Source organism: Streptococcus entericus DSM 14446 (assembly GCF_000380025.1).
In the GTDB taxonomy this organism is placed as follows: domain Bacteria; phylum Bacillota; class Bacilli; order Lactobacillales; family Streptococcaceae; genus Streptococcus; species Streptococcus entericus.
Window position 1 is genome coordinate 1 of the sequence record NZ_KB904155.1, and the last position, 57,671, is coordinate 57,671.

The window sequence follows — 57,671 nt, forward strand, 5'->3', positions numbered from 1 at the left end:
CCTGCTCCAAGAGTTACGAAAACTCAAAGAGAGGTGATGGCTATGGGCTTTATTGATTACTCAAAAGAGCCTACGTCCGATATTGCATTTTTCGATATGAAATCATTCTACGCTAGTGTGGAATGCGTCAGCCGTGGTCTCAATCCATTGACCACTTCTCTCTGCGTCATGAGTAGAGCCGACAACTCTGAAGGATTGATACTGGCCTCATCACCCATGTTCAAAAAAGTTTTTGGCAAGGCTAATGTTGGCAGGTCCTACGACCTCCCTTTTGACATCAAGACAAGAAAATTTAGTCGCTATAATGCTCAAAAGCAAGGGGTAGAAATCACTCCTAAGTATATTTCTTTTATTGAACATTGGGCTAGACGAACCTTGATTGTTCCACCACGCATGGACAAATACATTGAGGTCAATATCCAAATACAGAATATCCTTTTGAATTTTGCGGCTAGAGAAGACATTTTGCCTTACTCAATTGACGAAGGGTTTATCGATTTAACCTCATCATTAAATTACTTTGTAGAGGATAAGAACCTTACTCGCAGAGAGAAACTTGACCTCGTATCAGCTAAAATACAACATGACATCTGGAAGGAAACGGGGATCTACTCTACCGTTGGCATGAGCAATGCCAACCCGCTCCTTGCAAAACTAGCTCTTGATAATGAGGCAAAAAAGTCTCCGACCATGAGGGCTAACTGGTCTTACCAGGACGTTGAAAACAAGGTCTGGGCTATTTCACCCATGACTGATTTCTGGGGAATTGGTCATCGTACAGAGAAACGGCTCCATAAGCTAGAGATATTTTCAATTAAAGATTTGGCAAATGCCAACCCTGACATTCTTCAAAAAGAGTTTGGAATCAATGGTGTGCAACTCTGGTTTCACGCAAACGGAGTTGATGAAAGTAATGTTCATGAGCCTTATAGACCTAAATCAAAAGGTCTGGGTAACTCACAAGTCTTACCTCGTGACTACATCAAGCAATCCGACATCGAGCTAGTCCTAACTGAAATGACTGAACAGGTTGCTATCAGGCTGAGACGGGCTCATAAGAAAACAACTAATGTTGCTATCCAGGTGGGATACTCAAGGACAGAAATGAAAAAAGCCATCAATACCCAAACACGAATAGAGCCAACCAATAGCACTCGGATTCTCAAAGATACTGTCCTTAAACTGTTTAGAGGTAAATATACTTCAGGAGCAGTTCGAAGCATTGCCGTACGCTATGATGGGTTTGTGGATGAGAACTACTCTCTGATTTCCCTTTTTGACGATGTTGAACACATCGAGAAAGAGGAAAAGATACAGAGTACCATTGATTCCATTCGTGATCGCTTTGGCTTTCTTGCTGTCCAAAAAGGAACCGCCCTCTTGGACAGCTCCCGAAATATTGCACGCAGTAAACTAATAGGAGGCCACTCAGCTGGTGGTTTGGAGGGACTAAAATGATTGACCGCTCATATTTACCGTTTGAATCCGCAAGACACTACCAAGACCGAAAAATGCAAAAATGGATGGGCTTCTTTTTATCCGAGCATACCAGTGCCCTATCTGATGACCTGAATAAAATCAGCCTGATAAGTGAGCTCACTCTTGAACAGAAACTGCTTCTTATTAGCCAGGCTTACACCAACCATTTAACAGTTGGGCTACAAACCTTTGACGGCAAGCAACTCCAGACTTTGGTTGGTACGATTACGACAATTTCAAGAGAGCAGGTAATTATTCGTACATCAGACGGGCATACCAATGTCCCACTTTCGATACTCCACAGTATTGAAGCAGTCGAGGAGGTACGTTATGAATCAGCTTGAGTTTCATAGAAATGAACTGCAGATGGATTATTTTAGCGACAGCTACCTGAGGTTTGAAACAGACTTCTATCGCTATTCGGCATTAAACACCCCCTTAACGTTTTTAACGGATGATATTATGCGAAGCATGGCCAAATCTCAGAAACCATACTTTAAACTGAATAAGGAAAATGCGAGAGATAATCGGGATCACTACTTCTTATTCAACGTTGAAACCATTGATAACAACAAACTTATAAAGAAATTCACCTACTTAAAAACTGTCTATTCTATAAAATAAAAAGGAGCAAAATCGCTCCTTTTTAATATCATAAATCATTCCTCTTATTTATATTTTTTATCTAGCAATTCAATTCCGTAATCTTGTGGATTTCCATTTACCGTATCCAGTAACCATTGATTAATAGATTGATTTGTACTTTCCAGCGGGAACCATACTGCAGGAGTTGAAATAATGGTATGTGCTGTTAAGTTTCTTGGATCATCGTAAACTTCCTCTCTAGGAGATATAACAAATATTTCGCCAACAGCCGGTTTTAAGTTACTCTTTTCAATAACCTTAAGTTGATATTCCGATGCCTTTTCTGTAAAGAAAATATCCAATTCTCTCTGAGTTGATTTATCTAAATTGTCATAACGTTCTTGCGCCTCATAGCTACTAGATTTTTATTTGCCAGTAATTACCTCCATTTAAGAAATTATCCGCCCACTGCATAGCATCCTGTACATCTTATTCTTTGGACTAATACTATTGTCTTATCGTTTCATTGGTTAATTCAATTTTATTTCATCTTCAACGTCATCGCATTGATGGCAACAATGACTGTTGAAATCGACATTAAAATGGCTCCAAGGGCTGGGTCTAACACAATTCCAAAAGGTGCTAAAATACCTGCTGCAATTGGGATAGCCAAGAGGTTGTAACCCGCTCCCCACCACAAATTCTGAATCATCTTAAGTCTTGTCTGCTTAGCCAACTGAATAAAATGTAGAATATCCATCGGATTACTATTTGTTAAAATGACATCCGCCGATTCAATTGCAACGTCCGTTCCAGCACCAATAGCAATGCCGACTGTTGCACGTGCTAAACTTGGTGCATCATTGATTCCGTCGCCTACCATGGCTACTTTTTTGCCAAGTGCTACAAATTCACCGACTTTTGCTTCCTTATCCTCTGGCAACATCTCTGAAAAGTAGGTTTCTATCCCTAAATACTCTGCTACTGATTTTGCTGACCCTCGATTATCCCCCGTCATCATAACCGGTTCAATTCCTTGCTCTTTTAAAGCAGTGATAAAGGCCTTCGCTTCTGGTTTTATTCGATCTCCTAAAGCAATCATTCCTTGTAAAATACGATCAACAATGATAAAGCTAATCGTATTTCCTTGTTCTTGGAATCCTTTATAGATTTCTTCTTCTACTGTGTACCCAAGATCACGCAGCGCTTTTAGGCTGACAATGTTGATTTCTTTGCCGTTAACAACCCCCCATAGTCCTTTTCCGGAAATAGTAGTTGACTCACTCGCCTGATAGGGTTGAATCCCTTGCTGTTTGATATAGGCCATGACACTTTGAGCGATGGGGTGATTCGATGTGCTTTCAATAGCACCCTCATATTTTAATAATTCTTCTGTTGATAAATCACCCAGTGCTGTGATTGCTGTCACTTCAAATTTTCCTTCTGTTAACGTCCCAGTTTTGTCTAGCAAAATCATGTCTAACTCTTTGGCAGCCTCTAAAGCACTACGTTTTTTTAACAATAAGCCATTTTGGGCAGCTATTGAGGTTGAACGAGAGACAACAAGTGGAATAGCTAAGCCAAGCGCATGAGGACAAGCAATGATTAGCACTGTAACAGTGAATGTCAATGCTGTTGGTAAATCCGTCAAGAATAACCAAATTACAAAAGCTAATGTCCCTACGCCAACCGCACCGAAGAACAACCACTTAGCCACTTTATCAGATAGCAACTCCAATGATGACTTATCACTTTGGGCTTGTTTGACCAATTGGATAACCTTTGCTAAATAACCGCTCTCCCCAGTTCCTGTCACTTGAATTTGAATGGTTCCTTCACCATTAATAGAGCCTCCAATAACTTCATCTCCTACTGCCTTAACAACCCCTTTTGATTCACCGGTCACTGCGGATTCATCCACCAGTGTCTGGCCTTTGACAACAATCCCGTCTGCTGGCATTTTATCCCCCGATTTAACGAGCAATATATTCCCAATTTTGACTTCTTTTAAAGAAACTTCTGCCCTTGTTTCACCCTGTATAAGCGTTACCTTATCAGGTAATAATTCAGCTAATTTTTTCAAGGCATTACTCGCATTTGAAACAGCGGTCATCTCAATCCAATGCCCCAATAGCATAATTAAAATCAATGTTGCCAGTTCCCAAAAGAAATCCATGACATGAGGTGATTGGGTAAAATTATTCATTATAAAGGCATAGATACTATAGGCATAGGCAACACTGATACCCATTGCAATCAAGGTCATCATCCCTGGCCTTTTAGCCCTTAATTCAGATTTTGCCATACTAATAAATGGTTCGCCACCATAAATAAACAAAATAGTAGAGAAAATCAATACCACCCATTGTGAACCAGGAAAAGTCAATTGAAACGGCAAATCAACCCCCATCATGGGCGCTAAGAAGATAATCGGCAGGGACAAGAACAAGGACACAAGAAACTTTCTTTTAAATAATTCCCCATGACCGCTATGATCATGCCCGCTGTGCCCATCATGATGACAAGAGTGCGCTTCCTTTTGTGAGACTTGGTGCTGGTGTATATTTGAATGATGATGCATATGATGATTGTGTTCCATTTGTATTTCCTCCTTACGATTGTTAACAATTGCATTGTCCAGCTTGGCAATGACAGGTGACTTTTTCTGGTGCTACTACACGTTTTTCCTCAAGAATTGAGATGAGATGATCTATATCATTTTGCGACAATACCAAATAATCTAACCACTCCTTTAAATGTTCGTAATGTTTTGTTTGGCAGATATTTTCTATAATTAGCTTTATCTCTGTCTGAACATGATCGATTTCGGGTATAGCAGGTGAATAGGTATAATATCTTCCTTCTACAATGACGGTAACATATCCTTTTTTTACCAATCGATTTAAGAGCGTCTTGATGGTTTTATCATTCCAATCCATATCATCAATCAATCGTTCAACAATTTGACGACTGGTTAATTGACTTTCTGCCCATAAAACCCTCATGACCTGCCATTCTGATAAACTAATTTCTCTTTTCAATACCTTTCCTCCTTTCGACAGACTACAATTGTAGTCAATTGATTACATTTGTAATTATATCATCTAAAAAATGAACTGTCAAGAAAAATATTCTCGACAGTCTTTTAATGTTTTAAAAAATTCAAGAAGTAGGTGCAAAGGGTTCTGTTGCAAAGTTTTAAATAAAGAATAAAATCCCTTACGGTATCTATAATTTAAGCTGGGATTCCCAATAATACCTTGATTTCAGTACAGACCGAAAACCTGAAGAGAGTGCCTTCTTTCCGGGTTTTCTTATATAATCCTCGAATGGCTTCCATGTCTTTAATCGTGGTAGAGGCAGTGCGTAAACTTCGATAGAATTTATTGCGTCTCTTTACTGGACGATGGTCTTGTTCAATCAAATTATTCAGGTATTTAATGGTACGATGTTCTGTCCCTTGATAAAAGCCGTATTCTTTTAGTTTCTTAAAGGCACTTGTAATAGAGGGGGCTTTATCTGTGACTACAACCTTCGGTTCATCAAACTGCTTCACTAACCGATTAAGAAAAGCATAGGCTGCTTGTGTGTCCCGTTTTTTACGTAACCAAATATCCAAGGTTAAACCATCTGCATCGATGGCTCGATACAAATAATGCCATTTTCCTTTAATTTTGATGTACGTTTCATCCATTTTCCATGAATAAAAGGATTTTTTTCTTTTTCCAAATTTGATAGAGTAGTTTGCTATATTCTTGCACCCAACGATAAATCTTCGTATGAGAAACGTTAATGCCACGATCATATAAGATTTCTTGAACTTCACGATAGCTAAGGTTATAACGAAGATAATAGCCCATGGCTACAATAATCACATCCTGCTGAAATTGCTTTCCTTTAAAAGGATTCATCGTCATTCCTCCTGCTATCTTTTTCTATTATTCTACCTTATTTGATAGTAGATTTAAAACTTTGCAACAGAACCGAAGAGGGCTTTCCAATCTGTCTGGAAAGCCCTTTTCCCTTTATTCTTTCACTTTCATAAGTCGCAAACTATTTAATGCTACCAGAAGGGTTGCGCCCATATCTGAAAGGATGGCAAACCAGAGCGTTAACCAACCTGGGATAACCAATAATAAAGCAAAAAATTTAATAGCAATTGCAAAAGTAATATTTGCTTTGATTATATTTAGAGCTTTTCGGCTTAATTTTACAGTGAATGGAAGTTTTCTTAAATCGTCTCCCATTAAAGCGACGTCTGCCGTTTCCAGGGCTGTATCTGTACCAGCTCCACCCATTGCGATTCCAACTGTAGAAGCTGCTAACGCAGGAGCATCATTGACACCATCTCCAACCATGGCTACGTTTCCATACTCGGATCTTAATTGTTTAATATAGTCTAATTTGTCCTGAGGCATCAGTTCAGCTTGAATATCTGATACTCCGACATGCTGACCGATTGCATTCGCAGTACCTTTGTTATCACCTGTAAGCATAATTGTTTTTTTGATTCCAAGTTGATGTAACTTTTGAATAATTTCCTTACTTGATTCACGAACCTCATCAGCAACTGCAATAACTCCAAGTATTTCTTTTTCGGTTCCAATAATCATGGCTGTTTTACCTTGATTTTGAAGAGTAGTAACATTTTGCTCTAAGTCTTTATCGAAGCCAGTAGTCAATAATTCCTTAAAGAGTTTCGGGCTACCGATATAATAAGTCATCCCGTTTACAATACCTTTTATACCCTTACCTGTAATAGAAGAGAAATCCTCTACTAGTACGTCAGAATAAGAAATGTTTTCTTCTTCTGCTTTTTTCATGATTGCTGAAGCAAGAGGATGCTGTGAACGATACTCTAATGCAGTAATGATCGCCAATAATTCTTTTTCATTCATTTGATTATTCAACACTTTAAAATCAGTTACAACTGGAACACCTTTTGTTAATGTACCCGTTTTATCGAATGCTATGGCCTTTAAGGCACCCATTTCTTCTAAATACACTCCGCCTTTTACAAGAACACCTTTTTTCGCAGCATTCCCAATTGCCGAAACAATAGAAATCGGAGTCGATATGACCAACGCACATGGACAACCAACAACAAGAACAGCTAATCCTTGATAAACCCATGTTTCCCAACTGCCATCAAAGAATAAAGGAGGGACTATAGCCACTAATGCTGCAATGATCATAATGATCGGTGTGTAATATTTTGCGAATTTATCGACAAATGCCTGCGAAGGAGCGCGTTCTCCTTGTGCTGCCTCAACAAGATGAATAATTTTAGAAATGGTTGTATCTTCAACAAGTTTTGTTATTTTTACTTCAAGTAATCCTTCTTCATTTAAGGTACCTGCAAATACTTCATCATCAACCGTTTTCTCAACAGGGACTGATTCGCCTGTAATAGCTGCTTGATTGACGGCAGAGTAGCCACTTACGACTACACCATCCATGGCAATCTTTTGACCAGGTTTTACAATCATGATATCGCCAACAGCAATATCATCGACATGAATCATGATTTCTTGTCCATTCCGTCTAACGAGTGCCTCTTTGGGCGCGATATCCATTAATGAACGAATCGATTGTCTTGCTCTATCCATAGAGAATCGCTCAAGTGCTTCACTAATTGCAAAAAGAATAACAACAATGGCAACTTCTGCCCATTCTCCAATAATAGCACCACCTATAACAGCTATTGTCATAAGGGTTTTCATGTCAAATTCAAAGCGTAATAAGTTTTGTAATCCAACTTTAAAGAGTGATAACCCTCCGATTAACATGGATGCTAAAAATAATAAGGTAGTGACAATGTTCTCTTCTCCATTCACAAACGAAGAAAGTAAACCGAAGACAATTAATAAGGAAGCATAAAGTAGAGTACTATGCTTTTTATAAAACGGCGCTTTATCTTCTTTCGTATCTTCTTTTACCTCTTGTGAAACTTGGCGAGCAGATTTTTCAGGAGTCACTTTAAGATTTTCGAATGCACCTGCTTTTTCTAGTTCTTCAATTGTTGCATTACCGTAAACAGCAATTTTAGATGCACCAAAATTTACTTTTGCATCCTCAACTCCTGGAAGTCTTTTAACATTTTTTTCAAACTTTCCTGCACAGTTTGCGCATGTAAACCCCTGAACACGGTACACATTTTTTTCAGTCTCTAATGCTTTTGCTTCAGACATTTTTAACAACCTCCTTGTGGTGTGCAAATGCAACCTGTATTAGTTTCATTACATGATCATCATCTAATGAATAGTAGACTAACTTACCTTCTTTTCGATATTTAGCTAATCCAAGATTTTTAAGTAACCTCAAATGATGAGATGTTGTGGCAGTTGTAGCACCAACAATATTCGCTACATCACATACACACAATTCATCTTCTAAAGAGAGAGCATACGCAATCTTAATCCTAGTATCATCCGATAAAGCTTTAAAAACTTTGGCTACTTCCAAAGGATTTTGTTTGAGTAGTTCTTTTTTACCTCTTTTGACTTTTTCCTCATCTATACACGTAACTTCACATGCATCATTTTGCAAATTTTTCACCTCTTATCAATCAAATGTATGTTTGATTATCATTATAAGTTAAAAAAATCAAATAGTCAAGTATATGTTTGAATGTAATTTACATAAAAAGCAATTTTTCTTTAGATTGCAGTCATTAATTTTTTTTTATAGCTGAATTTATTTTCCTTTTTTACATTTGATACACTAGAGGGAATATTGTCAGAATGCAGTTTTAAAACATTTAAAGTTTCGCACTATAAAAAAGCCCGATTTCTCTCTTTGTTAGAGAAAAACGGGCTTTTCTTTTTCGACTCTCCATTAAAATTAGGGGGTCTACTTATAAAACCGATTTCCGATGATTACGGAATCAACTTTTTTCATTTAGCTTGTTAGTCTAAAGGCGAACTGGTTCTGTTGCAAAGTTTTAAATAAAGAATAGTCCCAATCGGACTAACTCTCTTTTTTCTTACGAAACTGCTCTATTTTTTTCTCCAACTCATCCGTCTTCAGTTGTGCTCTAGCTTCTTCAATCTGTTCCTCAAGATTTGCTTCAGCTGGCATTCTAACCTCTGGTAGTTGAACAACTTCCCTCTCTAAAGAACCGTCTTTACCACCGAAGACAAGGTCAAGTAAGCATTCCACCTTGATTAACTCCTCCTCATTCATGGCTGATAGGGTGTGAATCAGAGACTTGAAGCGATCACTAGAGGGCTGACCAGTTGCTTCCTTTCCGAATAGTTTTCTAATCATTTGCTTTGCTCCTTCTCATTGAAAAACAGCCCACAAGGGACTGTTTCCTAGTTAAGACTATCAATGGCCATAAGAATAGCCTTGATGGTTTTGACGGTTGTTTCTTTTTGAGACACCTGTTGCTGAATCTGCTTCAGTTGCTCTTGGTAGTTCTCCAGCTCCAACTGATGGCCACTCAATAGCTGCGTAAGATGGGCCTTGTAAGAGGCTGTAATATCATCTTCTGAATCAGTCTGCGGCGGAGTTTCCTGCTCTCGTTTTACTTGCTCCTGGGCTTTTAGCTCTGGGGCTTGTTTCCCCTTATGGGCCTCAAAGGCTGCCGCGTAATCAATCGGCTCACTGGCCTTCTGCTCTGGAGCTGGCTTGCCAAATAGTGCTGCAATCTTGGCCCGTTCTTCTGCTGGGCTAGTTGTTGGTGTTTCTGTTGCATCTAACTGGCCATCAAAAGCCCATTCTTCGGTCTTAGTCATGGTCTATCCTCATTTCTTCATTCTTTGTCTGACGGGGTCTATCACCTTGGGATAAGGACCCAAATGCCTTATCCAAGGCCTGGTCAAAGCTCAACTGACTGTGAGCTTGTCGAGCCATAAAGCTACTAAACATGGCTTCCTGGAGCTGTTGTTGAAGCTCATCTAAACGATTCTGCTCCTTTATGACCCGTTCAGTCTGTTTAGCCACCTTATCCTCTAAGCGAGCCACCTGGCTCATACTCATAGCATTTCCTCCTTCATCTATTTTTTCTAGCTTATCAAAGCCTTCTTGATTTTTTCATCACAGGTCTAAGCTCATGGCAGAGCGGACAAGTACGGGCCCGTGTGGCAACCCCGCCTTGGCCTGGGCAATCATATCTTCCAGCTCAGGCTCCTTCCCTTGCCTGACCAAAACATCGTTCCAATCCGCCTTGTGCTGACCTGAAATAAGGGGTGGTAAATCAAGTTGGACGGGAAACCCCTGCTCCTTAAAGTTAGCCACAAACTCCCGTCCTGCTTCATCGTTATCAACGGCCAAGGTTATAACATGCTCATGGGTCTGAAAGAATGTCGTGGTATCCTTAACCAGCTCCAACAAATGGGATAAACGGTTATAATCCACATCATTATCTAGGAATTGAAAATCGCCACTTTCTTCAGAAACCAGTCTCAAAATATGATAGGCTACACAGGACTTCTTTAATCCCTCCATACCGACCAGACGAACATCACGCATCTCATGCTTGTGACACTCATAATAACTCATGGCATCAATGGCCGATTCGGTGAAAATTAGTCGCTTGGGTTGACCAAGTGTCAAACTAAATCCAATCGAGCCTTGACTGTCTTTCATCATCCTCTTTAAGCGGCCACGGGAATGGCGGCTCCAATCCTCCACAATTCCTTGTAGATTAGCCCCTACGACCCTTCCGTGATGGTCTCTTAGCTTAAACACCACCACAGGCTCGGCTCCCTCTTTAGTGGGCAACAAGGCTTGAGCAAGCAGACCCTGGCGACCAAAGGTATTGATGGTATCATCAGATAAGCCTCTAACCTCTTTCAAATACTGCCTGGCTTCCAAAAAGCGATAATCTTCCTGATTGGACAAATAGTAGCGAAATGGCTCTAATCGTCTTGGCTTAACGTCCAACTCTGGAAAATCACCGGCCCTTAGAAAGTGCAGAGCCTCCTTAAAAGACACCTCCGCCATCACTTGGACAAACCGAATGACATCACCCTGTAAGTCTCGTGAGAACCACTTGAAGGTGTTGGTGTCCGCAAAAATTTTGAAGGAGTCATGGTCTGCGTGTTCATAAAGCTTTCCCGATAACTGTTTTAAAGGCACACCTAAGGCCCCTGCAACCTCCACGATTGATTTTTTCTTGATTTCTTCTAATCCTGTCATCATCTTCTCCTTTCAAAAAACAGGACATTTCTGTCCTGTTCGTCTTATGGTTTGGTTGTGGAAACAGGCAAATCAGGTACTGCCGATGTTGCCTGTGGGCTATTTGCCTTAGCTTGATTCAAGAGGTCATCCAGGGGCGTAGAATAACTCTGAATATGATTAACCAAAAGCTTATCTCCCACCTTTGAATAGCCCAGACGAAGTAAGCGTTTCTCAACTTGATTGGTCATGGCCTGCTCCTTTTTCTCCAGATCTGCCACATAAGTCACAGTATAGGACACTTCTACCAAGGCCTCTTGTTGGTTGGAATCCAGGAAAATCTGAGCTTCTGAATAACGATAGTCCAAAATATAATCCTTATATACCTGGTTCAGAGGCTCATCTTGTCGAGCCAGCTCCTCTCGGTAAGCTGAATCTGTTAGATAGGGCTTGATACGGCCATTATTCTCTCCCAGTTTTTCCTTGGTGTAATAATGGACGAGAAACTCCTCAACCAGCTCCTGAGACAGCACAGAAGCCCTCTCCTTGTCGTGACGCTCTTTGGCCAATTGTTCTGCTTGCCTGGTAATCTCAACCTGATTGGCTCTAGTGATACTTTGTTTGCCTAAGCTAAAGCCCATGGTCAGAAAGAATCCGACAATAAGAATTGTCCCAATCGCAAACATAATGACCTGTTTGGTCTTATCAATCATCGTGATACCTCTTTTCTTTTGTGATAAGCCAAGCATAACAAGAAACACTTGGGGCTTTTATCACAACAAAAAGACACCAGTCAAAACTGGTGCCATCATCAAAGATCTAGGCTAAGCGTTTATTGAAATAAGAACTTGTCCTCTTTACCAAGTAAAACAATAAGGCAAGATTCACTCCAATAAAAGCTGTTGTGAAACTGAATACCCCATTGTCCTGAATATCCTTCAGGAACAGTGCCGTCTCTGTAAGTAAAAGATAAAGACCATAAACCTCCACAAAAAGACCAAAGGCAACCAGCCCGATAATCACTAATCCCGTTGCTACAAGAAATAGGCGATACAATACCAGTCCCACCATACCAATAGCGACAAGAAATAAGAGCACTTGTCCAATTTCTTCTAACATACTAGGCCTCCTCTAATTGCCTACGATAGTAGTTGGCTTGGTCGCCATCAAGTGGCTCCAACCGTTCAATTAACTCAAGGTATTCTGCCCGAACACCACCGTCAAGGTCTGGGAAGGCATTCTCCCGATTACTCATGATAACCTCTAATTGACCTGTCAACTCACGGACAGAAAAGCTCCGGTCGCCTGTTGCAGTTTCGTATTGGATTTTCAGGTCCTGATAAGCCTCAACCTGCTCAGGAGTAGTGAAACCTTCACTCAGGAGGTTATCTAGTTGGGTTCTCATGTGTTCAAATTGTTCTGTCATTGTCCTACTTCCTTTCTCTTATACCTCCAGTTTACCGCGCTCAATCACTTTTGTCAGCTCACTGCTGCTAAATTTCTAAAGAAACTTGATCTGCTTTTTCAAGATTAGCCTCTGATTGCCCAAAGTAGGGAGCCATTGCCTCATCAATATCATCAACGTCTATCCCTGCTTCGATGAGAGGAGCCAAAACATCATACTGGGCTTTAACCTCTTGGTAGTGTTGCTCCTTGGGAAAGACCTTGTCTAATTCCTGTCGGGCAACCCTAGCTTTATCAACTAATTGCTGAGCGAGAACCTGCGTAGTCTCCATATCCTTACGAATATCGTCAATAATGTTGTTAATCCGTTGGATGGTTCCCAGCGGTGAAGACATGGTGAGAGAGACAGAATACTGGTTATCCCCCACGACCCTCACGGTGAGGGTATCTGGTAATGGCTCGCTAAACTTCCTGGTCAAGGCTTTGAGACTAAAACCACGATAGGTTGCGAGGGTCTTTACTTCAGGTGTTTCTGAGCGATTCTGACGGAGCAACTGGTGAAGATACTCCCCTGCTTCTGTTTTGTCAGAATAGGTTTGGCTACCAAAACTCATACTGAAGTCCTGGCCCTTGGTAGTCTCTGACTTGATAATATCCTGCTCATATTGGGTCAATCGTTTCTCCATCGGAGGCAAGTCCTGCTCAACCTTCCTGATGGTATAGCGATAATTGTCCTTTGTACGGTCAAAAGCTCGTCTCTCGTTCTCTAAAAGCCCCAGCTCATTCTCCAACTCCATCTTGAGTTTGAGGTAGGGATTTCCAGTCGCTAGAGCCTTAAAGTCAGAGGCCGTCATGGTTTGCTCATCAATGTCATCCGCAGACCGAACAGGGTCTTTAGAGGTCATGATTTGGGTAATGTACTTGAGCTTGTTTTCCTGGGTCTGCCACAAGTAATTGTCAAAAGACCCTTTGGTAATGTAGTGATAGATGTCAACGTTCTGGTGTTGATTGCCTTGACGGATTAGACGGCCATTTCGCTGCACAATATCACTTGGTCTCCAAGGCACGTCCAAATGATGGACAGCTTTCATCTTGGCCTGAACGTTGAGACCTGTTCCACCTTTTTCCGTTGAGGCCATGAGCACCCTAACCTCACCACTATTAACTTGTCGAGATAGGCTATTGCGTTTGTCATCGGTATTAGCGTCATGCACAAAGGCAATCTGACTGGCAGGAATACCTCGGTCAATCAAGAGTGATTTGATTTCGTTATAGATGTCAAAGGTTTCTCCATCTTTCTTGGGTGTGCCAATATCAGAGAAAATCATCTGGGTACTTTCTGTCGCCATGTTTTCCCGATAAATTCGCTCCACATTATCCACCACCTGAAGAATTTTTTGATTGTCAGACAACTTATAGTAGGGGTCAATCAACCGCATGTCAATCGCCAGTTTCCTTGCCTCGCCTGTAATTTTTAGCATGTTGTCCTTACTTGGGTCAACCTGACCTGACTTAATTGCCTCAGACCGTTCTACCAACTCTTCCAAATAGAGTTTCTGATTCTCGGTCAACTCACTCTCAACGGGAATAATCCTGGCCTCTGGCACAGGCAAATCAAGCATATCTGAGGTTTGAATATCAGCCGTCTCACGGTACATTCTCATCAACTCAGGTAGGTTGACAAACTTCTTAAACCGTTTCTTAGGCTGGTACTTGTCTCCAGTTGGGGCAAGCTCCATAGAGTTCTCAATCAAGCCAAAGGTACCAACCCAAGAATCAAAATGCGAGACCTGGTAACGGTCTAAAACATCCGGTTGAACATAGGACATCATGGTATATAGCTCACTAATAGAGTTTGACACAGGGGTCCCCGTCGCAAAGATAATGTTTCTGTTGTCATGTTCAGACTGGATATGGCGAACCTTCATCTCCATGTCAATGTTCTTCTTGGCGGTGATATTGGTAATGCCAGCCACATTTCCCAATCCCGTCACAGGGCGGATATTTTTGAAATGATGGGCCTCATCCACAAAGAGGCAGTCAATCCCCAAATTCTCAAAATCAATAAAGGTATCCTGATCAATCTTTTGGAGTTTTTCAAGTCGTTCCTCTAGGCCTCTAATAGCCCGTTCTGATTCTTTAACCGTGTAGCTGTTCTCACTAGAGCTATAAATCTCTCTCAGTTCGTCCAGCTTGTCGATGATAAAAGCCACTTGACTTTCCCTACTCATGGGGATTTTTTCAAATTGGCTGTCTCCGATAACAATAGCATCATAGTCACCCGTAATAATCCGCGAGACAAACTGTTTCCTCTTGGCTTTGGCAAAGTCTTTTTTCGTGGTCACAAAGACCTTCTTGGTAGGGAAGAACTTGAGAATCTCCTGCCCAAACTGAGCAGTCAAACTAGACGGCACCACATAGAGCGGCTTATGAACCATACCCAATTCCTTGAGCTTAAAACCAGCCCCAAGCATGGTCAAGGTCTTTCCTGACCCCACCTCATGAGCCAAAAGTGCCCGTTTCTCCTCCACAATCCGCTGAATGGCATGGCGTTGGTGCGGTCTGAGGTCAATGTTCTTGGCCAGCCCATCAATGGTTAGGTTAGTCCCATCATAGGACTTAGAGACGGTGCGATTAAAAAGGTTATTATAGGCATTTTCTATCCGAACCTGAGCCTCACTTGAGCCTTCCACATATTTCTTGAAAAGCTCCTGTAAGTCGGCTTCTTTTGACCGTAAGAGGGCTGTCTTTTCAACATCAGTCACATACTTTTGTTTCCCATCTTCTACAATAGCCTTAGTAATGGTTGGCTGATTGGAGTTCAGTAAGTTCTCAAAGATTTTCCGACCATTATTATATCTGGAACCTGAAACACCCAAGGCTTCTTCTTTGGCGGTCACATAAAACTTGAGGAACTGATTTTGAAGATGGAATGAACCGTCCACCTGACTTTCGTTAATAACTTCCCACAGCCGATGATCATCGAATGACAACTCCTTACCTAAAAATGTTTCAAAGGCAAATTGACCATAGACTTCTTGTGGAATCCAACGTGAACCTATACGGTAAGCAATATCAGCCAGACCAATTCTCGGAGGTCGAACAGCCTCTAAGAGGTCTTGATAATGACGCCAATCAGTCCAAGGGTTCTCTTGCTTGGCCAAGAGGTCAACTTGGTCCAGCTTATCAATAATATCCCCTGATAAGAATTCCTGGCGAGAGACATAAAGACGATTTCCCCTAAGAGCCTCATCAGGTGCCAAAAGGATTAACTCACCCAACTCCTCAATCAGCTCTTCATCTGACTTATCAGGATAAAGACTAAGCATAAATGGAAAATCAACACCACGACCTTCCGCCAAACTGGCATTGAGGGCGTCTTGAGCAGTCGTTACCCTTGATAACACTTTCTCTGGTCTAACCAGGGCTTTTTCAAAGGCCAATGACTTTTTATACTTGACCTTTTTATCAACCGGATCGATATACTCATCTTCTAAACTGGCTAGAAGGGAATATTTATCATCACTATCAAAGAGGTTACGATTGACGCTGGCGTTGAGATAGCCATGCTTTTTAACAAAGCGGTCATAGAGGTGGTTGAGGTCTGCCAAGAGTAAAGCAAACTCCTGCTGGTCATAGTTATAATCTCGTTGCAGGTCAATCATGGCCTGATAGGTGTCTCTAATATCGACCATGCCCTTAATGCGAGCTACTTCCTTCTCAGATAACGGTCCCTCGTAGAAGACTGTTTTCTTATACAATCCCTTATAGCGACCAGTCTTACTTGCTTCAGGAGACAAATAAACATCGATCGCCTCATCATCACTTAAATTCATGGCTAGAAAACGCTCAACCGTCGCTGGAGAGTGTTTAGAATCAAAGGCTTCAAAAGTCCCATCTTGATGAACATAATAGCTAATCTCTTCGGTCTGTGACCCCACACGAATCCCATCACGGTCACGGTAATAAATGGTATCACCGACATAGCCAAAGCTATACAAGTCTAAAGTCTCTGCTATGGTTGTTGGGACAGAATGATCAACGACCTTTTCTGCTAAGACTTGGGGATTGATGAAGACATCTGGCTTAATGGTTGGTGCTGAGACCTGGTCAAAAGCCTGCCGAATAGCTGGCAACACCTCCTCAGGGTCTCCTTTAACTGTCAGGGTTCCCCCATTGAAATTCCTCACGGCATAGGTCCCCAAGACCTGCGAATTATTGCTACCATCAAAATAAGGGTTTAACCATATACGGTCGTCCTCACTAAAGCGAACAGCTCCTGAAAAGGCCAAGTCATCTAGTTGATAACCCTTGTCTAAAGCCTTTTGGAAAAAGAGAATATCAGACGTCACGTTGGTCCCAGCGATAGCCTTAAAAGCAGTATCCGGTAAACGAACACCTCCAAGGAATGTTGTTGTGTCTTTTATATCTTGTAGAACATTATCGACACGTTTATCCATCGTCCCGATTGAGGAAATCACCACGACTTGTCCACCATCATGAACCACATCAAGAGACTTCTTGATAAAGTAATCGTGAATCATATAAGGCTTGTCATAGCGATTATCCGCTATCCGAAAATTGCCAAAAGGGATATTAGACATGACCAAATCAAAACTATCGGGTTGGAAGGGCACTTCCTCAAACCCTTGGACAAAAATACGGGCATTGGGGTGGAGTTGTTTGGCAATGGCCCCTGTGATACCATCAAGCTCTACCCCGTAGAGTTCGCTTTTCACTTTGAGATGAGGAGGCATGGCCGCAAAGAAATTCCCCGTTCCCATTGACGGGTCCAAGACACGACCCCCTGAAAAGCCATCAGCCTCAAGTTTTTCCCACATAGCCCTAATAATAGCTGGGTCGGTGTAGTAAGCCGTTAAGGAGCTCTGCTTCATGTCCGAATACTCCTTATCAGTAACCAGTTCTCGGAGCTGGTCTCGCTCAGCGGCGTAGGCTGAATTATACTCATCAAAGAAACTATTGGCTAGGCCACCCCAACCCACATATTTGGCCAAAACTTCTTGTTCTTCAAAACTAGCCTGTCGCCCATGTTTCTCTAGGTCTTTTACCAGGGCAATGGCTGCCAGGTTCGCCTCAATCTTTGCCCGCGTTCCTTTGGGATAAAAGGCAGTTAAATCATCTGGAAAGACAAAGTCATCAGCTGGCTTTGGCTCTTGGTCATCCACAACAGGCTCGTTTTGAGCAGAATTTTGATTCAAGGACGCTTCTGTGACCTCATCATGCCCTTGGTCTAACACAGGCTCAACTTTCTCCTCAACCTCTTGGTCTGAAAGAGATTCCGTTGAATTGTCATCTAGGAAAGAAAAAAGGTCAAATTCATCAGGATTGCCTGTTTGGGCCACCTTAGCTTCCACACTAATAGGTGAGACATTTTCTGGCCGATAAACAAGCTGGCTCTTTTCCAATGCATCAAGCGATCCGACATAAAATACAGGACTGTGTGGCACATCATCATCGGGTAAAGCGGCTAACTCAACTCTAATCCGTCCCTGGTCTTCCCAAATCCCTGCGACCTCAAACAGGTGATTGCCATAATGAGCTAAACTCCCCAAAGGGTAGATTCTATGAACCTGTTCCTTGAGTTCCGACAAGCCATCATCAGAGGCAATCTCCTGTTCTTTAGCCTGAATAACAGGCTGTGGTTCTTCAGGGTGATAGGGCACGACCCGACCGTCCAAATCGCTCATGGAACTAACATATAATACAGGATTGAGTTCAAGGTACCCACGAGCATCATTGATAAGCTCCAGTCTTACCTGATTATCCTCCTTATCGACGGCAATAACCTTAAAAACCGTGTCTTTATAGGTGACAAGACTACCAAGTGGGTAAACTGCCTGGGCTTGCTCAAAAAATTCTTGCAACCTCCTATCAGTCTCAACTGTCCTAATCTGTGAATTTGCTTCTTCCAAAAGAATTTTCGCTTCCTTATCAGGATTAGTTTCTCTTAAAACCTCGTAAGTCTTGAAAATCTCTGAGCTCAACTCATTGCTCATTACCAGCCTAGCTAAAAATAGGAGGTCATCATGGGATAAGTCGCTCTCAATAAAGTCAGACGCTCGCTCAAGTGGCAAACCTTCCGATAAAAGGTCAACAGTCATGGTCAAGCTGGTCATTTTAGCCTGGGGATACTTACCTAAGAAAGCCAGTTGCTCCTGCGTCAGGTGAAACCGTCCAGCAGCGTCAAGGAGAATGTCCTTATTCTCATCTGAGAACTCTTCATAGGGTACTCCTGCCTCTGCTACAATCTTGGCATTCTGAAGCAACAGCTCTCGACTTAACACAACCATTTCTGCGGTCTCAGAGGCCGTTAATTCCCGTGCCAAGTCACCTGGGGATCCATTGGCCTCAAAGTAAGTCAAAATCTTGTCTCCCTCATAAACTGGGGTTAATTCCTTCTCTGTATCAAACTCACCCAATCGAAAACGAGGGAGGGTCATCTCCTGACGTAATTTGTCATAATGGCTAAGAATGGTAAATTGTTGTTCCAATGGAAGGTCATAGTAAGACGACTTATGCTTACTTCGCCCAAATCCTAACTCATATTGGGAAACCAGGTCCGTCCCTGCATAAGCAAAAACATCATCTCCCATCGTTTCAAAGCTAATCGCTAGGTCTTTCTCCTTGAGACGTTTCAACTCATCTTTTTGTTGGTCAAAATGAGCGATAATATCAGCTTTAATGGCTAAATTGAGGTTGCCATAAGCAGGCAAATGCTCTATCAGAAAACTGCTCTTATCAAAGCGAGCAACAACTTCCTGGTAAACCGCCATAATACCAGCCTCATCTTCTTCAAACCTCAATCTTGGCTCAATGACCTGCGGAGGCTCGTAGTAAAGGATAAACTGGTCTAGGTCTCTGGCAATTCTTGCGGCCAAGTTATTAGCTACCTTAGAAACATTGATAAGATTAACCTGGTCAACTTCAGCTAACAAGCTCGCCAAAGACACTCCCTGATAAGTCCCATAAGAATCCAAGAGTTGAAAGCGAACCGCTAGGTTATAGGTAGCCACTTCAACGACCCAATCTTTTTCCATTGAACTTAATTGTGGCAGCTTGTTTAGGCCAGCTTGGGCAAATTGTTTGGTATAGGACTGTAAACCATCAAAAGACTGCTCCTCCTGAGATAGAAATGCTAGTATCTCCGCTGAGACATCAAAGGGCTCTCCAAAGAGTTCTACTTGCCCTTCTTTCTCGATAAAGAGTTCTAACAATTCCTGCCAAGTCGTTTCAAAATGGTGGGCTTGAAACCGAAGAAAAGCCTCTTTGATAGCCAAATCCTGTCTCTGGTGATTCCGTAAACGGTCACTAATGTGTTGGGTGTTCATGAATACCTCCTTATTCTAAAAAAGGACTGAGAAAATCTCAGTCCCTATGGTCTTATAGTGCTAATGAAAAATCGGGCTGAGGTGCTTGTTTCGGAACTAAATCAGCCAGATAGGCCTCTAAAAACTGTGCCTTAGAATCCAATCTATTCTGTCTGATGGCAAGTTGTACCAAATCATCAAAGTAGTCCGTACTATCATTTGGCAATTGATTCAAAATCAAATCATCAAGGGTTTCAAGGCTATAATGGTCATAACTCCCTAGATTCCATGACTGCGGTGAAACAAGCTCCTTAGACGTCTGGCCATTAAGGACTTCCTGAATAAACTCATTTGCCTCACCCAAGCCATAAAGGTGCTCAAAAAGGATAGCCAAATCATCTTTAATAATCTCCTCTTGCCGTTCAATCTCTTGTACCAACTGCTCATCAAGAAGGCCAATGTTGTCCTCAGCCATGTAATAATAATACAAGTCATTGAGAAAGCTTTCGCTGGTGATGTGGTGCTCAACCGCAAACAGAGCCTTAACATAGGTCTCGTAACTCTGCTTCATAAAAGCCTGCAAGACTTGCCTCATCTCATCAACCGTGGCTTGGCGACCTGATAAGATTTCCACCAAATCAGCTTGACCATCACCATCTGAATCAGGGCTCAATGGATTAGTGCCAAGAGCCATTTCTTGAGCATCTGTCAGACCATCCAGGTCACTATCTTGAGTATAAATGGTTTGTCTAGGCATGTTCCGCCTCACTTTCTAACTGATTTTTCTTGCGAGAAAGCCCATAAGCTAAGCCAAGCATGAGGCCACCACCAATCAAGCCAAACAAGGAAGAAGTTTCACCAGTTTCGGGCAAACGTGGCCCTGGTACCTGAGGAGTTGGTGGCGTTTGTACTGGTGGGGTAGGAACATCCTGTTTAGGTGGTGTCACACTTGGTGGTTCAACTGGTTCAGGTGTTGTGGTTCGGACGGTATTAGAGCTAATGGCCACACCATTGACCGTATGCACAAAGGTGTTTTCTACCTCACCTGCCGCAATCCGTTTCACCTGAAGGTAAACATCCGCCTGGAAAGTGGATTGGTCTGAAATAGAGGTCAAGAACCCTTGGTCAAAATGAATGGCAACCTGCCCAGACTGGGTATCAACTGTTTGAAGTGTGTGTCGTGTCACTTCGGTTCCAGCTTTTAAGATAGTTCCATCTGTCAAGGTCACATCGACTGTCACAAAATCCTTATAGACCCCATCATACTGGTCATGAGCTTCATCATAGTCGTCTGAAAAACTGTAATCCGTCAGAGCCGTTGCTCGATCTGCTGGAATAAGGGCACCTGTTAAGCGGTAATTAAAGACTTGGCCCAAAGCAACTTCCTTGCCGTCAAGGCTCTGGTCATTGTTGGTCAAATCAATAACCACATCTTTTTTAGGGTCAAGTTTAGGCACGTTATTGACCACCGTCTCGGTCACATAGGCTAGACCAAAATCGAGTTGATAGGCGGTATTGGTATACTCACCACCTGCCTTGTGGAAATCAGCCTTAATGGTCATGGGATTGGTCATCACAATAGTCAGACCGTTCTTGACATAGGTCTCATAAAAGCTAGTTGGATCATCTGCCGAAAAGACTTGGATAGCTCCATTTGGCTTAAAACCTTTTGAAGCCATGGCCTCCTGAACAGCTTGTGGTGCTTCAGTCAAGTTTGAATAGGTCTTAACCGTCAGTCCCTTGACTGATTGACCATTGCTATCAAACATCTGAATGCCTTCCAGGTTCAATTCCAAGGCTTCTTCAGGGTAGTCGTCCACCATGTAGAATCCTTTGGCAATTTGGTCTTTGGTGACGACCATGCCTTTGTAGGCACTATAATCCATGACAACCTTATAGTAGTTGACCGTCCCTGGTAGGACAGACTTGCCATCAATGGTAACCCCTTTATCATTGATATTGGATTTTTTAGGGGTGACAATCGGGATAAAGTTGGAGACTTCCTCCGTCTCATAAGCCTGGCCAAAATCAACCTGGTAAGCCTTGTTGGTATAGGTCTGACCTGAATTGTAAAGACTGGATTTGACCGTCATCGGGTCAATAATGGTCAAGGATTGACCAGTCTTGACATAGATGTCATAGAAAACTTGGTTATCTTTGGGACGAAAGACTTGGAAAGCACCAGTCGGACGAATCTGTTTAGCAGACAAAACCTGTCGCAATGCTTCTGGAGCTTGGTCAAGACTAGAGTAAGTCTCAACCAACAGGTCTGAAACAACCTTGCCTGACGCCGTTACCACTTGAACGGCTGCGGTATCAATATCCAGAGCTTCTTCTGGATAATCGTCCACAAAGTAAAATCCTTTGGCAATCGCCTCATGAGTTGCCTCGATTCCCTTATACTGGTCTAAATCCCAAGACAAGGTATAGAAATTAGTTGAACCAACCAGCATGGCCTGACCGTTAATATCGACCTTATCTGCATTCAGATTTTTCTTGACAGGCACAGGGCTCACCAAGGTATTGGTCACTTCCTTAGTCGCATACCCATTGCCAAAATCAATCTGATAGGCTTTGTTGGTGTAGGAAAGTTTCTTACCGGTCAGGTCCGCTCGAACGGTCATCGGACTGGTCACAAGAAGACTTGTACCAGCTTGGACATAAGTGTCATAAAAGGCTTGATTATCCTCTGGGACAATAACTTGAAAGGCCCCTTTAGGGCTAATCTTGGCATGGGTCAGCTGGTCTTGAAGGGACTGTGGGGCTTGTGAAATATCGGTATAGGTGGTTGCAGCAAATCCTGTCAAGACCTGACCTGTCAAATCCGTTACCACTACTGCCTTGTCATCCGTTGTGAGGGCTTCTTCAGGGAAATCGTCCAACAGGAAGAACCCCTTAGCAATCGTCTCCTGAGAAGACTTGTCTCCCTTGTATTGGTCCAAGTCCCAGGTCAAGGTATAGTGATTGACCGTACCAGCTAGAACAACCTTGTCATTGATGATAACCCCATCACTATTCTTGTTTTCCTTGTCAGGTCGGATCAGCGTGGTTGTCGTCCCATCACCCGGTGTTGTCACCGTCACGGGATTTGAGGTCACGGTATAGGCAGTTGGTGTCCCTTGGTTAATATGGAGCTTGTAGGTATTGGTATAGGTTGCACCATCATTAACCACCGTACCATAAAGTACAGGGGCAGTCAGATGATAAGATTGAGACAAGTTCTTATTCACCTCAGCCAAGAGGTTATCCTTGGCACTAAGACGAACTACATGATTGGCCGAATCGTATGTCACCTCATATAGGCTATTATTCGTAGCAGTCAGGTCCTCATCAAGGACATAGCCTCTTGGAAGATTGTCCTCAAAGACCAAACTTGTCGTTGTCACACGATTAGGAGATAGGTCTTCAATCACCAAGGGGTAGTTGACTGGTGAACTCTTAGCCACCTGGTGCTTATCAATCGCTTGCTTATCACTATTGGTCACTTCCTTATGAATCATTGGTGTTGTCGTTAGGTTGTAACCGTGATAAGCCACGGTAGGAACAGCTGGTGGTTCTGGCAGTTTTTCATAAACTGGCTTAGTCGGTGGAGTTACCTTAACAAGAGTTAACTTAGGTTGTTCTACCAGTGTCGTTGGTTTAGGAGTGAAGCTAACCTCTGGTTCTGGTGTAAAAGTCTTAGGTGTAAAGACATCAGGTGTCACCTTAATCGGATCAGGAAGAGGCTCCAAATTCACCTTAACTGGTGCTTTAGGAGTATAGGGGGTTACTGTTCGAGCAACGGGTAGGGTATTTAGGGCAAACCAATAGGTTTTACCCCCAACTTGAGTTGGCATATCACCTTGTCCAAAAGTCACTCGGTAGGTATTACCAGAGGTAACAGTAGAGACGATTGCCCCCTTGTAGGCATAGCGACTGGAGGTGGTGTCCCACTCTTCAGGTGTTCCAATCTCATGGGCTCGGTTTGACCCTAAAGACCGTGCCAAGCCCTCATTAGTAACTTGAATAGTAGAACCGTTAATGGTTACGAATTTACCTGACGTGTTTTTTACGTATTCCAGACCGATATTGTTATGGTTAAGTGATGAATGAGTGAACACGCCTGGTTGGTCCTTAGAAAAGGTCACTCGGCTACCATCAGAAAGGGTGTAGGTAGCTGCAACTTCAAATTCCATTCGGTCTGTCCGCCAGTCTCCTGTCCCATCACCGCGATAGGCGATAAAGCCTTCTGTTGGGTCATTGGGAACCACCAAGCGAACACTATTAGTACCCGTTGGTGAGACTAAATTGGTGATGTCATATTGGACACCTGTGATTTTCTTTCCTGCAAAGCTGGCGTTTTGAAGATTTTGATAGGTAAACCGCAAGGTTTCACCCGTCTGGAACTGGTCATAGACAAAGAATCCTGTTGAATCAAGGATGCTGCTATAACCTCCCAACATTGGGTCTCCAGTCGGAATGGTGCTATCTGGTTGACGAGTGACAGCTGAATGCCTTGCCTGGGGTTCACCTGAGTTCAGATTGAGTGCTTGAGCAAGTGCTTCAGAAATATAGCCCTCCTCACCACGTTGAATCTCTGCCAGTTCTCGCTCATAGCGGGCTCGCTCCGCAAGGTTATAGGCCTCAATATCCCGATTTTGTGCAGCGACTTGGTCCTCCTTGGCTTTATTGCGTGCTGTAATGGCTACAATCTCAGCTTGACGGTCACTTGCTTGCTTTTCTTTATCCCGGTTAGAAGCATCTACCGCTGCTTGACCGCGACGGTTTTCTTCATCAATAGCGGCCTGACCGTCTTGGTTTCGCTTAGCGATAGCTGCATTATCAGCCTCTGCCTTAGCAAGTCCAGCTGCATTGTCTGCTTCAATTTGCTTATTTTGGGCAAGTTGTTTATCAGCTTCAATTTTTTTCACGACATAACCATCAATAGCCAATTGGTTTTGGCGGTCCAGGTCTGTCACAACTGCCACATAGTCCCGATAAGCCACGGGTGATGTCCCATCTCCTGATGTGACCTTCTTTTCTGTTACCGTAAGATCCACATCATTAAACCGTTTGTTTAGGTCCGCTTCTTTTTCGTCAACCGAATGATTGAGGGCAGTCGCTACTTTTTCCGCCTCTATATGGGAGGATTTCAATGCTTCATTTTCACCATTGATTCGGTTTGTTTCTTTAAGGTGCTCTGCCTTATCCTCACGGTATTGGCTAGTAACATTCTGAATGGTTTCCACCTGTTTATCCTGGTCAGTTATGGCAAGCTGGAGAGCTTCAGTCGTAGCCTCAGAACTCGTGGTTGTTCCTAAGTCTAAAGCCTCTTCTTCCACAACTGTCACGCCTTCTGCTTGGGCAACTGATACCGCTTGTTCCAGCGAGGATTGGTCAATAGTGACTGGCATAACACCCTGAGCTTGGCCTGTCTCCGCAAGGCTAGACTGATGGCCAGAGGTGTCTTCTGGTTTAGCTTCTGGTAGATTGGTAGCAGAATTATCTGTAAGAACCACTTCTGGTGTTGTGGAAGCGGTCAGTTCATCTGCTTTGACCAAAGGACCACCTAAAGCGATGATTGCGGTCGCTACGGTTCCCAAAGCAACCGAACACAAGGTACGGTACTTCTTGCTTTTACGAAAAACGTGTTTCTCACCCTTTTCTTGGGTAACAATTGGCTTGACATGAATTGGTAATGTCATGATAGTCTCCTTTATTCTTAGAATGGTCTCATCATAACAGGACTATCTTGACTTTTTTATCACGTCAAAAAAGCCCGCAGCATAAAGCTACGGGCTACTTCTTTGTATTCAACAATATGCTAACAAATATGTTTTTTGTTAGCATATCGTTTCCAAAAGTTTAGACCTTAGTCTACCTTCTCCATGACTTCAAAAACAATGGATACCGAATCTTCAAATGCAATCTCTCTGGCATAAGTAAACTGCAACTGATACTTGTTCCACAAGTCCTTTTGGTAATTAGAATTTACAATTGAAGTAACTTGCTCTTTCCAGGACTTCAAAAATTCTAAAGTACCTCGCCTGCGACACGTATTCTCCAAGGCTTGCTTCAAAAGTGAAAAATCTAATTGGTTATACTTCATGTGATAAAGAGTATAGAGGTCATAGCGATCACGAGGTCTCGTAGACACTTCACCTCGACTGATAACCGTTTCCAACTTCTCAGCTAAAATGGTTTCTAAATTATAACTCATCACCTCAATAGCTTCATCTGAAAAAGCTGAGGTAAGTCGTAATTCAATCGCCTCTGGTGTGATCTCATCGCCTGTTGTGAAGTCAATAAAAACAACCTCTCTTAATGGTCCGTAAGTCGCATTTAATTTAAGGGAATAACCGCCATAGCGATCTTCCTTGCGAATAGGTTCCAAGCGGTCTATCTCGAACTGAAAACCATCTGAGGTTTGATTCAAAATTTCCTCAAAAACAGTTAAGAGATAGGTTTCAGATAATGGGGCCCCTTTTAAGGTCATATCAAGGTCCATCGTTGTTCTCTTATCAATTCCTAAGAGATGACCAATCAGAAACCCTCCCTTCACAATAAATTGGTGCTGGTAAGAGCTTTGAGCGATAAGACGTAGAACCTGTTCAATCAAATACGTCTGTTGTACCTGCTGGGCAGGTATTCCTTTATCCTTAGCAATCTGCTTGATTTTAGCCTTAAAACTGTTGGCATTGGTAAATTTCATGTTAACACCTCAATATAGGATTGTAGTCGTTGCTCTACTTTGAACAGTTTCGCATAGTCAACTAATTTTTTCAGATTGACAGAATCACTCGCCATGTAACGCTTAAAGGCTGGTGCAATAATCTGAACGTCCATTTTATAAATAGGTCTCAGGCATTCCACGAGGCTTCGCTCCTGGTCATATACTCTAATCAGTTGTCCAGGCTGTCTTACGATTTCTGTAACACCAACTTCATAATTTGACCTAACCACAATAGCCTTAATACCAGCGTCACGGACTCCTCGTGTATTTGTCCCAAAGGGAAAGGTCATGGTAGGCTCAAATGGAACGGTTAACGATAAACCGTGTAACCATAAGGCCATGTCTAAAGAAAAAATACCTTTTGGAAACCGATACTGTAAACTATAATACTCGTCAATATAGGTATCCGGCAGACGATAAATTCCCCGTTCATCAGTCTCCAATATCCCTTCAGAGACTAATTGGTTGACTGCTTTGTAGGATAAATTTCCTTGTTTAATGTCTCGAAAGGTAATAAAACCATCCGTCAGACCAATTGATTCAATCACAGCAACAGACACCTCCTAAAAAACTATATGCTAACACTTTATATAAATGTTAGCATATCGTTCCCTATTTGTCAATTTACTTCACCGTATAAGCAAAACTCATGGCTGCGTCAGGTCCACTAATCTTGCGGAAGGTGTAGTTTGGGTTGCCATTAATATTAGTCTCTGAAATGAGAAAAGACCCATCTGGATAAACCTTCTCCACAAAAGAAACATGTCCATACTCGGCAGGTGTGCCGTGACTGCCACCCGCAAAGGAAATAATTGCTCCTGCACGAGGGGTTGAACCTGTTTCCCCACCAAGAGCTGCCGCTGACCTGACCCAATCTTGTCCATTCCCCATGACAGAGGTAATAGAAATTTTCTCACCATTTCTGCCTTTGAGTTTAAGGCCAAGTTGGTTGATTCGGGCTGCGACACCCCAGGTACATTGACCAAAAGCATAACCCATACCGTCACCACCACCTGGGACTGAGTTGTCATAAAGGTCACCTTTGACTGCTTCTAGGGCAGCTGGATCACTCTGAGCTGTCCCGCCATTTGGTTGGCTAAAGCCTTTTTCAATCTGATAATGCCATTCTGTCGCACGGGTTTGACGCTCGACCAGTTTATCGCCACTATTGCCCTCCCAATAGATGAGAAAATCTTGAGCCAAACTAGCTGGACTACCAGTTTGCCCAAAGAACCCTTTCAACCAATTGGTATAGTAGGGATTATCCCCATGAAGCATAAAATCTAACTGGAGCTCTAAATCATACCAGGGTTTTCCTTTTGTCTTGGCATACTCTAATAGTAGGGTATGTCTGCGAGAGCCATCTGCTGTATCCGTCCATTGCCCTAAACCAAGGCCGCGGTGAATAATATTTGGATAGCCACCATTGTATATTGCAGGTCCACCAAGTGATAACCAAGCAGGGTCGTCCCAAGAGGTTTCTGTTGCACCAACTGGTGGTGAAAGATAGTCTCCTTCTGCTCGTTTGGGGTTGATTCCTGATTCAACTGACCAGTTGCCTAAAATCGCTGCGATTGCTTGATTGGTAGCACCCTTAGCTTTCAGGTAAGTATAAATGGCCTTGGCACGTTCAAATTCATCACCTCCAAATTGACCGATATGAGGTAAAATGGTCGTCTGGACTTGGACAACTTTTGGAAAATAGAAGGCTGGATTGACCGAGACTAAGAACTTTTCATCAGGGTCATATTTTTGATAGGAGACTTTTAGACCTGAACCGTCATTGGTCTGGCCAATAATCTCACCCGTGGATACCTTCTGCCCAGTTGCCAACCTCCCCGTGTGAATGCCATAAAGCCGTAGCTTGACCTGACTGGCTTTCTTACCTGCTTCAATTATCACATCATCACCATCAACTTCAACTGTCCCATCTAAAGGAGCCACAATCACTTGTTCACTTGGAGCCTCAAGAATGATAAAGTCCTGTAAAGTAGGTTGACCGTCCAAATGGTAATAGCCATAGCGGTAGGACATGGAAAGACTATCGTCTTCTGATTGGCCATCAAAAGGGTTTTCTAATTCCTGTAAACTGGCATAAATGCCATCTTCTGATAATTCCTTGAGGTCCTCTTTTTGGTCCTCTGATAATTTGTAGGGAGGTTGGTCAATCAGGTCAGACATAGCCTTTAAGCTAGAGCCTCCATTTAAGTCCTCCCACAAGTTAGAGAGGTAATCCTTAACCGTTAGGCTCGTGCCTGATTCCGTCGGCCCCCGGCCCAAATCATTGATTGGCACCAAACCTCCAACAGGTGAGGATAAGGTATAATCTTGAAACTGGACATTCATATAAGCCATGACTTCATCCACTTTCGTGTAATAGGTAATCCCCTTGTCATTGGTTTTGGTATGTGTGGCATCCTCCCAAGTCACATGGGTATAGGCCTTGGTCAATTCAAACTCGTCCTGTTGGATAAGGCTCTGACTGGCAAACCCTAAAAAGAATGCCATCATCAACAAAAGAAAACCCAAAATCCCTGAAACAAGCCAGGTCATCGGATTTGACACCACGGTAATGACAGCCTTGGTCAGACTTGAAACAACTGCCTTTACCATCTTAACCCTCGCTTTTAGGCTATGGGCTCGGCGAACAGCCTGTTTCTTGAAGCGACTTATAAGGTCTTGGTTCTTCTTGTCTAAGGTCCAGCCCTTTCCTGCTCTCAGGTTTCTATACCGTTGCCTGGTGTTTCCTAGCCGCCTGATGACAAACCGATGACTAGCCTGACCTGTTCTCATCAGAACCTTACCTGATTGCATCGTCGCTTTACCGTATCGCCTGACCTGATAGCTGGTGTCAATCAAGTCTTTGGCTCCAGCCAAGTCGTCATCTTGAGCTAGTAGCTGAAGGCTATCTTGGACCAACAAATGCCCCAGGTACTTGGGGAGTTTACTTGGTGCCTTAGAGGCCTTAGCCCGTTTAAGTGTCTGATACTCCTCCCTAGCTTGAAACACTTCTTTTTCTGCTTGTAGCTGGTCTAGGGACTTGTCTTTCTGATAGAAAAATCTGCCAACCTTAGAGCGGGTTTCTCCTTGTGCTGATTGCTTCCGAACATCTTGTTTTCGCTGCTCCGTCACCATTTTGAAGTGCCTACGAGCCTGTTTGTGCCTTCTCTTTGCTTGAGGAAAACGATGTTCCCTTAACTCTTTTGAGGTTAGGTCATAGGGGTTAGCCGCTGATAGAACGTCCTCAAACTGATTTTGTGTTTCCCTTTGGTGGTCTGACCACTCTGACATAGCTTTCTGGATTGCCTCCTGATAAGAGACCTGATGGGGAGTTGCCGCCACCTTTTTGAGCTTTGGGAAATGGCTGAGGAGGACCGCCCGTCTACCGCTTACCTTTTTCAGTTCACGCTTAGCCTCTTGCCGTTTGAGCCGATAGGTCTTACGACCCGCCTTTAGGTTTGTTTTCTTCTCCTTGCGTGCTCGCTTCAATTCTTTCTTGCTCACTACCACATCAACCGCCTCCTTTAGAACCAGCCATCTTATCAGGGTCGGTGCTCATGAGGTCAAAGAGCTTGGTGTTGCTTGGAATCCGGTTCTTGAAGGGCACTACGGTATGACCTGCCTTAATGAGACCAGCCCCTCGCTCTGGATTGACCAGGTACTTCTCTAACTCCTTGGAAAGGCCAAGGAGATGGACTAATTCTTCTCGGTCATTCTTGGCTTGTTTGAGAAGAATCATGAACTCACTATTGGCTAGAATCCGTCTGCCATTAGCATCCAAAAGCAAGGTCTCCACGTTTTGGGTAATGCCTGTCGGAATAGCCCCATACTTACGCACACGGCTCCACAATTTGAAGAAGAAATTTGACGCGTACTGATCCAGCAACAAGAGCTGCATTTCATCAAAATAAATCCAGGTGGTCTTACCCAATTGCTGGTTTTTTACCACCCGATTCCAGATTTGTTCAAAGACAACCATGAGGGCAATGGGCTTTAGGGCTTCTCCCAATTTTTTAACGTTATAGACCACAAAGTTACTATCTGGAGCACTATTGGTCCGATGGGCGAACATATCCAAGGAGCCTTTGACATACAACTCCATATCAAGGGCTAAATTCTTAGCCTCTTGTTCGGGCTGGTAAGCCAAGACAAATACCCATTCTTCCAAGGTCGGCTCTTGGAAATGTTGGTAAGTCAAACGGGTCACTCGGTCGATGATTGACTTCTCCCGACCATCAATTGGTCGGTCAAGAAGTTTACCAATCCATGACAACAGGAATTCAGATTTGAGTTTTACTGGATCATCATCAAAGCCATGACTAGATAAATCAAGCACATTCAGATAGGTCTGACTGTCAGGGGCAATGACAATGGTTTCGCCACCAAAGGCTTGGCCAATGAGGCTATACTCGTTCTCAGGGTCAACCACGATGATTTCGGTGTTGAGGTCCCCCTCTCTAAGTTTGGTGGTTAGAATCTCATGCTTGGTTGCCATGCCCTTACCAGACCCTGACGTCCCAAGGATTAGTCCTGATGGTGTGTTTAGGGTCTTTCTGTCAATGGTGATGATATTGTTTGAAATCTGATTCAAGCCATAATACTTCCCACCCCTATCCTGTAAATCAACAGAGGTCCAGGGAGACTGAACGGCAATATTTGAGGTTAAGAGGCTCCGTGAGACACCTTTTAAGAAGTTTTTCCCTAGAGGCAAAAGGGTGTTAAAGGCTACCTCCTGCATATAAGGCAAGGTATCAATAATCAAGTCATGTGAACCTGAAATTTGTTTCATGTCATCAAGAGCTTCCTTGAGTTGGTCAGGGCTCTCCGCCCAGAGGCCAATCAAAAAGACTGTTTCAAAAAGTTTGTCCCCGGTCTGGTTCATGGTCTTTAGGAGGTCATCTGCTTCATCAATAGTCGTCTCCAAGACATGGCCAACCTTGTCCAAGTAAATGCCAGACCGAGCCATTTTTTGTTGTTCCCCAATCTTTTGGGATTCCATGAGGGTTTTCTTGGTTCTGACCTTGGTGACAGCCTCCGACTTGGTAGCACCTTTGGCGTGTAAACTGATGATCAACTCACGGTCTGCCTGCATGAGGTCTCTGATAAAGCCATCTCCTAACTCGGTTCCATAATCCCTGACATAGACAATTTGGAGGAATCGGTCATCCACTCCGATATAGTCCTTATGCTTGAAATTCATGCTTTGAGGGGCAATAAAGTGTTTGGTCGATAGACCAGAAAGGGTCATCTCATCATAGGAGAAGGTCAGGTGGTCATCACCTCTAAGCATATCCGCCAAGAGATTGACCCGTTCAGCTCCCTCTAGGAAACTAAAGCTGGCATCAATCTCTGAAAATCCACTTTTGACATACTCTCCTAGTTGTGAGAGGCTACGATGGGCTAATTTGGGCGATTTCTCCGCCTTACCAAAGGTCAAGAGTTTTATGGCTGTAAAGTTATTCTCCCCTGCCTCCAAGTTCTGGTTCATGGTCTGATTGAGTTCTTCTCGGTAGAGGTCGTAGCCATCCCCTTTTAAGGCATAAAGGACACCCTGGCGGAATTTTTCAAGGTTAATCTTACGATTGAAGAGGGTCAGTTGAAATTGGGTACGGTCATCTAGGGCATTGATTAGGTCTGAATACTTATCAACGATTGCCGCTTTATCATCAAGCCCAACTGTCTGATAGTTGACATCACCTAAGAGATAGGACTGTGAGTAATCATCTGGTGTAACTTGCATAAGGCCATTTTCAAAAAGGCTCTGGTAGGCAATGGTATTCACCGTTGTTGGTAGAAGTTCTTGTCTGAGAGCTTTCTTTTTATCCTTATTGGAAGGCTTTGATTGTGGTTTCGTCCAAGGTTTTTTTAGAAGGGACATGGGTTCTTTTCTCCTTTTGGTGTAATGTTCTGATTGGCACGGTTAAGGCAAACCGTAAGCGATAAGTCAAATAATGTTCAAAGGCCAAATCGTTTGGACGATAGACCCCAAAAAGTAAGAGGGGAAGCGTGACGGTCAAGGTAAAACCATAGACAAACCAGTCCCCAAACTGCCAATAAACCAGGTTCAAACCCAGCACTAATACAGTCAACACGAGGGCAGGAAAGACAAAAATGACTTGCCTCGTTGTAAAACCTAGCCAGGCCCTGTGTTGGTATTTTGAAATGTCCTTAAAGACACGAGTGTTCATAAAAATCCTCCTTGATAAAAACGGAGCAGGTGACCTACTCCGTTAGTTAATGTTATGGTCGCATTCACGTCTTACATGCCTAAGATACTTCTAGCTGTCCGCTGTGACCCAACCAAGGCAATAATCAGTAAGATGGCTTGAATAAGACCACCAAACATGATCGCTAAGGCTTGTCCAGATCCTGCTCCACCTGAAACGGCAATCTTACCAGCTGATTCAAATAGTGGGGTCAAGGAGACAATCAAGAAAATCATAATCCCCTGAATCCCATAAACCATAATGTTCTTGAGGTAGCCAATACCGACACCTCGCCAGTCATCACTCAAAAAGGTTGGAAGGGTAAGAGGGGCAAAGGGCACCATGAGGTAGAGCTGGATAAAGCGAATGGTCACCATCAGATTCACCATCGCTGCACTCACCATTCTGACTAACCAAATCAGGAGGGCAAAGAAGGCAATAATCATCTTACCAACCACACCTGACCCTTTTAGGCCTGACAAGGTATCATAGGTGGCTCCCCCTTCAGAAACAAGGCTGGCAATCTGGGTGAGAGCATGAGAGGCTAGACCAAGTATAGCCTCAACAATCACCGTGGTATTGGCCATCACTACCCCAACCATGATGTAACTGACAATCATCGGAGCAATGGCTTCAAAGGTCATGGCCCCGCCTGAATTGGCGATTTTCTTAGCCATCTTAGAAAATTCTAGAATCATCACCACCGCTAGAATCGCAACACCAATGGGTTGCATGATGTTCTTAGTGATAGCGGTCATGTAAGACCAGACCGTGGGGTTATACTCGGCCAAGGACTTGACCAAGTCCGCTGTTGATTCTAGGTCCACCGAAAAGCCTTCAAATAGACTATCTGAGTTCACCTTCTCAGACGTCAAAAAGACCAGGTGGGGCAAAAGTAGTTCCTTCATCACATCTTCTCTTCTCCTTCTTAAATGGTAATCTGGGTCACAAAGGCCCCAGCAGCACCAACCATAACGCCACCGACAATTTCTAGGATAGCGTTACGCACACCAGGACCTCCGTCCTTGATATTGGTTGAGAGGTTGATAATGCCCATGACGACAAGAAAGGCTCCGACCGCAATCAAGCCTTTTTGAAGCAAGGCCATGGCCTGAGAAAACATGGAGCTGGCATCAACCCCATAGTAAAATCCGTTGATTTGTTTTAACATAAAAAATCCTCTTTTCTAATGGTTAAGCTGACCTCATCAAATCAGTTTCCAGACCAAGGTCTCTGATATGGTGTCCGGTCAAATCTAGTTGTTCTGGTTGGTTGGGGAACCCCTCAAGGTCCCACCACCACTCATCTCCCTCCTGGTCAGCTAGGAACTTCCAGTTGGGGTGTTGGGTTGGGTCAAATTTCTTGCCCTTAAACACAGGCATATTGGCAATGCGGACCAGGCATTCATCACGGCTCATTCGACCGACTTCATCAGGTGTCATAAGATCACGAGCAATTTTCTGATGAGACAGAGAGCCTGAACCTGTTTGTCCAAAAGAACGGCTAGTGGTTCTGACATCAATGGTCTGTTTGCCAAGAAGGCCACTCATGAACTTAAAGGTTTCTTCATCGTTCCCACCCAAGTAGAGCAAACTGTCACAGTTACCTAGAATGGTTTTCCAGGCCTCTTTTTCCTTGTAGTTGCCCTGAAGTTGGGCAATGTTTTGAAGGATTGGCACAAGGCTAATGTTTCGAGAGCGGACTGTTGAGGTCAACTCTGCAAAATCAGGAATCTCACCGACATTGGCAAACTCGTCTAAGTAGCTCCTGACATGAATAGGCAGTTTTCCCTTAAAGTCCACATCAGCCTGACGGGTTAAGGTTGAAAAGACCGTTGAGAAAAAGAGGGCCGATAAAAACCTGAAGGTTGAATCATTGTCAGGAATCACCAGATAAACCATGGTCTTTTGGGTCCCCCAGTTTTTCATCTCTAAGGTGTCAATTTTGGTCAAGTCAATGACCGATTGAATGTTAAAGAGGGCAAACTTGGCGGTGGTTACGGCAATCACACTATCAAGGGTCTTATCCTTATAGTTCTGAAAGTCAGCCCAATTTCGCATGGTGAAATTCTCTGTGCCATATCGTTTAGCGTATCGCTCAAACATGACCTCAAGGACACTTTTCTCAGCCTGGTCAGCTTTAGCCAGGAGCTTGATGAGCTTTGAAATCTCAGGGAATGACGGGTAGCGGCCGCGTCGCCGCCTTGCCTCCAAGTCCTGTTTCTCTTGGAGGTAGAGGCGGTCCCGCACTGCCTGAGATAACCTACTTTCCTCTATCAGCTCTTCTCTAGTCTTAGGTGGGTTATAGAAATCCACCAGGTAAGAGGCAAGAGCCCTGACCAAAGTCATCGAAGCCTCGTCCCAAAAAGGGTCACTACGAGAACCAGTCCCACGGGTATTGTTAAAATACACCGTCAGCATTCTGTTCAAATCATTTTCATTGTCCAGGTAGCGAAAAGGGTTGAATCCGTCTGTATTGGTCAGGTTTACCAGGTCCAAAATCTTAATTTGGTAGCCCTCTTTCAGAAAGAACTTACCCGTCTTTTGTGGCAAATGGTCCTTCGGGTCAACGACAATATTAGAGCAGTTAGCCTGAATCAGATTGGGTTTCACAAACCGAAAGGTCTTACCACTCCCTGAACCCCCGATGACAACCAAATTCTTGTTTCGGTCATATCTAGGCGACTTCTTTTCAAGAAGGGTCACCCGTAAGCCTCTCCCAAGAATCATGTCCATAAAAGGGTTCTTACTAGAAAATGGTTTCAGTTCCCTAGACAAACCAAATCTAGCTGAGCCGTACTCTTCTCCTTCACGGTAAACCTTAGCTCCCGTTGAGGCATAGAGATAGATTAGCCAGCTAGTTACCAGTCCAAGCAAGAACCATAGACTAGACCTAGCTGTAAAAGAAAGATTCACGGGGTTCTTTATCAGCTCTTCTTGCCCATTTATGACAAGGTAAGCCCAACGCTCAACTACTGGTAAATTGGTCAGCTGATCATAGAGCAGGCTCATGCGGTGACAGACATAGCCCAGAGCCAGTCCTAACATGGCAAAGACTATCTGTTTGGGACGATTGGTCATGTCAGTTCCACCTCCTTCAACTTGACGGCTGATGGTTCTACCAATGGCACTTGGGCTTTGGCCAGAGCGATTTCTTCATCAAGGGTTTTATCACTCACCAGACCTTTTAGCTTTTCTGGATCGCTGGTCAGCTCCTTCATGAGCTTGTCCAGGTGCTGGTCCAAGAGTGACCGGTCCTTGGTGTAAAAATAGAGGTAGTCCTCCTGCCAAGCTAAAGCTAAAGGAAGGTCCTCACGATTAAGGAGCTCCTTCAACTTTTCAAGGTCTATGGGTTTGTCAAGTAGGTCTGAAGTCACCTGTATCGTATCAATCGAAAAGGGTGTTTTGACCAATTCCGCCAAGGTCTGCGGACCAATCTTGTAGGCTGTCTCTTGACGTTGAGCCTGTCTAGCAGACCACTCTAGCAGTCGCATTAGGCCTCTAATCGTTAAAAGGCTTGTCCGCTCAAGGTAGCTAAAGGCCTGACGTTCCTGTTGTTCACTAGACATCATATCCTCCTTTCAATCCTTATTCTGTCCTTATCCTAGCTGAGAAGAGTTGATAGTTTTATCACACCAACTGAGTTAAACCCAAAACAAAGATATTCCAAAGCGTATGAAGACCTATCGCCATTTTTAGACCTGCCTGATGCCTGACTGTGCCAAGCACCAACCCCATTGAGGCATAGAGGATAAAACTGGTAAAACTATCGAGTTGATGAGCCAAAGCAAAGCCCATTGAAGTCACCACAACTTTTGAGATCAGTCCAGGCAGCACCTCCCATAGTAGCCCTCGATAAACCAATTCCTCTACCAGACTGGCATTAATTAAAAATAGGACAATGGTGGGAACTGGAAGCTGTTCAAACACTTGTAGTAAGGCTTCTTGGTTGCTTGAAGAGACGGCACTTATCAAAGAAACTAGGTAGGACACCAGTAACAGAACTAAAAATCCTGTTCCCAACCATATCAAGGATTTTGACCTTGCACTTCCTTCCTGTTTTTTTCGATAAACCAGGATGATTAAACTACCTAGATAAGCTAGTTGAAAGACAGTCACCCCCACTAAACCAATTAGTCCCATCACATAGGCTGATACTATTGCGGCATTGAGGTATTGGTAAAGGAAAAGTGCTAGTAAGGCACCATACCTAACGACGGAAAAGGTCTTCATAGTCCACCTCCAGTACCGCTACAATCTTTTCCACCCACTTGGTTTGAGGCATTTGACCAGCAGACTTATAGTGCCTGATTTTCTGGTAAAGGCGGTTAAACTCGCTGGGGTATTTGTAGTTTCCTACAAACATTTTTCGGGTTAGATCTGCCCAAGTCATCTCTTTTTCAGCCAAAAGTAAGGCCACATTTTCCCAAAACAATTCAGCCATAACCGTCCTCCTAAACCCTCAGTAGGGGCAAGACCAAGTCTCGGGACAAGAGCTTTAGGTTTCTTGGGAGGAAGGTTCTCAATTCCTCTTGACTGACATTAGGGTAGATTTGTCCCTTAGCAAGGATAAGGGGCAAGCGAAGGTTTCTACTAGGTTTTCTTAAGACCAAGTGAACCAATTCATTGAACCTCATCTCCTCATGACGCTTAAGAGAAAGCAGATGAGGTGATAAAAACTCGAAACAATCTGTGGCAGATGTCATTAACTCCACGACATGGCAACGCTCAATCTGGTCACAAGTGACACAGTCGTAGGTCAGTCCATAGCGTTCCAAAGTTTCGATAACCTGCCGATTGCGAGCTTGGTTTGTGCTCAGAAACAGTTTCATAATGTGGCCTCCTTCTTGTTTTCTAAATCTGGCTGATGTAATCTTGATAAAACAGGGGTAAAAACAACTCGTTTCCCCTCTTGGTCAAAGGCCTTGAACAAGACTTGTTCCTTAATGATGTCGTGTTTTCCTTTGTAGGAATAGCCTTGCCCATAGGCGATAAAAGCCAAGTCTCCTTCATCTGTCAGAAAGGCATCCACACCATTTTTGATGTCTCGTGCCAGCACGAGATTAAAAACCTCATGAAGGGTCGTTGACAACTCAACTGGTTGATATTTTTGTTTGTGGTAGTCATCTAAGTAACGTGTCTCTACGTCACAAGTCCAATCATCAAGGTTGATAATAGCTTCAATCACTCGTTCTAGTTCAGCATGATGAATTTCTTCTTCCAGTTCATCACAAGATAAAATACTACGGCTTGTTAGTTGTTTCATGGTCATTTTCCTCCAATTCTTTAAGGTATTTAGCAATAGTCGCAATGACAGGAATTGATACACTGTTACCAGCCTGCTTATAGAGCTGGCTCTTGCTTGAAATCACCTCTGCTCGGTCGAATGCCCAATCTGGAAAGCCTTGTAGGCGAAAACACTCTCTTGGTGTGAGCTTGCGAATCCTCAAACGATAAAGTTTATCTCCCACCAAAAATCCTGTCACCTCAAACCATTTGTCCTTGCGGTATTCCAGGGCTGCGATAACGACACCTTGTTGGGAGCTTGTCGTTAGGGTATTGGCGATTTGTTTGCCTACCCGTCCACGTTTAGAGTTGGACTTGGGATAGGACAGGTTGACCGAATCCCCTACTTCCGCCTTGGCATAGCCTTGCTTGGTCGCCTCACGGATTTTTAAGTGTGACGCTTCGTGACGTAACAAGACTTTTGGAATCTTATCCCCACCCTGCATGGTGGTGAGGGTCGGGGAAAGACCTTCTGTATGATAAACTCGTCCTGCTTGATCAAAGCTAGTCGGCAAATTTCCAGCCAATAGTACCCCATGCCTGTCTTGAGCCGTTAGGGTAAACATGGGGTCTTGATTATCCTTGAATCGTCTGCCGTTTTGGCGTTTCTCTAATCTGTCTGGTGTTAAGACTGGAATGGCAATCTTTGTCCCCTCCCCCTTGTTTACGGTTAAGGTTGGCGATAATCCAGTTGCCAGATAGACCTCCCCACTCATGCCCCGACCTGATGGATTAACATTACCTAGTCGGTCAAGATGAGCTGGGCTACCTTGTCCTCGGAGAGGAAATACTGGTCGGAAACCTCGCTTTCGAGAATGTCCGATAAGAAAGACCCGCTCCCTGTTTTGGGGAAGGCCAAAATCTTTACTGTTAAGCACCTGCCATTCGACATGATACCCCAGTTCATCCAGTGTGGTGAGGATTGTGGCGAACGTCCGTCCCTGGTCGTGACTGAGTAACCCCTTGACGTTCTCAAAAAATAGATAAGGTGGTTGGATTTCCTTGGCACATCGAGCAAGCTCAAAGAAGAGAGTCCCTCTAGTGTCCTCAAATCCCAATCGTCTGCCTGCGAGAGAAAAGGCCTGGCAAGGAAAACCCCCACAGAGGACGTCCACTTGTCCTCGGAGACGCCTGAGTTGGTCGTCGGTGATTTGGGTAATGTCATGGTATTCTAATTCTCCTTCTGTGTTGTGAATGGCCTGATAAGACCGTCTAGCGAATTTATCAATTTCGCAATAGCCAATGCAGGTATGCCCTTGACTTTCCATCCCTAAGCGAAAGCCGCCAATCCCTGCAAAGCAATCAAAAAAGTTCATCTATTTTTCCTTTCAGGTATCAAAAAAGACCTTACTTCTCGTAAAGCCTTGGTTAGATATGGTCCCCCATCTCTGGAGCATTGATAATCTCAACCACCAAACTGATTATTGACACAATAAAAATGCCTAGTGCAAGTTTCCACCACATGGTTCTCACCTCCTTTCCTGTTCCTGTCGGCGTTCCTTATTCCACTCTGCCAGAATCCCATTAAAGACATACTCAGCTATGACTCCTGCCGTTCGAGCAAACCTCATGTTGTCCAAAGCATACTGATACTTGGTCTCAAAATGCCTCATGACAAATTCTGCTGATGCTTGTGTAAACCCTTCTCGTCTAAATTGGTCGTGAACCAGTCCCCAAATGTAGTCTTTATCGTAAGGACTCGTTTTTTCAACCTTGCGAGTAAGCCCAATATCCTCCTCGTCCTCTGAAAGAAATTCAGTCTCACTCCTATTAGTCTCACTATCTTCAGTCTCACTAGTGGCTGAAATTAAGACGGGGCCCGTATGTTTTTGAGACTGGCCCCGTGTTTTTTTAACACCATCCCCGTCTGAATTTAAGACGGGGGTCGGTTCATGTTCCAACTCACCCAGATAAATCTTGTTTGCGAGCCGTCCTTTTTCACCTGATGACTGTTGGACTTCCTCAATCAAACCATAGTCTCGCAGTGATTTCTTAATAGATAAAAGTTTTGACTTTGAACAGCCTAAAAGTTCCATCAATTTTGAGTTAGAATAAATCAAGTAGATAAAGCCCTGCTCATCTATCCAGCCTCTACTCAAAGACAACTCCAGTCGATCTTTCAAAACGGCATAGGCAACTTTGACCTCCAGCTTCATGTCCTTGTATCGATCACTCTCAAATAAGAGCTTTGGAAGTTTGTAATACCTCTCTGATGTCTGATATTGGTTTGCACTAATGCGTTTCATGATTGTCCTCCAACAATTTGATTTCTAGTTGACCCCCTGTTTTGACGCTAACCAGGCCACTCATTTCTAATTCTTTCAGTACTTCTGTCGCTATTGGTAGTGTTACTTCCCATCGTAAGCATGAGAAAGCCAACGACACCAAGGCGAGTTGATTCTGCAAGTTCCACGATTTTCCTCCTTTTAAAATAAAAAAGGCAAGAACACTCTAAACTGTTCTTGCCTAAACAATAATATATTCTCAATATCCTAATTATACTTCAAAAATTACTGTTTTTGAGTCACCAAAAAAGTCACCAAATTTTACTTACTATTGCTTATTATTGCTCAATTATCAAATACCACTTACTAAACCAAATAATTTTAATAGAAAGTAAAAACCCTTATAAATCAAGGGCTTAAAGGCATTTTATTCTCTAAAACAATTCAATTTTTATCCACGAATAATTAAGCTGACCATTCAACCATTGAATAGTAGCCATATGTTTTCCTCTTACATTCTGATGTTTAGTAATAGTATACCATGATTTGATGAGAAAGAAAAATCCACCTCTTGGGAGATGGATTTGTGAAGGTCTTACAAAGCTCCAACAATGGCATGTGGTCGATAGAGTTCATCGAGATAGGTCATATCATCTTTTGTCAAGTGAACCTCAAATGCCCCCATGAAATCGTCTAAATACTGCTCTTTGGTCACACCAACGATGGGAGAGTGAATGCCTTTATTCCACAGCCAAGCCAGTGCAATCTGCGAACGACTGACCTGATACCGATTTGCTAGCTCTGTCAGGCCTACACATTTGCCATATCAAAAAGTTAATCCCTAAGTCCAAAGCTTTTTTGATCATCCGACGGCTCTTCTCTTCTGACAATAGGCAACCTGAGTGGATACTTTTGTCGGTATCGCCAAAGCTCATATAGCCCAAGCAGAGCACCGTATAAAGTGACTTCAACATTAGGATAATTGACTTCCTATATCGATCGTGGGATGACAATCCCCATGGCGGTAATCAAGACAGCCCACATCATGGCAGGTGGATAAATGGTTAAGGACAAGAGGAGCCCAATTATTTTTATAGCAATATCCAACATGCCTGCACGGTCTAAAATATTAAATCCTTGACCATTACTAATAGCAGGATTGAGAAGCTCTAATTCACGATACATCCAAACATTGCAAGCCGTGACCAATAAAATCACCATGCCATAGAAGGCTTGAGCAACAGAGGTATGAAAATGAACAGCGACAAGACTAGTTGTATAGGGGAAAAAGGAGGAGAAAAAGAGCAAGACTAAGGCATTCCAAACCAAACGATTATTGATCTTATCTACCTGATCCCATGCCCTATGCAAGTTCACCCACATGGTGCCTAACCAGAAAAAAGAGATCGTGTAGGCAAAAAAGCTCGTTCGCAATTCCCAGAGTGCCTGCCAAGTCATCTCTTGTGGTCGCTCCAATTCTAAAACTAAGATCGTCATAATAATCGCTAAAACAGCATCCGTAAAGGCTACTAAACGTTCTTTGGACATTTCAGGCATATTCTACTCCTCATCCTTCAGTTAAACACCTAAAAAACGAAAATATTGTTTTGTCAAAAGGTGGATGGATTCTATTATATCTCAATCAAGCTCTTTTGAAGGTGGATGGCATTCTCTACTTTATCATAACCTATGACTGGTTATTTGTCAAAAATCTATAAACAACCAAGCATAAAAACTTCTCACCGACAATAGATTAGAATGATTTCCCGACAAAACCAGCTAGCAATTCAACCGTTGAAGCTTCACGATGGTCTGCAAATACCGTTGTATCGGTATTGAGCGCCTTGATAGCTGCCATGTCATCACTTGATAATTCAAAATCAAAGATGTCAAAGTTTTGGCGGACACGCTCTGGATTAGCTGATTTGGATAAACTCACAATACCACGTTGCAATTGCCAGCGAAGCATAACTTGTGCGGTTGTCTTACCATATTGGTTGGCAATCTCTGTCAAAACCGGGTTGCTAAACACATCAAATTTGCCTTCTGCAAAGGCGCCCCAACTCTCTGTTATAATGCCTTTTTCTTTTTCATAGGCCACTTGCTCTTCTTTTTGATGAAAAACATGAAGTTCAATTTGATTAACAGCAGGTGTTATGTCATTAAATAAAGCCAAGTTAGCTAATTGATCTTCCTTAAAGTTAGACACGCCAATAGCACGGATTTTTCCTTCTTTATGAAGCTCTTCTAAGGCACGCCAAGCGCCAAAAGTATCTCCAATCGGTTGGTGTAGCAAATAAAGATCCACGTAGTCTAGATCTAATTTTGCCAAAGAATCAGCAAAGGCCTTTTTAGCGCCCTCATAACTCATGTCTGAAATCCAAAGTTTGGTCGTGACAAAGATATCCTCACGTGGAATGCCAGACGCCTTAATGGCACGACCAACGGCTGCTTCGTTGCCATAGGATTGGGCAGTGTCTATTAGGCGATAGCCCGTTTTTAAGGCTTCTTCGACGACTGCTTGAGTAGTGGCATCATCTTGAATTTGAAAAACACCAAAACCAACCATAGGCATTTGAATACCATTATTTAATGTGACATATTGCATAATAATCACTCACTTTCTTTTTGATAATGTAATTTTAACAGAACTCTTTTGAGTTGCACAGAACCATATGTTTATGGTAGTATACATATAACGTATGCTAAAGAAACGCCCACGGAGGAAGGACTTACAATGACCTATACCGAAAATCGTCTTCTTGAAATCCTAGTTTTATTTGCTAAGCTAGGTAGTCTATCCGCTACTGCAGAAGCTCTTCTCTTAACTCAACCAACTATTACCCGTAGCATGCAAAGACTTGAGGAAGAGTTGGCTGTTCAACTCTTTATCCGCACACCGAATCGCCTAGAATTAACCGAAACAGGAAAATTAGCGGCTCAAAAAGCGGAAGTATTACTAAAAGAGCATAAACAATTTGTTAAAGAACTGCGTCAATTTGAGCAAGAACAACACCAGGTAGTACTCTCTTCCACTGCTCCTGGTCCCATTTATCTGTTTCAAGAGAACGAATCACTTCGAGCCACTATGGATGAGACGATTATTGCTCAAAGTCAAGTTGAGGAGGCCTTGCTTTCCCACCGTTTCTCTCTTGTTTTCACCACTGAAGAACTGTTTACCGATCAGATTGAATCCCTCTATATCGGGGAGGAGATCCTCTCCGTCCATCTAGATGCCAAAATGGTCGCTGCAGACATTGAAACAACAACTTTTAGAACTTTAGCTAACACAAGCTTTTTAACCATGTCTGGCCTAGGTGAGTGGGCAGATGTTGTCCGCGAGGAAATTCCCAACGGAAAATTTCTCAGTCAGGACAGTAGAGAAACCTTTCATGAAATTTTGCAACATTCAAACCTAGCTTACTTCTCAACCAACCTCTCTGGACATTCGATTAAGAATAACAATCGCAAAATGCTTTTGATTACCGATGAACGAGCTAGCCTTCCATTTTATATGACCTACCTCATTTCAGAAAAGGAGCGACTAACACCACTGATGGAGACACTTAAGGATCTCTGGCCAAAATGACTAAAAATACTTAGTCAACGTCAAAATAGGACATCCCTTGTGATTTTAAGTCAATCACAGGAGATGCCCTATTGTACTGTTTAACTTAATTTATTATCCAGTCACTCCAATACTCTCCACAAACCGCATAAAGCCTGCCTGCCCTGCCTCGTCACTCTTGTAGACGCCTGCGTCTTCCAGTACACGAGCAAAGACTTGTCCAACAGCTTCTTGGACGATGGTAGTGACCGTATCGGCCGTCAGATCTGGGTGTGTCGCCTTGATCCGGTCTGCCCAATCTTTATGATAGTCTGCTAGCTGATTGTCCTGACCAAGCAGGTACTTCTCAACTTCTGCTAGTTCTTCTTTCAATCGTGGAGGTAAAATCGCCAAGCCCATGACCTCAATGAGACCGATATTTTCTTTTTTGATGTGCTGGACATCCTTGTGGGGGTGGTAGACCCCGTCTGGGTGGTCATCTGAGGTATGATTGTCACGCAGGACAAGGTCTAGCTCAAACAGTTGCCCACGCCGTCTCGCAATCGGTGTCACCGTGTGATGTGGTTCATCGCCTGTTTTAGCAATAATATCTAAGTCTGGATCAGAATAACCTGACCAAGCCAGTCGAATCTTATCCGCCAAGTCCACCAAGCGTGTCTTGTCTGCTCCTGTCAAGCGCAGCACCGACATCGGCCACTTGACAATACCAGCTGTGATGTCTTCATATCCTGCAAAGGTAAATTGATGATCCAGCTCTGCCATTTCCATAGGAAAGGTATGACGACCACCCTGATAGTGGTTGTGGGTCAGGATAGAACCGCCTACGATGGGCAGGTCGGCATTGGAGCCTGCAAAGTAGCCTGGAAAAATCTCCACCAACTCCAAGAGCTGCTCAAAGGTGGTGCGACTGATGACCATAGGCACATGCTCAGTGTTGAGAAAGATGCAGTGCTCATTGAAATAGGCATAGGGCGAGTACTGAAATCCCCACTGCTCCTCCCCCAAATCTACGCGAATAATCCGGTGATTGGCACGAGCCGGGTGGTCAAGGCGACCTTGATACCCCTCATTTTCCATAGCCAGCTGATCCAGCGGGTAGCTGGACTGCTTGAGGAGTTTCGCCGCAGCAATCGCTTTAGGGTCCTTCTCGGGCTTGGATAGGTTGATGGTGATTTGCAAGTTCCCATAGTCCGTCGGCGTCTCAAAGGCGATGTTTTTGGCAATGGCATCCAGCTTGATATAGTCATTTTTCTGGGACAGATCGTAGAAGTCTGCAACGGCCTGCTCTGGCTGCTCCGCATATATTGTCCAAAAGCGTTCATTAACCACACTTGGTGGCGGTGTGATGACATTCATCAGCTCCGCACCAAGGCAATCTCGCTCTTCAAAAAGCGCGCCGCAACGGCCATTTTCAACAGCTAAAGCCACCAATTCATCCTTGAGATCAATCAGATCTGTGGCAGCTGTTTCGCGGTCAGCCCCTTCTTCTCCGACAAGCGCAAGAACCCGATTGACCAAATAAATGCTGTCCATCTTTGTGTAGACAGAATGAGGACTCTCAACGACCTGCTCTACAAAAGTTTTAATGAGTTTTGACATAGCTTACTTCCTTGATAGGACACGGCTGCCGCCAGCGATTTCTGCCATGTAGAATGACGGAGCATAGCCAACAATCTCGGTGTAGGTACGACCCACATTTTCCGTAAAGGCATCCACCTTATCCTTAGCAACAATGGCAATGCCGCAGCCACCAAAGCCAGCTCCTGTCATGCGAGCCCCAAGCACGCCCTCTTGCTCCCAAGCGGTATGAGCCAACGTATCTAGCTCTAGCCCCGTTACCTCATAATCATGCTCCAAGGAGACGTGGGACGCGTTGACCAGACGGCCAAATTCTTCCAGTTTGCCCGCTTGGAGAGCCTCTAAAGCACGAAGCGTGCGCTCGTTTTCAGACACTGCGTGGCGAGCCCGTTTGATGCGGTTGGCATCTTTGATGAGGTAGGCATATTGGTCAAACTCCGTACTAGTCAACTCACCAAGAGTCTGGATGTTCAAGACAGCATTGAGTTCCTCAACAGCTCTTTCGCACTCCGCACGGCGTTCGTTGTACTTGGAATCCGCTAATTCACGGCGTTTGTTGGTATTCATGATAACGATGACGTGGTCACCCAAGTCCAGTGGCACCAGCTCATAATCCAAGGTATTGGTATCCAAGTAAATGGCGCGATTATCCGCTCCCATCCCGATGGCAAACTGGTCCATGATACCAGAATTCACTCCGATAAACTCATTTTCGGTTTTCTTACCGATTTTGACCAAATCCAGACGGTCTAGCTTGAGACCATAGAGCTCTTCAGCAATGATGCCAATCAAAAGCTCCAGCGAAGCGGATGAGGACAGCCCTGCACCGTTTGGAATAGTACCATAGACAAAGGCTTCAAAACCTGTCTCAATCACATGCCCGGCTTCTTGCAAAAATTTAATAACACCTTTGACATAATTGGTCCAGTTGTCTGCCTTGTCGAACGTCAGGTTGTCCAAATCAATCTCAATAATGCCAAGATGATCAAAATTGGCAGAATAGAGACGGATTTTACGGTCATCTCGCTTGCGAGCTGCCCCGTAAGTTCCCAAAGTAATCGCCGCAGGAAAAACATGCCCACCATTGTAATCCGTATGCTCACCAATCAGGTTAATCCGTCCTGGTGAAAAAAAGGTTGCATCTGCTTCTGTGAAAAAGATGTCTGTGAATTGTTGATTTAGTTCTATAGTGTTCATCGTGAGGCTCCTTTTGTTTATTCTGTCATTGCTATTATAGCATAGCAATCAATTAAAAACAAGTTTTTACTAAACATTTACTAAAAATATTTTTGTGATATCATTTTACTAAAGATTGCTTATTTTTATGCTATAATATGACTAAAAGTTTGCCAAGGAGAATGAACATGACAACTATCAAAGACATTGCAGAAAAAGCACAGGTGTCAACAGCTACTGTTTCACGCGTTCTTAATCAAGACCCGAACCTATCTGTCAGCGATGAAAAACGTGAAAAGATTTTGGCTGTTGCCAACGAGCTGAACTACACCAAACACCTTCGGCCAGCCTCTTCACCTTTGACCTCATCAAAGACCATCGCCATTTTGCAATGGTACAGTGAACAAGAGGAACTCAATGACCTCTACTACTACGCCATTCGTTTAGGCGTTGAGCGACGAGCTGAAGAGCTCGGCTATGATATTTTACGCTTTTTTAACAACGATATTTACGCCTTGGACAAAGACATTGCTGCCATTATTGCTCTTGGAAAATTTAGCCCTAAGCAAATTAAGGATCTCGAGAGCCGCTGCCCCAATCTAATTTTTGTGGACAGCGATACGCTCGAGGTAGGTTATTCCTGTGTGACCACTGATTTTGATCATGCGGTAGTGCGTGTTTTGGATTACTTTTTAGACAAAAAGCTGAGCAGCATTGGTATGCTAGCTGGTGAGGAACAAACCACTGACGGGGAGTTAACTCTAGTCGATCAGCGTTTTCGTACCTTCAAAAATTACATGACTGAGCTTGGCATCTACCAACCAAAATATGTCTACGTTGGCGAATTTTCAGCACCATCTGGTTATCAATTGATGTCAGCAGCTATCGAAGAATTAGGCGATCAACTCCCAACAGCCTTTTTCATCGCGAATGACACCATGGCACTCGGTGCCCTAAGGGCGCTCCAAGAGCACCAGATTGCCGTTCCAGAACGCGTCTCCCTCATCTCATTTAACGACACGCCAATTACTAGGCAGGTCTATCCAGCTTTATCCAGCGTTACCGTCTACACTGAAGAAATGGGGAAAACTGCTGTGGATATGATTCACCAAGCCCTTGTAAAACCCAGCCACTCCATTCCAACTCTGATTAAGTTAGCAACAAAATTAACCATTAGAGACAGCAGCTTATAAGCATCATCCCTCGCTAAAGTTTAGCGAGGGATTCTTTATGTCTAGTCATTCTTTTGCAATATCTCTACTGGTAACCACCCTATTTGTCCATCATGGTCAACAAGAGCCCACTGGTCATGGCATTCTAGCATTGCCACCTGATCACCTACTGTGACGACTAACTCTGTGGGATTGTAATCAACGATCAAACGATTAGCGACCACAAAATGATTGGGAACATAGGTTTTGTGCCCCACTATGTCACAAGAAAACCAGTTAGGATACTTCTCGCAGGGAATCATGTGGTGGACGGGCGTCCCGATTGAAAAAGTAGGAAACGAGCCTTCTCCCTGATGGGCTTTGGTCACTTTTAATAACACTAAATTATCCTTAACACTCATGACTGTTTTCTCCTCCTCACAGCTCGTAAGATGTTATGCGATCTTTCAAATCGTCACTCAGGGGGAAGGCTTCTCGAAAGCTGTCAACCACTTCTTTCTGAACACTTTTAACCAAGGTCAGGGTAGAGTCCCAAGCAACTATCTCATGGCAAACTAAGGGATGAAGACAAGTTAGAGGCAGCTGCCACAACTCTTCACTCTCTGGGTGAGGAAGGGGATAGCTTAGAGCTTCTTCTAGACTGACTTCTTTGTCAAAACCTGACAAAACAGCCCAAATCCATTGATGTGCTGGATACTTTTCAAAGACCTGTCCCAATTGTTCACCAGTCAACCATGTATAATCCTTATCCCAGGGAATGTCATCTATATGATAAATCCAATAATGTGATACCAGCCAGTTATAGTCTTCAATCTTTAGACTCAGAGGAGCAAAGACCTCACTCATTAAGGTATAAGCCCGTTCGCCACTATCTAAAATAGCACCGTAAATCTCGTTTGGCATCACTTAACTCATCTCATTAAAATCCCAAACGGCATCGACCCAACCTTCGTAGAAATCAGGCTCGTGGCAGACCATGAGAATGGAGCCTTTATAAGCTTGCAAGGCGCGCTTGAGCTCGCCCTTGGCATCCACATCCAGGTGGTTGGTCGGCTCGTCCAGTACCAGAACATTGTTTTCACGGTTCATGAGCAGGCAGAAACGCACCTTGGCTTGCTCACCACCTGACAAGACTTGAATCTGGCTTTCGATGTGCTTGCTGGTCAAGCCACAGCGGGCAAGGGCAGCACGAACTTCGGCTTGATTAAGCGCTGGAAATGCATCCCAGACAGCTTCTAGCGGGGTCTGACGATTGCCCCCAGCCACTTCCTGCTCAAAGTAGCCCAGCTCCAGATACTCGCCTCGCTCCACCTCGCCAGCAATCGGAGGGATAATGCCCAGCAAACTCTTCAACAGGGTCGATTTCCCGATACCGTTGGCACCGATGATGGCGATTTTCTGGTTGCGCTCAAAGGTCAGATTGAGCGGTGCCTTGGTCAGGGCACGATCGTAGCCGATTTCCAAGTCCTTGGTCTGGAAGATAAAGCGGCTAGGTGTACGAGCCATCTTAAAGTCAAAGCTCGGCTTTGGCTTTTCTGCTTGTAGCTCGATGAGGTCCATCTTATCCAGTTTTTTCTGGCGGGACATGGCCATGTTGCGGGTGGCAACACGCGCTTTATTGCGATTGACAAAGTCCTGAAGATCAGCAATCTCCTTTTGTTGGCGCTCGTAAGCCGCCTCCAGCTGGGCACGCTTCATGGCGTGTACCTCTTGGAACTGGTAATAGTTACCAGAGTAGCGGGTCAAGAGCTGGTTTTCCACGTGGTAGACGATGTTAATGACATCATTCAAGAAAGGAATATCGTGGGAAATGAGGACAAAGGCGTTCTCGTAGTTTTGCAGGTAGCGCTTGAGCCAGTCAATATGCCCGGCATCCAGATAGTTGGTCGGCTCATCCAAGAGCAGAATGTCTGGTTTTTCAAGCAGCAATTTAGCCAGTAACACCTTAGTACGCTGTCCACCAGACAGCTCGGTCACATCCTTATCCATGCCGTAGTCCATGACCCCAAGGGCTCGTGCCACTTCGTCAATCTTGGCATCCAAGGTATAAAAATCACGGCTCTCCAGACGGTCCTGCAGCTCACCGACTTCCTCCATCAAGGCATCCATATCCGCCCCTTCATCTGCCATTGCCATATAAATCTCATTGATGCGGGCTTCGGTCTTAAAGAGTTCATCAAAGGCTGTCCTTAGGACATCACGGACCGTCATTCCTGCTTCCAAGACCGCATGCTGGTCCAGATAACCCGCCGTCACATAACGAGACCACTCAACCTTGCCCTCGTCTGGCTGGAGCTTGCCCGTCACGATGGACATGAAAGTCGACTTGCCCTCGCCATTTGCTCCGACAAGGCCAATATGCTCACCCTTGAGCAGGCGGAAGGACACATTCTCAAAAATCGCTCGGTCACCAAAACCGTGGCTTAAATTCTTTACTTCTAAAATACTCATGTGTTTTCTTTTTCCTTAAAAAATAGCTGAGCAAAACCCAGCTTAATGTCTATTTTATCATGTTTTACCAGAAAAAAACAGGTAGGCCTAGCAAAATCCCCAGTAAAAAACCTGCGATGACATCTCTGGGATAATGAACCCCACCGACCACTCGGACCATTGCCAGACAGGCAGCCAAAGCCAGAACAAAAATCCCCAATCCAAGCTGAACGGACAAAAATACCGTCCCAATCACTGCCGCTGAAAAGACATGTCGACTGGGAAAAGATTGACCACTAGTGTCTTTTTTTATCAAGGGCTGAATGTTCCAAGTTTCATAGGGTCTGGGCTGATTGAACAATCGCCGAAGCCCAGAAACAAGCAGAAAACCTATCGCAGGCCAGATGATTAGTTCTGCTATTGCCCCAAAACCAACCCCAAAAAAGCGATAAAGCAATACCACAGGGTAGAGCAGATAGATAGAGTAGGTCAATAACCGATTGCTCAGTTCAAGAATGTTTGGGTTGTGTTGCCATGGAGCAGCAATTTGCTCATAAAATTGCTTATAATTTTTTGTTGACATCGCCTTATTTGTCTATTGTCTTCTTTCTCGTGTGCTTTGTGAGCGTTCTAGTCTAGGACTGTTATTGGACAACTTTATCTAGATAGACCTGACCGTTATGATAGTTAAAGGTCAATCCTTCCTGAACGTTGGGAACAAAAACGTTAAACTCCACTTGTCCATCAGAAGACTTGGCTTCCAGATGGGTACCACTTGAAAGCAGATTCTCACCATCATAAATAAGTGTCACCCGATAGCGCACGGTCTTATTATTATCCAAAGCCTTGCGAACAATCGTTTCATAATAATTTTGTCCAGTTGAGCCGTCATCATTGGCTTGGTTGCTCCAAGCTGTCTGCGTTGCAATGTTTTGGGGATTGCTCGTTGAGGCATCAAACCCTGCCAAACCTCCTGCTAAAGCATAACCGATGAGGTGTCCTCTATCCACGGCATGGTCATACTCCCCAGGTAAATCATGGCGTTGGTGCCAAGCTGGTGGCCGATAGTCATTTCCTCCCTGACCTGTACTACTCCGATCCCGGTACTGACGCGTCGACTTGTTCAACAGAGCATTTGCTCGCCAAGGAACTGTGCAACCTTGAATAGTCTTTGTCTCATTATTGACATAAGGCAAGCTGGCAACAGCCGCATTGAGATTGGTCTTGTTGCCATTGATGACAAATGCGCCAACGCCATTCCAAGCAATATCATTTCCTAACTGCTCAAGCACCCGGTCAGTCAAAACTGACTCTGCCAACGCTTTGCTAGGAGCCTCTTCTAGTGGGTCAACAGCAACAGACCAAGTCTTTGTCACTAATCCCGATGACTTATCTCCAAGCAACTGTTTGAATGAATCAAGCTGACCACTGGATAAGCCAAGAATGGTAACAACGATTAGAACTAGTACGGAGGTCAACGATGATTTTAATTTTTTTGGTGATGACATGACGACTCCTTACTGTCCAGTAAACTTACCAATGAGCTCTCGCCATTTTTCAAGGGATAAAATTGCTGTGGCATTGTCACCATCACCGAGAACACCATAGCCAATCATCAAGCCAAGTGACAGAAAAAGTAAGCAAAGAAGAGCAACAAACAGCATCATCCCTAGACGCTTGACAACATATTTCCAGCCAGTTTCCACTAAGCACCTCCTTCACGACGGATAGAGGCTCCAAGACCTGCTAGTTTTTCATGAAATTGATAATAGCCACGGTCTAAGTGTTCTAATTTAGTCACCGTTGTTTGCCCTTGGGCAACTAGACCTGTTAAAATGAGAGCGGCACTGGCTCGTAAATCGGTTGACATGACCTTAGCACCTTGCAAATTACCTCCACCATGGATAAGGGCGGTATCTCGCAAAATCTCTGTGTGAAGTCCCATACGGCGCATCTCTTCGAGATGCTGGAAGCGGTTTTCAAAGACCGTCTCGATCATTGATGACTCTCCTTTGACAACAGCCATCAGTGCTGTGAACTGGGCTTGCATATCGGTTGGAAAACCTGGATGTGGCAAGGTTTTAACACTGACAGGTTTCAAGTTTTGCACAGTTGACCGAACTCGTATGCCCCCTGCTTCTTCTGTCACTTCAACACCCATTTCCAGTAACTTAGAAATCAAGGGTCGATTATGCTCCCAGATGGCGTCTTTTACCAAGACATCACCGCTTGTCATCGCAGCTGCTACCATAAATGTACCAGCCTCAATGCGATCTTGAACCACATCATGCTCTGCTCCGTGGAGACGTTTCACGCCTATGATGGTCAGCGTTTCCGTACCAGCTCCTCTAACATCTGCCCCCATCTTATTGAGTAAGACAGCTAAATTGACAATTTCAGGCTCGCGCGCTGCATTCTCAATGACTGTCTTGCCCTCAGCCAAGGTTGCCGCCATCATTAGGTTCTGAGTGGCTCCAACACTCGGGAAATCAAGGTAGATATTGGCTCCCTTGAGTTTGGCCGCCTTAGCGGTAATGTCTCCACCAAACTGAGTAATCTCAGCTCCCATCGCTTCTAAGCCTTTCAAGTGCAAGTCAATAGGACGACTGCCGATAGAACAGCCCCCTGGCATTGATACAACAGCTTCGCCACAACGTGCTAAGATTGGTCCAAGAACAACGATAGAGGCTCTCATCCGACTAACATACTCATACGGAGCGGTATGGTCAATAAAGTTTGTGGCATCTACTGTGATTTCATTTTGCTCTTGGTTAAAGTCTACCGTGATACCTAAGCCTCTTACCACGTCGTTCATAACAAACACATCTGACAAAATAGGGACATGACGCAGGGTAGTTTGACCATCTTTGGCCAAAATTGTTGCAGCTAACAGCGGTAAAACTGCATTTTTTGCTCCCTCAATCGTCACTTCTCCCTGTAAACGAGTTTGACCGCCGTCGATGATTATTTGTTCCATATTCTCCATCCTTAGACATTAATTCAGTTCTATTATACCATGATTTCCATTGTTTTAACATTTTCCTGCATGTAAAAAGACGGTCTCCCGTCTTTACTTACTTAATCACTTCTTGAGTCTTAGCATAGTTGGCTTCAACGGCTGCTTTTTCTGCCTGCCACCAGTCTTGGTTGTCGGTGTACCATTTGATGGTCTCTTCGATACCCGCTTCAAAGTTAGTAAACTCTGGTGTCCAGCCCAGCTCATCACGGAGCTTGCTAGCGTCAATCGCATAGCGAAGGTCGTGCCCTGCACGGTCGGTCACATGGTCGTAGGCATCAGCTGGTTGCCCCATTTTCTCCAAAATCAGCTCCAACACTTCCTTGTTGTTCTTCTCACCGTCAGCACCAATCAGATAGGTTTCACCGATTTGTCCCTTGGTCAAAATGGTCCAGACACCTGATGAGTGGTCGTTGGTGTGAATCCAGTCACGAACATTTTTCCCTTCACCGTAGAGTTTTGGCTTGATCCCAGACAAGATATTGGTAATCTGGCGTGGGATAAATTTCTCAATGTGCTGGTAAGGTCCATAGTTGTTTGAACAGTTGGAAATGGTCGCCTTCACGCCAAATGAACGTACCCAAGCCTTGACAATCAAGTCAGACGCTGCCTTGGTAGAGGAGTAAGGCGAGCTAGGATTGTACTTGGTATCCGCTGTGAATTTCTCACCTGGACCTTCGCCATGACCTGGTAAATCTTCACGAAGTGGAAGGTCGCCGTAAACTTCATCAGTTGATACGTGGTGGAAACGGATATCGTATTTACGAGCCGCTTCCAAAAGAGTATAGGTACCGATAAAGTTAGTGTGGATGAATGGTGATGGGTCATTGAGCGAATTGTCATTGTGGCTTTCAGCCGCGTAGTGAACAATAGCATCCGCCTTTGCAGCCAACTTGTCCACCAATTCAGCATCTGCGATGTCACCGACCACTAACTCCACTCGGTCACCTAAGATGGCTTCCAAGTTCGCACGGTTACCCGCGTAGGTCAATTTATCCAAGACCGTCACATGGACATCTGGATGATTGTTGTAAACGTAATGCACAAAGTTTGAGCCGATGAAACCAGCTCCACCTGTGACGATGATGTGTTTAAATGTTGACATGTTTTCTCCGTTTTTTTATTTTTGATTGTTTCCTAAAGTGGTGCGGACGGAAGCGACTTCCTACAGATTTCCATTCCTAAAAGTTGAGCCTAAAGTCTCAACTTTTCCGCGACCGCCAATGTAACGTTAGCGGTCTTTTCACCACTGCGGAAACGATCTTTCTAGGCTCGCTTCGCTCGCCTTATTTTTCCAAGACTTTTTTCAAGTAGTTGATTTTTGCAAAATCTTTTTGATTGTTGTTCTCCGCACGGTAGCTATCTTTTGAGGATGCCAGATAAATCTTGAGGTACTGTTCCCCATTTGGCAAATAGTAATGAACGCCCTCATCTTCTACTTCTTCTAGGTCTTCTAGTTCTACACCAGCAAAGTTCGGAAGCGAATGTAGCCCACCAAATTCAACAGATTTTCCATCTTTTTGAAACTCATGCTCGTGGCGGTCAACCAACTGATAACCTAGCCTTTCCATGATGGCATTCAGCTCATCAAAGCGATAAATCCGTCCCTCATCAGGAGCTTCCCAGCCACGCGGATCACTCGGCACATGAATATCTAAGTCTCTGGCTTGCCAATCCCGACCAGTCACTTGCTCTAGTCCAACCGACCCCATCAGAAGTGGAACGATGCCAATCTGATTTAATTCCCTGGCAATCGTTAAAAATTCTTGATACATCTTACAAATCTTCAGCTCTCAAAGGTTTGACGTCTTTGAGTAGCGGATGGTTTTTATCAGCTTCTGAGACTTCGGCTTCTGCGAGATTCTCCCACTCAATGCCAAGACTTGGATCTGCGTAATTGACAAAGGCATACTTAGGCTTGAGCTCCAAGGCCCAGTAGTCATTGACCAAATAGCTATAGGCAACGAAGTCTGACAAAACTTGAAAACCATTGGCAACGCCCCGAGGCACAAAAATCCCCTTGCTGGCGTCAATGATGGTCTGGTAGGTATTACCGAAAGTCTCACCTTCCCGCAAGTCAACCCAAGTTCCCAAAACTTTACCGCCATCAGCTACAGAAATATACTTGTCCCACGGCTCAGCGTGAAGGCCACGCAAGACATGCTTACGGGAAAAGCTGACATTGTTCTGCAACTTACCTTCTTCAAAAAAGCTCTCTGGAAAGCCCAGTGGCACCATTTTTTCCTTCTGGAAATTTTCCTTGAACCAACCACGGTTGTCCCCGCGTACTGGAATATCAAATTCCAAGAGACCTGGAATAGCTTCAATCTTGCGGCAAGCTAATTCCTTATCAAAAAATTGTTCTGACATTAGGCTTCTCCAATCAAACGGAGCAAATACTGCCCGTATTCGTTTTTCTTCAATGGCTGCGCTAATTCACGGACTTGATCAGCTGTGATGTAGCCCATGCGGTAGGCAATTTCCTCAAGGTTTGCCACTTGGACATTTTGCAGGCGTTGCACTGTCTCGATGTACTGAGCTGCCTCTAGCAAGCTCTCATGCGTCCCTGTATCCAACCAAGCAAAACCACGTCCCATCAGCTCGACAGACAAATCGCCACGGTCAAGGTAAGCCTTATTGACATCAGTGATTTCCAACTCCCCACGAGGACTTGGCTTAATGTTCTTAGCGATTTCCACGACATCATTATCGTAGAAGTAAAGACCAGTCACTGCAAAGTTTGATTTTGGCTGTTCAGGCTTTTCTTCGATAGAAATGGCGTTCATCTTTTCATCAAATTCGACGACACCAAAGCGCTCAGGATCTTTGACTTGGTAACCAAAGACGGTAGCACCCTTGTCTTTAGAAGCCGCCCGTTGCAACATCTTGGTCAGACCATTACCGTGGTAAATATTGTCTCCTAAAATCAAGCAAACACTATCATCTCCGATAAACTCTTCACCAATGATAAAGGCTTGAGCCAGACCATCTGGACTTGGTTGCACCGCATAAGACAGGGAAATTCCCAGCTCAGACCCATCTCCCAACATATCCTCAAAACGAGGCAAATCCTGAGGTGTCGAAATAATCAAAATTTCTTTAATCCCAGCCAACATCAAGGTTGACAATGGGTAGTAAATCATCGGCTTATCATAAATCGGCATAAGCTGCTTGGAAGCGGCTCTTGTCAACGGATAGAGGCGAGTCCCTGACCCACCTGCCAGAATAATACCTTTCATCGGTAAGCTCCTTGTAATGTAATCTTCTTTACTATACCACACTTTTTAAGATTTGTCAGCTCTTACCACCACCGTCTCAATCGGGTGGTCACTAGGGTCGAGCTGCCCTGTCTCTCCCATCAGCAAATGCACCAGCTCACGCCCAATCAAGGGTCCCGTCGTCAAGCCAGACGATCCCAGCCCACTAGCGGCATAGACCCCCGAAAGCCCCGGCACTTGCCCATAAAAAGGCGCATAATTGGGCGTGTAGGCTCTGATACCGACACGGTAGCTCTTGCTGTCTGCGCCAGCAATTTTTTGAAAAAATGGCAGAGCTTTGGCTTCCAGTCCCGCAAGCACCTCAGGGTCTAAGGTCAAATCATACCCCATCTTATCCTCATGCGAGGCCCCGACAGATAACTTGCCCTCACGAAACGGAATAATATCTCCCTCACCGTGTGGCATGATGACAGGATAGCTCCCTGTGTCCAACTCACGAAACTGATAATCAATGATTTGCCCCTTCTGCGGACGAACAGCCACCGTATAACCATGTTCCTCCAAAATAAAAGGCAACCAAGCCCCACAAGCCAAGATCAAGCGGTCAAAGACCTGCCCATCCACCTCGTAGCGACCATCAGACAAGACAGTAAAGCCAACTTTTTTCGTCACGACAGACACACCACTAGCTGCCAGCAAAGTCTTGGTCAGCTCCGCCCCCTCTACACGAGCAGCACCAGATGCCCAGAGGTACTGGTCAAAGCCAGCAATCCCCTCATGATGACGATCCAACTCCTCCTGACTGATGAGCCTAACATCTCCCATCAAAGGCGACTCTTCTCGTCTTGTCAAGGCTAAAGCTAAAGTCTCCTCCAGAAAATCCTGACGGGACTTGATGACCACAACCCCCACCTGCTCGTAAAAGCGGCTGTCATAGCCATCAGCCGTTATATCAGCTACCAGGGTCTGGTAAAAATCAGCCCCTAAACGCGCCATTTTGTACCAATTTTTATTGCGTTTTCTGGCAAACCAAGGGCAGATAATCCCTGCCGCTGCCTTGGTCGCCTGACCGACCCCCTCATCAAAAACAGTCACTTCTATCCCATCTTCTTTTGACAAGTAATAGGCAGCTGTTGACCCTACAATCCCTGCACCAATAACAGCAA

General features: G+C 44.1%; 50 protein-coding genes and 3 pseudogenes (1 of these 53 running past the window's edge). 5 read left to right on the forward strand and 48 right to left on the reverse strand.

Annotation, left to right across the window (positions count from 1 at the left end; all coding sequences use genetic code 11):
• Positions 1–42 precede the first annotated feature (42 nt).
• Genes A3GW_RS0100005 through A3GW_RS0100015 form a run of 3 tightly spaced genes read left to right on the forward strand, consistent with a single transcriptional unit; the run spans position 43 to position 2,103 of the window.
• Positions 43–1,458: a Y-family DNA polymerase gene (locus A3GW_RS0100005; protein WP_018367262.1), complete on the forward strand. Its 1,416-nt coding sequence runs from the start codon at positions 43–45 to the stop codon at positions 1,456–1,458.
• Complete coding sequence (locus A3GW_RS0100010) at positions 1,455–1,823, forward strand: YolD-like family protein (RefSeq protein WP_018367263.1); 369 nt, start codon at positions 1,455–1,457, stop codon at positions 1,821–1,823. The genes A3GW_RS0100005 and A3GW_RS0100010 overlap by 4 nt, the downstream gene beginning before the upstream one ends.
• The gene (locus tag A3GW_RS0100015) at positions 1,810–2,103 is read left to right on the forward strand and encodes a DUF5960 family protein (RefSeq protein ID WP_018367264.1); all 294 of its coding nucleotides are present in this window, start codon (positions 1,810–1,812) and stop codon (positions 2,101–2,103) included. Before A3GW_RS0100010 ends, A3GW_RS0100015 begins: the two co-directional genes overlap by 14 nt.
• Positions 2,104–2,147: 44 nt before the next feature.
• On the opposite strand, the gene A3GW_RS11920 is transcribed toward A3GW_RS0100015, so the two are convergent.
• From A3GW_RS11920 to A3GW_RS0100205, 34 genes and pseudogenes are all read right to left on the reverse strand, one after another.
• Positions 2,148–2,426, reverse strand: coding sequence for a hypothetical protein (locus A3GW_RS11920; protein WP_018367265.1), 279 nt, complete (start codon positions 2,424–2,426; stop codon positions 2,148–2,150).
• Between the two features lie 179 nt (positions 2,427–2,605).
• Positions 2,606–4,663 (reverse strand): heavy metal translocating P-type ATPase, encoded by a 2,058-nt coding sequence (locus tag A3GW_RS0100025; protein ID WP_018367266.1) that lies wholly within the window; start codon positions 4,661–4,663, stop codon positions 2,606–2,608.
• 22 nt (positions 4,664–4,685) lie between these two features.
• Positions 4,686–5,105, reverse strand: a complete 420-nt coding sequence (locus tag A3GW_RS0100030; RefSeq protein WP_018367267.1) for a CopY/TcrY family copper transport repressor — start codon at positions 5,103–5,105, stop codon at positions 4,686–4,688.
• Between the two features lie 194 nt (positions 5,106–5,299).
• Positions 5,300–5,975, reverse strand: a protein-coding gene (locus A3GW_RS10530; RefSeq protein ID WP_272911889.1) for an IS6 family transposase whose coding sequence is annotated in 2 segments (ribosomal slippage) — positions 5,300–5,783 and positions 5,782–5,975 — 678 coding nt in all. Because the reading frame shifts where the segments join, the coding sequence is not laid out codon by codon here.
• A 114-nt stretch (positions 5,976–6,089) separates the two neighbouring features.
• Complete coding sequence (locus A3GW_RS0100040; protein ID WP_018367269.1) at positions 6,090–8,255, reverse strand: heavy metal translocating P-type ATPase; 2,166 nt, start codon at positions 8,253–8,255, stop codon at positions 6,090–6,092.
• Entirely contained in the window at positions 8,248–8,613 is a 366-nt protein-coding gene (locus tag A3GW_RS0100045; protein ID WP_018367270.1) for an ArsR/SmtB family transcription factor, read from the reverse strand. The genes A3GW_RS0100040 and A3GW_RS0100045 overlap by 8 nt, the downstream gene beginning before the upstream one ends.
• A gap of 420 nt (positions 8,614–9,033) precedes the next feature.
• Positions 9,034–9,333, reverse strand: a complete 300-nt coding sequence (locus A3GW_RS0100050) for a hypothetical protein (protein WP_018367271.1) — start codon at positions 9,331–9,333, stop codon at positions 9,034–9,036.
• Between the two features lie 47 nt (positions 9,334–9,380).
• Positions 9,381–9,803, reverse strand: a complete 423-nt coding sequence (locus tag A3GW_RS0100055; protein WP_018367272.1) for a DUF5945 family protein — start codon at positions 9,801–9,803, stop codon at positions 9,381–9,383.
• Positions 9,796–10,047 carry a DUF5965 family protein gene (locus A3GW_RS10535; RefSeq protein ID WP_018367273.1) on the reverse strand — a complete coding sequence of 84 codons (252 nt, stop codon included), beginning with the start codon at positions 10,045–10,047 and terminating at the stop codon, positions 9,796–9,798. The genes A3GW_RS0100055 and A3GW_RS10535 overlap by 8 nt, the downstream gene beginning before the upstream one ends.
• 57 nt (positions 10,048–10,104) lie before the next feature.
• Entirely contained in the window at positions 10,105–11,208 is a 1,104-nt protein-coding gene (locus tag A3GW_RS0100065; protein WP_018367274.1) for a DUF3991 domain-containing protein, read from the reverse strand.
• A gap of 44 nt (positions 11,209–11,252) precedes the next feature.
• The gene (locus tag A3GW_RS0100070; RefSeq protein ID WP_018367275.1) at positions 11,253–11,900 is read right to left on the reverse strand and encodes a hypothetical protein; all 648 of its coding nucleotides are present in this window, start codon (positions 11,898–11,900) and stop codon (positions 11,253–11,255) included.
• A 106-nt stretch (positions 11,901–12,006) separates the two neighbouring features.
• Positions 12,007–12,306: a DUF5966 family protein gene (locus A3GW_RS0100075; protein WP_018367276.1), complete on the reverse strand. Its 300-nt coding sequence runs from the start codon at positions 12,304–12,306 to the stop codon at positions 12,007–12,009.
• 1 nt (position 12,307) lies between these two features.
• Positions 12,308–12,613, reverse strand: coding sequence for a DUF5962 family protein (locus A3GW_RS0100080; RefSeq protein WP_018367277.1), 306 nt, complete (start codon positions 12,611–12,613; stop codon positions 12,308–12,310).
• Positions 12,614–12,680: 67 nt separating this feature from the next.
• Complete coding sequence (locus A3GW_RS0100085) at positions 12,681–19,940, reverse strand: DEAD/DEAH box helicase family protein (protein WP_018367278.1); 7,260 nt, start codon at positions 19,938–19,940, stop codon at positions 12,681–12,683.
• A 574-nt stretch (positions 19,941–20,514) separates the two neighbouring features.
• Positions 20,515–20,676: pseudogene (locus A3GW_RS11305) on the reverse strand (calcium-binding protein); the annotation flags it as partial.
• Positions 20,669–25,603 carry an SspB-related isopeptide-forming adhesin gene (locus A3GW_RS0100095; RefSeq protein WP_018367280.1) on the reverse strand — a complete coding sequence of 1,645 codons (4,935 nt, stop codon included), beginning with the start codon at positions 25,601–25,603 and terminating at the stop codon, positions 20,669–20,671. The gene A3GW_RS0100095 and the pseudogene A3GW_RS11305, both read right to left, overlap by 8 nt.
• Positions 25,604–25,770: 167 nt before the next feature.
• A complete protein-coding gene (locus A3GW_RS0100100; RefSeq protein ID WP_018367281.1) occupies positions 25,771–26,610 on the reverse strand; it encodes a nucleotidyl transferase AbiEii/AbiGii toxin family protein in 840 nt (279 codons plus the stop codon).
• Complete coding sequence (locus A3GW_RS0100105) at positions 26,607–27,179, reverse strand: type IV toxin-antitoxin system AbiEi family antitoxin domain-containing protein (RefSeq protein WP_026216513.1); 573 nt, start codon at positions 27,177–27,179, stop codon at positions 26,607–26,609. The genes A3GW_RS0100100 and A3GW_RS0100105 overlap by 4 nt, the downstream gene beginning before the upstream one ends.
• Positions 27,180–27,255: 76 nt before the next feature.
• Positions 27,256–30,141 carry a phage tail tip lysozyme gene (locus A3GW_RS0100110; RefSeq protein WP_018367283.1) on the reverse strand — a complete coding sequence of 962 codons (2,886 nt, stop codon included), beginning with the start codon at positions 30,139–30,141 and terminating at the stop codon, positions 27,256–27,258.
• A 1-nt stretch (position 30,142) separates the two neighbouring features.
• Positions 30,143–32,509 carry a VirB4-like conjugal transfer ATPase, CD1110 family gene (locus tag A3GW_RS0100115; RefSeq protein ID WP_018367284.1) on the reverse strand — a complete coding sequence of 789 codons (2,367 nt, stop codon included), beginning with the start codon at positions 32,507–32,509 and terminating at the stop codon, positions 30,143–30,145.
• The gene (locus A3GW_RS0100120) at positions 32,457–32,819 is read right to left on the reverse strand and encodes a PrgI family protein (protein ID WP_018367285.1); all 363 of its coding nucleotides are present in this window, start codon (positions 32,817–32,819) and stop codon (positions 32,457–32,459) included. The genes A3GW_RS0100115 and A3GW_RS0100120 overlap by 53 nt, the downstream gene beginning before the upstream one ends.
• Positions 32,820–32,890: 71 nt before the next feature.
• Positions 32,891–33,745 carry a VirB6/TrbL-like conjugal transfer protein, CD1112 family gene (locus A3GW_RS0100125; protein WP_018367286.1) on the reverse strand — a complete coding sequence of 285 codons (855 nt, stop codon included), beginning with the start codon at positions 33,743–33,745 and terminating at the stop codon, positions 32,891–32,893.
• Positions 33,746–33,765: 20 nt separating this feature from the next.
• On the reverse strand, positions 33,766–34,008 hold the full coding sequence (locus tag A3GW_RS0100130; RefSeq protein WP_018367287.1) for a hypothetical protein: 243 nt from the start codon (positions 34,006–34,008) through the stop codon (positions 33,766–33,768).
• Between the two features lie 22 nt (positions 34,009–34,030).
• Positions 34,031–35,917 (reverse strand): VirD4-like conjugal transfer protein, CD1115 family, encoded by a 1,887-nt coding sequence (locus tag A3GW_RS0100135; RefSeq protein ID WP_018367288.1) that lies wholly within the window; start codon positions 35,915–35,917, stop codon positions 34,031–34,033.
• Positions 35,914–36,405, reverse strand: a complete 492-nt coding sequence (locus A3GW_RS0100140) for a hypothetical protein (RefSeq protein ID WP_018367289.1) — start codon at positions 36,403–36,405, stop codon at positions 35,914–35,916. Before A3GW_RS0100140 ends, A3GW_RS0100135 begins: the two co-directional genes overlap by 4 nt.
• 61 nt (positions 36,406–36,466) lie before the next feature.
• Positions 36,467–37,069, reverse strand: coding sequence for a CPBP family intramembrane glutamic endopeptidase (locus tag A3GW_RS0100145; protein ID WP_018367290.1), 603 nt, complete (start codon positions 37,067–37,069; stop codon positions 36,467–36,469).
• Complete coding sequence (locus A3GW_RS0100150) at positions 37,047–37,280, reverse strand: hypothetical protein (RefSeq protein ID WP_018367291.1); 234 nt, start codon at positions 37,278–37,280, stop codon at positions 37,047–37,049. The genes A3GW_RS0100145 and A3GW_RS0100150 overlap by 23 nt, the downstream gene beginning before the upstream one ends.
• Positions 37,281–37,290: 10 nt before the next feature.
• Positions 37,291–37,668, reverse strand: coding sequence for a hypothetical protein (locus A3GW_RS0100155; RefSeq protein WP_018367292.1), 378 nt, complete (start codon positions 37,666–37,668; stop codon positions 37,291–37,293).
• Positions 37,665–38,102 (reverse strand): hypothetical protein, encoded by a 438-nt coding sequence (locus A3GW_RS0100160; RefSeq protein ID WP_018367293.1) that lies wholly within the window; start codon positions 38,100–38,102, stop codon positions 37,665–37,667. Before A3GW_RS0100160 ends, A3GW_RS0100155 begins: the two co-directional genes overlap by 4 nt.
• Entirely contained in the window at positions 38,080–39,438 is a 1,359-nt protein-coding gene (dcm, locus tag A3GW_RS10545; protein ID WP_018367294.1) for a DNA (cytosine-5-)-methyltransferase, read from the reverse strand. The genes A3GW_RS0100160 and dcm overlap by 23 nt, the downstream gene beginning before the upstream one ends.
• A gap of 152 nt (positions 39,439–39,590) precedes the next feature.
• Positions 39,591–40,368 (reverse strand): annotated as a pseudogene (locus tag A3GW_RS0100185) (replication initiator protein A); the annotation flags it as partial.
• A 574-nt stretch (positions 40,369–40,942) separates the two neighbouring features.
• A pseudogene (locus tag A3GW_RS11310) lies at positions 40,943–41,143 on the reverse strand (aldo/keto reductase); the annotation flags it as partial.
• A 194-nt stretch (positions 41,144–41,337) separates the two neighbouring features.
• Complete coding sequence (locus tag A3GW_RS0100200) at positions 41,338–41,895, reverse strand: TMEM175 family protein (RefSeq protein WP_026216516.1); 558 nt, start codon at positions 41,893–41,895, stop codon at positions 41,338–41,340.
• A 205-nt stretch (positions 41,896–42,100) separates the two neighbouring features.
• Entirely contained in the window at positions 42,101–42,955 is an 855-nt protein-coding gene (locus tag A3GW_RS0100205) for an aldo/keto reductase (protein ID WP_018367300.1), read from the reverse strand.
• A gap of 129 nt (positions 42,956–43,084) precedes the next feature.
• Between A3GW_RS0100205 and A3GW_RS0100210 the strand changes: the two genes are divergently transcribed.
• Positions 43,085–43,936 (forward strand): LysR family transcriptional regulator, encoded by an 852-nt coding sequence (locus tag A3GW_RS0100210; protein ID WP_018367301.1) that lies wholly within the window; start codon positions 43,085–43,087, stop codon positions 43,934–43,936.
• A gap of 93 nt (positions 43,937–44,029) precedes the next feature.
• Here the strand turns inward: A3GW_RS0100210 and galT are convergent, their stop codons facing one another.
• Positions 44,030–45,514, reverse strand: coding sequence for a UDP-glucose--hexose-1-phosphate uridylyltransferase (galT, locus tag A3GW_RS0100215; RefSeq protein ID WP_018367302.1), 1,485 nt, complete (start codon positions 45,512–45,514; stop codon positions 44,030–44,032).
• A gap of 3 nt (positions 45,515–45,517) precedes the next feature.
• Positions 45,518–46,690, reverse strand: a complete 1,173-nt coding sequence (locus tag A3GW_RS0100220; protein ID WP_018367303.1) for a galactokinase — start codon at positions 46,688–46,690, stop codon at positions 45,518–45,520.
• A 167-nt stretch (positions 46,691–46,857) separates the two neighbouring features.
• Between A3GW_RS0100220 and A3GW_RS0100225 the strand changes: the two genes are divergently transcribed.
• Positions 46,858–47,862, forward strand: a complete 1,005-nt coding sequence (locus A3GW_RS0100225) for a LacI family DNA-binding transcriptional regulator (RefSeq protein WP_018367304.1) — start codon at positions 46,858–46,860, stop codon at positions 47,860–47,862.
• A gap of 41 nt (positions 47,863–47,903) precedes the next feature.
• Here A3GW_RS0100225 and A3GW_RS0100230 read toward each other — a convergent pair whose 3' ends face one another.
• The 12 genes from A3GW_RS0100230 to A3GW_RS0100285 all read right to left on the reverse strand — a co-directional run.
• Positions 47,904–48,242, reverse strand: coding sequence for an SH3 domain-containing protein (locus A3GW_RS0100230; RefSeq protein WP_018367305.1), 339 nt, complete (start codon positions 48,240–48,242; stop codon positions 47,904–47,906).
• Between the two features lie 16 nt (positions 48,243–48,258).
• Entirely contained in the window at positions 48,259–48,744 is a 486-nt protein-coding gene (locus A3GW_RS0100235; protein WP_149036245.1) for a hypothetical protein, read from the reverse strand.
• A gap of 3 nt (positions 48,745–48,747) precedes the next feature.
• Positions 48,748–50,292 (reverse strand): ABC-F family ATP-binding cassette domain-containing protein, encoded by a 1,545-nt coding sequence (locus A3GW_RS0100240; RefSeq protein WP_018367307.1) that lies wholly within the window; start codon positions 50,290–50,292, stop codon positions 48,748–48,750.
• A gap of 64 nt (positions 50,293–50,356) precedes the next feature.
• On the reverse strand, positions 50,357–50,854 hold the full coding sequence (locus A3GW_RS0100245) for a phosphatase PAP2 family protein (RefSeq protein WP_018367308.1): 498 nt from the start codon (positions 50,852–50,854) through the stop codon (positions 50,357–50,359).
• A gap of 61 nt (positions 50,855–50,915) precedes the next feature.
• The gene (locus tag A3GW_RS0100250) at positions 50,916–51,779 is read right to left on the reverse strand and encodes a DNA/RNA non-specific endonuclease (RefSeq protein ID WP_018367309.1); all 864 of its coding nucleotides are present in this window, start codon (positions 51,777–51,779) and stop codon (positions 50,916–50,918) included.
• Positions 51,780–51,788: 9 nt separating this feature from the next.
• A complete protein-coding gene (locus A3GW_RS0100255; protein ID WP_018367310.1) occupies positions 51,789–51,977 on the reverse strand; it encodes a DNA-directed RNA polymerase subunit beta in 189 nt (62 codons plus the stop codon).
• On the reverse strand, positions 51,977–53,248 hold the full coding sequence (gene murA / locus A3GW_RS0100260) for a UDP-N-acetylglucosamine 1-carboxyvinyltransferase (protein ID WP_018367311.1): 1,272 nt from the start codon (positions 53,246–53,248) through the stop codon (positions 51,977–51,979). The genes A3GW_RS0100255 and murA overlap by 1 nt, the downstream gene beginning before the upstream one ends.
• Positions 53,249–53,345: 97 nt before the next feature.
• Positions 53,346–54,392, reverse strand: coding sequence for a dTDP-glucose 4,6-dehydratase (rfbB, locus tag A3GW_RS0100265; RefSeq protein WP_018367312.1), 1,047 nt, complete (start codon positions 54,390–54,392; stop codon positions 53,346–53,348).
• 181 nt (positions 54,393–54,573) lie between these two features.
• Positions 54,574–55,062, reverse strand: a complete 489-nt coding sequence (locus A3GW_RS0100270; protein ID WP_018367313.1) for a nucleotidyltransferase family protein — start codon at positions 55,060–55,062, stop codon at positions 54,574–54,576.
• Between the two features lies 1 nt (position 55,063).
• The gene (locus tag A3GW_RS0100275) at positions 55,064–55,657 is read right to left on the reverse strand and encodes a dTDP-4-dehydrorhamnose 3,5-epimerase family protein (protein WP_018367314.1); all 594 of its coding nucleotides are present in this window, start codon (positions 55,655–55,657) and stop codon (positions 55,064–55,066) included.
• Positions 55,657–56,526, reverse strand: a complete 870-nt coding sequence (gene rfbA, locus A3GW_RS0100280) for a glucose-1-phosphate thymidylyltransferase RfbA (RefSeq protein WP_018367315.1) — start codon at positions 56,524–56,526, stop codon at positions 55,657–55,659. Before rfbA ends, A3GW_RS0100275 begins: the two co-directional genes overlap by 1 nt.
• A gap of 45 nt (positions 56,527–56,571) precedes the next feature.
• Positions 56,572–57,671, reverse strand: the 3' portion of a protein-coding gene (locus A3GW_RS0100285; protein WP_018367316.1) for an NAD(P)/FAD-dependent oxidoreductase. It continues 7 nt past the right edge of the window; 1,100 of the gene's 1,107 nt are visible here — the last part of the coding sequence; its start codon lies beyond the right edge, outside the window; it ends in the stop codon at positions 56,572–56,574.

Bases quoted from the DNA above. Each gene is read 5' to 3' on its own strand.
- A3GW_RS0100075 (WP_018367276.1), bottom strand. From the start codon at position 12,306: ATGTTAGAAGAAATTGGACAAGTGCTCTTATTTCTTGTCGCTATTGGT.
- A3GW_RS0100025 (WP_018367266.1), bottom strand. From the start codon at position 4,663: ATGGAACACAATCATCATATGCATCATCATTCAAATATACACCAGCAC.
- A3GW_RS0100245 (WP_018367308.1), bottom strand. From the start codon at position 50,854: ATGTCAACAAAAAATTATAAGCAATTTTATGAGCAAATTGCTGCTCCA.
- rfbB (WP_018367312.1), bottom strand. From the start codon at position 54,392: ATGTCAACATTTAAACACATCATCGTCACAGGTGGAGCTGGTTTCATC.
- A3GW_RS0100220 (WP_018367303.1), bottom strand. From the start codon at position 46,690: ATGAACACTATAGAACTAAATCAACAATTCACAGACATCTTTTTCACA.
- A3GW_RS10535 (WP_018367273.1), bottom strand. From the start codon at position 10,047: ATGAGTATGAGCCAGGTGGCTCGCTTAGAGGATAAGGTGGCTAAACAG.
- A3GW_RS0100225 (WP_018367304.1), top strand. From the start codon at position 46,858: ATGACAACTATCAAAGACATTGCAGAAAAAGCACAGGTGTCAACAGCT.
- A3GW_RS0100005 (WP_018367262.1), top strand. From the start codon at position 43: ATGGGCTTTATTGATTACTCAAAAGAGCCTACGTCCGATATTGCATTT.
- A3GW_RS0100205 (WP_018367300.1), bottom strand. From the start codon at position 42,955: ATGCAATATGTCACATTAAATAATGGTATTCAAATGCCTATGGTTGGT.
- A3GW_RS0100115 (WP_018367284.1), bottom strand. From the start codon at position 32,509: ATGTCCCTTCTAAAAAAACCTTGGACGAAACCACAATCAAAGCCTTCC.
- A3GW_RS0100155 (WP_018367292.1), bottom strand. From the start codon at position 37,668: ATGAAACTGTTTCTGAGCACAAACCAAGCTCGCAATCGGCAGGTTATC.
- A3GW_RS0100150 (WP_018367291.1), bottom strand. From the start codon at position 37,280: ATGGCTGAATTGTTTTGGGAAAATGTGGCCTTACTTTTGGCTGAAAAA.
- rfbA (WP_018367315.1), bottom strand. From the start codon at position 56,526: ATGAAAGGTATTATTCTGGCAGGTGGGTCAGGGACTCGCCTCTATCCG.
- A3GW_RS0100040 (WP_018367269.1), bottom strand. From the start codon at position 8,255: ATGTCTGAAGCAAAAGCATTAGAGACTGAAAAAAATGTGTACCGTGTT.
- A3GW_RS0100250 (WP_018367309.1), bottom strand. From the start codon at position 51,779: ATGTCATCACCAAAAAAATTAAAATCATCGTTGACCTCCGTACTAGTT.
- A3GW_RS0100135 (WP_018367288.1), bottom strand. From the start codon at position 35,917: ATGACCAATCGTCCCAAACAGATAGTCTTTGCCATGTTAGGACTGGCT.
- A3GW_RS0100100 (WP_018367281.1), bottom strand. From the start codon at position 26,610: ATGAAATTTACCAATGCCAACAGTTTTAAGGCTAAAATCAAGCAGATT.
- A3GW_RS0100070 (WP_018367275.1), bottom strand. From the start codon at position 11,900: ATGATTGATAAGACCAAACAGGTCATTATGTTTGCGATTGGGACAATT.
- dcm (WP_018367294.1), bottom strand. From the start codon at position 39,438: ATGAACTTTTTTGATTGCTTTGCAGGGATTGGCGGCTTTCGCTTAGGG.
- A3GW_RS0100140 (WP_018367289.1), bottom strand. From the start codon at position 36,405: ATGTCTAGTGAACAACAGGAACGTCAGGCCTTTAGCTACCTTGAGCGG.
- A3GW_RS0100065 (WP_018367274.1), bottom strand. From the start codon at position 11,208: ATGACAGGATTAGAAGAAATCAAGAAAAAATCAATCGTGGAGGTTGCA.
- A3GW_RS0100160 (WP_018367293.1), bottom strand. From the start codon at position 38,102: ATGAAACAACTAACAAGCCGTAGTATTTTATCTTGTGATGAACTGGAA.
- A3GW_RS0100235 (WP_149036245.1), bottom strand. From the start codon at position 48,744: ATGCCAAACGAGATTTACGGTGCTATTTTAGATAGTGGCGAACGGGCT.
- A3GW_RS0100210 (WP_018367301.1), top strand. From the start codon at position 43,085: ATGACCTATACCGAAAATCGTCTTCTTGAAATCCTAGTTTTATTTGCT.
- A3GW_RS0100010 (WP_018367263.1), top strand. From the start codon at position 1,455: ATGATTGACCGCTCATATTTACCGTTTGAATCCGCAAGACACTACCAA.
- A3GW_RS0100125 (WP_018367286.1), bottom strand. From the start codon at position 33,745: ATGAAGGAACTACTTTTGCCCCACCTGGTCTTTTTGACGTCTGAGAAG.
- A3GW_RS0100200 (WP_026216516.1), bottom strand. From the start codon at position 41,895: ATGTCCAAAGAACGTTTAGTAGCCTTTACGGATGCTGTTTTAGCGATT.
- A3GW_RS0100015 (WP_018367264.1), top strand. From the start codon at position 1,810: ATGAATCAGCTTGAGTTTCATAGAAATGAACTGCAGATGGATTATTTT.
- A3GW_RS0100130 (WP_018367287.1), bottom strand. From the start codon at position 34,008: ATGTTAAAACAAATCAACGGATTTTACTATGGGGTTGATGCCAGCTCC.
- A3GW_RS0100270 (WP_018367313.1), bottom strand. From the start codon at position 55,062: ATGTATCAAGAATTTTTAACGATTGCCAGGGAATTAAATCAGATTGGC.
- galT (WP_018367302.1), bottom strand. From the start codon at position 45,514: ATGTCAAAACTCATTAAAACTTTTGTAGAGCAGGTCGTTGAGAGTCCT.
- A3GW_RS0100080 (WP_018367277.1), bottom strand. From the start codon at position 12,613: ATGACAGAACAATTTGAACACATGAGAACCCAACTAGATAACCTCCTG.
- A3GW_RS0100145 (WP_018367290.1), bottom strand. From the start codon at position 37,069: ATGAAGACCTTTTCCGTCGTTAGGTATGGTGCCTTACTAGCACTTTTC.
- A3GW_RS0100275 (WP_018367314.1), bottom strand. From the start codon at position 55,657: ATGTCAGAACAATTTTTTGATAAGGAATTAGCTTGCCGCAAGATTGAA.
- A3GW_RS0100085 (WP_018367278.1), bottom strand. From the start codon at position 19,940: ATGAACACCCAACACATTAGTGACCGTTTACGGAATCACCAGAGACAG.
- A3GW_RS0100240 (WP_018367307.1), bottom strand. From the start codon at position 50,292: ATGAGTATTTTAGAAGTAAAGAATTTAAGCCACGGTTTTGGTGACCGA.
- A3GW_RS0100050 (WP_018367271.1), bottom strand. From the start codon at position 9,333: ATGATTAGAAAACTATTCGGAAAGGAAGCAACTGGTCAGCCCTCTAGT.
- A3GW_RS0100230 (WP_018367305.1), bottom strand. From the start codon at position 48,242: ATGAGTGTTAAGGATAATTTAGTGTTATTAAAAGTGACCAAAGCCCAT.
- A3GW_RS0100055 (WP_018367272.1), bottom strand. From the start codon at position 9,803: ATGACTAAGACCGAAGAATGGGCTTTTGATGGCCAGTTAGATGCAACA.
- murA (WP_018367311.1), bottom strand. From the start codon at position 53,248: ATGGAACAAATAATCATCGACGGCGGTCAAACTCGTTTACAGGGAGAA.
- A3GW_RS0100095 (WP_018367280.1), bottom strand. From the start codon at position 25,603: ATGACATTACCAATTCATGTCAAGCCAATTGTTACCCAAGAAAAGGGT.
- A3GW_RS0100120 (WP_018367285.1), bottom strand. From the start codon at position 32,819: ATGAACACTCGTGTCTTTAAGGACATTTCAAAATACCAACACAGGGCC.